The sequence below is a fragment of the Nocardia sp. Root136 genome (assembly GCF_001427185.1).
In the GTDB taxonomy this organism is placed as follows: domain Bacteria; phylum Actinomycetota; class Actinomycetes; order Mycobacteriales; family Mycobacteriaceae; genus Nocardia; species Nocardia salmonicida.
Map to the genome: position 1 here is coordinate 1 of NZ_LMFE01000002.1, position 57,671 is coordinate 57,671.

Sequence of the window (57,671 nt, forward strand, 5' to 3'; positions counted from 1 at the left end):
CATCGACACACTATTGAGTTCTCAAAGAACACACGCACACACTTCTACCAACAACATGTCGTCGGGGTTTCGGTGAGGCAAGGGTTCAAACTTAGCTCAGACAACCAGTCGGAAGCAAATCCGATCCGAGTTGCACTGAACACGCAATCAGTCAGGCGCTCATCGTACTACCTCGTGTCCCGGCCGCTGGGCGGCTGAGTCGGTGTCCGTGTCGCTCTGACTCGAATAAAGTTACGTGCCGACAAACACGAAGTCAAATCGGGTGGTCAAGGGTGGTTTCCACGCAGCAGGTCGGCAGTGAACCAGCTCGGCGCGGCCGCGGTGAAGCGGTGGCGCTCCCACTGCCCCGCGCCTGCGGGGATTGTGCCGACTATCGGGGTCTCGGTGACTCGCGGAAGGTCGTCCCGGTTGCACTGAGCGGCGAGGTCGGGATCGGTCGGCCAAGAGCCGATGACCAAGCCTGCACAGGGAACACCGGCCGCGGCGAGCGTGCGGGTGGTGAGTTCGCTGTGGTTGAGGGTGCCGAGGCCGGCTGCGGCGACGACCACGACCGGGGCGCCGATTTTCTGGGCGAGGTCGAGCAGGGTGAACTCCCCCATCCGCACCAGCAGTCCACCCGCACCTTCGACCAGCACCACGTCGGCGTCGGCGAGCGAATCGACGGCGGCGACGGTTTCGCTCAGCGTCAGTAGGGGCATGGCCGCGCGGCGTGCGGCGGTGTCGGGGGCGAGCGGGTCCGGGTAGCGGGCGAGCTCGAGGGTTCGGGTCACTCCGGTGAGGCGGGTGACCTCGGCGAGGTCGCCGGGCTCGCCGGGGGCGATGCCGGTCTGGGCGGGCTTGCAGACCGCGACGGTGCGGCCCTCGGCCTGTGCGGCGGCGGCCAGTGCCGCGGTGACGACGGTTTTGCCGACGTCTGTCGAGGTGCCGCTGATCAGCAGGACAGTCATGCCGTCACCGATTCCTTGCCGCGAGCCGACGCGAGAACATCGCCGAGGACCTCGGCGATCGTCTCGAGTTCGGCGGACGTGAGGTCGGCACGAGCGGTGAGGCGCAGTCGCGAGGTGCCCTCGGGAACCGAGGGCGGGCGGAAGCAGCCGACGTCGAGACCGCGGGCGCGGCAGGCCTGCGCGGCCTCGAACGCGACTTGGGCTTCGCCGAGGACCACCGAGACCACTGCGGAATCCGGGTCGGATACTCCGGCGATCCGGGCGATGTCGGCGGCGCGGTCGAGGACGCGGGTGGCCATCGACGGGTCGCGGCGCAGCAGCGCCAGCGCGGCGCGCGCCGCGCCGACCGCGGCGGGAGCGAGACCGGTGTCGAAGATGAAGGTGCGGGCGGCGTCGATGAGGTGGGCGCGGATCCTGGCATCGGCCAGCACCGCCCCGCCCTGGGCGGCGAATGCCTTCGACAAAGTCGCGGTGACCACGAGGTCCGGTTCGCCGGCCAAGCCCAGTTCGTGCACGAGTCCACGGCCGCCCGCGCCGCGCACCCCGAGGCCGTGTGCCTCGTCGACGATCAGGATGGCGCCGTTCGCCCGGGTGACGCGATGGAGATCGGCCAGTGGCGCGAGGTCGCCGTCGGCGCTGAAGACCGAATCGGTGAGGACCAGCGCGCGCTCCTCGGCGCGGTCGGCGAGCAGTCGTTCGACCGCGTCGACATCGCGGTGCGGGGCGATCGCGACTCTGGCGCGGGAGAGCCTGCACGCGTCGACCAGCGAGGCGTGCGAGCCCGCGTCGGAGACCACGAGGGTGCCGCGTCCGGCCAATGCGGTGACCACACCCAGGTTGGCGGCGTAGCCGGTGGCGAAGACCAATCCGGTTTCGGCGCCGACGAATTCGGCCAGCTCGGCTTCGAGGAGCGCGTGCTCGGTGGTGGTTCCGGTGACCAGTCGCGAACCCGTGGCTCCCGCTCCCCACCGGCGCACCGCCGCGATCGCGCCCTCGACGACTTCGGGGTGCCGGTGCAGGCCCAGGTAGTCATTGGAGGCGAGGTCGATCGCGGGCGACTCGGCGGCGCGCTCGCGCAAGTGCCTGCGTAGCCCGGCGTCGACCCGCTCGGCCGCGCGCTCGTCCAACCAGCTCAACGGATCCATACTCACAGTTGAGCAGCATACTTGAACACCGTTCAGGACGGTTGCCCGCGCACTCATCTAAGCGCTGCCGTCACCGCGGTCGGCGTGACGCTCGACCAGTCGGTCCTACGAGCCGCACTGTGTCGGCCCCGGTGCTGATCCGCCGCGAGGTTCATGCGACCGAGGCCTTGACCGCCGCGCGCACAGCCTCGGTGATGGTGGCGATATCGGCGGTGGTGCTGATGAACGGGGGCATCGTGTACACGAGGTTGCGGAACGGGCGCAGCCAGGCGCCCGCGTCGACGGCGGCATCGGTCGCGGCGCGCATCTCGACGGGTTCGTCGAGTTCGACGACGCCGATCGCACCGAGCACGCGGACCTCGGCGACACCGGGCAGCTCGGCGAGCGGCGCGAGGCCGGCCCGAAGTTCGGACTCGATCCTGGCCACCTCGCCTCGCCAGTCTCGCGAGCGCAGCAATTCGATCGAGGCGACCGCGACGGCACAGGCCAGGGGATTGCCCATGAAGGTCGGCCCGTGCATCAACCCGCCGTGCGCCGCACTGATCGTCTCCGCGATCCGCGCGGTACACAGCGCAGCGGCGAGGGTGAGATAACCCCCGGTCAGCGCTTTACCGACGCACATCACGTCCGGCGCGACGCCCGCGTGGTCGGCGGCGAACAGCTCGCCGGTGCGGCCGAATCCGGTGGCGATCTCGTCGAATACGAGCAGGACATCGTTGTCGTCGCAGATCCGACGCAGTTCGGTGAGGTAGCGAGGGTCGTGCCAGCGCATGCCGCCCGCGCCCTGTACGACCGGTTCGACGATCACCGCGGCGAGCTTGTCACGATGGGTCGCCACCGCGTGCTCGAGTTCGGCGACGTAGTCGGGTTCGAAGTCGCGCGGCGGCGCGGGGACGAAGACCTGCTCGGCGAGGACGTCGGTCCAGAGCGCGTGCATTCCGCCATCGGGGTCGCAGACGCTCATCGGCGTGAAGGTGTCGCCGTGGTATCCCCCACGCCAGGTGAGCAGCCGGTTCTTCGCCGGGCGACCGACGCCGCGCCAGTACTGCAGACACATCTTCGTCGCGACCTCGACCGAGACCGAGCCCGAATCACAGAGGAAGACCTTGTCCAGGCCCGCGGGCGTGAGTTCGACCAGCAATTGGGCCAGGCGGGTGGCCGGTTCGTGGGTGAGGCCGCCGAACATCACGTGACTCATCCGCTGCGTTTGCGCGAGTAGCGCCGCGTCCAGAACCGGGTGGCAGTAGCCGTGGACGGCCGCCCACCACGAGCTCATCCCGTCGACGAGTTCGCGGCCGTCGGCGAGGGTGAGTCGGGTGCCCGCCGCGCTCGCCACGACCAGCGGCTCGGTCGTGGCCGGAAATCCCCCGTAGGGATGCCAGACATGCTCGGCATCGAGGGCGGTGATCTGCTCGGGGCTCAGGTCCACAGGTTTCCTCGTCGTCGCCCGGGGCTGCCGAGACGACAGCCTTGAACGCTGTTCAAGTTATCACTTGCCGCCACTCGCGGACCGAGTGTCCGACTGATTCGCGAGCACGGCGGGCAGGCGGGCGAGCGCGTCGCGGACCACGGTGAGTGATTCCGCGCCGAGTTCGGCGGCGATCACCTGTTCGATCCGCTGGATGTGCTGCCCGGCCAGCGCCACGGCCTCCCGCCCGGCCGCGGTGGTGACGACCAGCCGCGCGCGCCCGTCCGCCGGATCGGGTGTGCGCTCTACGTAACCGCACTTCTCCAAGTGCGTGACCAGCTCCCCCATCGACTGCTGGGTCATTCCGGCAGCCTCTGCCAACGCGGTCACCCGAGATCCGCTCGGTGCCAGATACCGGAATACCGCGTAGTGCGCGGGGCGCAGGTCGGTTCCGAGCCCCGCGCGCAGCGAAGGGTTCAACGCGCGCTCGTAGGCATCGGCCGCCTGGACCAGCAGTTTCAACAATGAGGACGGCTCGACCATTGACATAATAGGAAGGTTACCTTTATATCTGGATGATGGCTGACATCGGTTCCGTCCTCACCTTCCGCAACGGGCATCGGGTCACGCTCGTCGACCGCGGCGCCGACGCGCGGGGCGCCTATCTGCGCCTCGAGCACGTGCTGCCGCATATCGGCAGGGAGGCGGGCCCGCACTGGCATCCCGAGATCAGCGAAACCTGGACCATTCGTACCGGTCGGGTGCGGTTCCGAGTCGACGGAGAGGACATCGTCGCGGGTCCGGGCGATACGGTGACCGCACCCCCACGGGCCGTGCACGAGTTCTGGAACGAAGCCAACGACACCGTGATGGACCATGTGATCCGTCCGCCGCTACAGCACTGGGAGATGTTCGAGTTCTGGAGCGGCCTCGACAACGCGAACAAGACGACAGCGAGCAAACTCCCCCGCAATCCACTCGCCCTCGGACTGCTCTGGGAGTACCAGGACGGTTATCTCGCCGGTCCGCCCGCGTTGCTGCAGCGGTTGATCTTCGGCGGGTTGGCCGGGCTCGCGCGGCGCACGGGCTACGCGCGGCGGTTGCTCATATCCGTCTCCGCCTGAGCCGAGGTCAGCGAGCGGCCGGTCACATCGTGCGCGGTGGGGCCAGAGGTTCCATTACTGTCGTAGCATGTCGAGCCCGAACGACCGATCCGATGAGGTGTGGCCGGGTACCGCGTATCCGCTCGGCGCCACCTATGACGGCGGGGGCACGAACTTCTCGGTGTTCTCCGAAGTCGCCACGAAGGTCGAGCTCTGCCTGATCGCCAAAGACGGCTCCGAGACGCGTATCGATCTCGACGAAGTCGACGGTTACGTCTGGCACGCCTATCTCCCCTCCGTCATGCCGGGTCAGCGCTACGGCTTCCGCATCCACGGCCCGTACGAGCCGGAGCTCGGATTGCGCTGCGATCCCAGCAAACTGCTGCTCGACCCGTATGGGAAGGCGTTCGACGGCGAGTTCGTCAACGACCCCTCGCTCTACACCTACGGACTGGATTCGCTGGGCCACACGATGACCGGGGTGGTGATCAACCCGTTCTTCGACTGGGGTCCCGACCGGCCGCCGAACCGGCCCTATCACGAGACGGTGATCTACGAAGCGCACGTCAAGGGCCTGACGATGACGCACCCGGATATCCCGGAGGATCTGCGCGGCACCTATGCGGGCCTGGCGCATCCGGCGATCATCGGGCATCTGAAGTCGTTGGGCGTCACCGCGATCGAGCTCATGCCGGTGCACCAGTTCTTCCACGATCACGTGCTCACCGATCAGGGACTGCGGAACTACTGGGGCTACAACAGCATCGGGTATCTCGCACCGCACAACCAGTATTCGGCCCGGCCGCGCGGCGACGGTGCGGTCGCCGAGTTCAAGGCCATGGTGCGTGCGATGCATGTCGAGGGCATCGAGGTGATTCTCGACGTCGTTTACAACCACACCGGCGAGGGCAACCACAACGGCCCGACACTGAGCCTGCGCGGGATCGACAATGCCGCCTACTACCGGCTCGACGACACCACTCCCGAGCACTACAAGGACTTCACCGGCACCGGCAACAGCCTCAATGTCCGCCATCCGCACACGCTGCAGCTGATCATGGACTCGCTGCGGTACTGGATTCTGGACATGCACGTCGACGGTTTCCGCTTCGACCTCGCCGCGACACTGGCGCGCGAATTGCACGATGTGGATCGGCTTTCCGCGTTCTTCGACCTGGTGCACCAGGATCCGGTGGTGAGTCAGGTCAAGCTCATCGCCGAACCGTGGGATGTCGGCGAGGGCGGCTACCAGGTGGGCAACTTCCCCAGTCTGTGGACCGAGTGGAACGGCAAATACCGCGACACGGTGCGTGATTACTGGCGTGGGGAGCCCGCGACGTTGGGCGAGTTCGCCTCCCGGCTCACCGGGTCGTCGGATCTGTACGAGTCGACGGGCCGTCGGCCGGGCGCCAGCATCAACTTCGTCACCGCGCACGACGGCTTCACGCTGCGAGATCTGGTGTCCTACAACGAGAAACGCAACGATGCCAACGGCGAGAGCAATCGCGACGGCGAAAGCCACAATCGATCGTGGAACTGTGGCGTCGAAGGCGAGACCGACGATCCGCGGATCCTGGCGCTGCGTGCTCGTCAGCAACGCAATCTGCTGGCCACGCTGATCCTGAGTCAGGGCACGCCGATGCTCGCCCACGGTGACGAGATCGGACGCACTCAGCTCGGCAACAACAATGTGTACTGCCAGGATTCGCCGCTGGCGTGGATGGACTGGTCGCTGGCGCAGGCCAATGCCGACCTGCTCGAGTTCACCCGCACGGTGATCGCCCTGCGCACCGAGCATCCGATCTTCCGGCGGCGCCGTTTCCTGGCCGCCGGTCCGAGCGACGACCAGGGACACCGGCGGGAGATCGCCTGGTTCACGCCCGCGGGCAGCGAGATGACCGACGACGACTGGCACAGCGGGTTCGGGAAGTCGCTGGCCGTGCTGCTCGACGGCGACGGCATCGCCGAACCGGGTCCGCGTGGTGAGCGCATCACCGACGACTCGTTCCTGCTGTGCTTCAATGCGCACGACGAAGCGATCGATTTCGTACTGCCCGGCCCGGACTTCGGTGCGCAATGGTCGCTCGCCCTGGATTGTTCGACCCCTACCGGCGCGGCCGACGCAGTGCACGCCGCGGCGGCGACGCTGCCGGTTGCCAGCCGCTGCCTGCTCGTATTGCGCCGAACCGCCTAGCCGCCGAGCGAGATCATGACCGAGACCTATGTGACCGACCCGCTGACCATGCTGCATCGCGCGCCCGTGCGAGCGGGCACGGTGCGCAGCACCTACCGGTTGCAGCTGCGCCCCGACGCGCTCACCTTCGCCGATGCCCGCGCCATCGCCGAATACCTCCAGCAGCTGGGTATCTCGCACCTGTATCTGTCGCCGATCCTGACCGCGGCGCACGGGTCGACGCACGGTTACGACGTCACCGATCCGACCACGGTCTCGGCCGCCCTCGGCGGGCCGACGGGGCTCAAGGTGCTCTCCGACGAAGTGCGCAGTCGCGGCATGGGATTGATCGTCGACATGGTGCCCAACCATGTGGGCGTCGGCGATCCGCGACAGAATCCGTGGTGGTGGGATGTGCTGCGCAACGGGCAGAAGTCGCAGTACGCCAAGTATTTCGACATCGACTGGAGCTCGGGCAACGGCGCGGGCGGGCGGCTGGCGCTGCCGGTGCTGCAGAACGAGAACGACCCGGCCGCGCTGACCGTCGACCGGTCGGGGGCGGAGCCGATGCTGGCGCTGCACGATCTGCGGTTCCCGATCGCGGCGGGCACCGACGGCGACAACGCGCTGCGCATCCACGACCGCCAGCACTACCGGCTGGTGAGCTGGAAGGCGGGAGTGTGTACCTACCGGCGGTTCTTCGCGGTGAGCAGTCTGGCGGCGATCCGGCAGGAAGACCCGGAGGTGTTCGAGGCGACGCATCGGGAGCTGGCAGCGTGGTGCGAACACGATCTGATCGATGGCGTCCGGGTCGACCATCCGGACGGATTGTCGTATCCGAGTGCCTATCTGACCCGGTTGCGCAGGCTGATCGGACCGCAGCGGTTGCTGCTCGTCGAGAAGATCCTGGCCAATCGCGAACCGCTCGACGCCACGCTGCCGATCGACGGAACCACCGGCTATGACGCGCTGGCCGATCTCGGTGGGGTGCTCATCGATCCGGCGGGTGAGACGACGCTGACCGAACTGTCCCAGCACGTCGCGGGACACGGTAGCGACCGGTCGTGGTTCGGCGAGACCGAGCATCGGATCAAGCGGGCCGTCGCCGAGACCATTCTGGCGCCGGAGATCCGGCGGTTGGTGGCCGCGATCAAGCGCGACGGCAACGCGGGCAGTTTCGACACCCTCGCGGTGAGCAACGCGACCATCGAGGTACTGGCCTTCATGCCGGTGTACCGGGTGGACTACGCGCCGCTGGCCGGGATGACGGCCGCGGTCGTGGCGGAGGTGGAGAAACGCAATGCCGAACTGACGGTGCCACTGTCGGTGCTGGTGACCGCGCTGTCGGTGGGTGGCGAAGCGGCGACCAGGTTCTCGCAGGTGTGTGGGGCGATCACCGCCAAGTCGGTCGAGGACACCATGTTCTATCAGGGTGCGCGGCTGGTGTCGTTGCAGGAGGTGGGCGGCAATCCGGCGCGATTCGGCCACACCGTCAACGACTTCCACCTGTCCAACAGTGAACGCGCGCAGCGCTGGCCCGCGACCATGACGACGATCTCGACCCACGACACCAAACGCGGCGAGGATGTGCGCGCCCGGATCGGGGTGCTGTCGCAGGTCGCCGATGTCTGGTCGCAGCGGGTTCGCGGCTGGCTCGAGACGACCCCCGCGCCCGACGGCGCGACGGCACTGTTCCTGTTGCAGAACATGTTCGGGGTGTGGCCTGCCGATGGACGGCCCGCCTCCTCGGTGCCAGGGCTGCGCGATCGGCTGCACATGTTCGCGGAGAAGTCGATTCGCGAGGCCGGGACCAAGACGTCGTGGGAGGAGCCCGACGCGGAGTTCGAATCGGCCGTGCACGGTTGGCTCGACGCGGTGATCGACGGGCCGGTGGGTACCGGCATCGGCGACCTCGCGCACGAGCTCGCACCGCACGCGTGGTCGGACGCGGTGGCGCAGAAGCTCTTGCAGCTGGGCGCGCCGGGGATTCCCGATATCTATCAGGGCACCGAATTGTGGGAGGACTCCCTCGTCGACCCCGACAATCGGCGGCCGGTCAACTTCGCCACCCGCGTGGGAATGCTCCAATCACTCACCGACACACCGACTCTGGATACCACCGGGGCGGCGAAGATGTGGGTGGTGGCCTATGCGCTGTGGTTGCGCAGGGAGCGGCCGGAGTGCTTCGTCGGCGGCATGTACCGGCCGCTGTATGCCATCGGTGAGCACGCGCATCGGTTCATCGCCTATGGGCGGGGGCCGGCGGGCGAGGCGCCGGAGGTGATCGTGGCGGCGACCCGCCATTCGGTGGGGCTCGCCGCGACGGGCTGGCTCGACACCACGTTGCCTCTGCCGCAGGGCAATTGGACCGATCGACTCACCGGGAACACCTTCGCGGGCAGCGCGCGGGTGGACAAACTGTTCGCCCGACTGCCTGTCGCGTTGCTGGTGCGCTGAACGCCGCGCATCACGTACCACTCGGGCACAGGCGAAGGACCGACGCGGTGCGCGTCGGTCCTTCGGGTCCGGCTCAGTTGCTGCGACGTAGGCCGAGGTACTGCAGGGCAGCGAATCCGCCGACGGTCACCGACTGCATCACCGCCCACACCGCGCCCACCGTGGTGAGACCGAGTGCGCCGGTCGACAGCGCGACGAGACTGGCCAAGACCCAGGCGGTGTTGCCGATGGCCACCACCGACGCCGCGGTCCGGTTGACCGGCGACGAGCGGCCGACGAACGCGACGGCCAGGCCGTAGGCGGTGAGGAACGCGCCGATCGCGAGGCCGACGTCGGCATCGAGTCCGAGTAGCCGTTCCAGCGGTTGCGCCAGCGCCAGGTAGGCGATGCCGTTGGCGGTGGTGACGACCGCGTCGAGGCGCAGCGACACCCGCAGCAGGTTCTCGCCGGAGGCGAACAGGGTGGACAGGCGGGACGGGGCGGTGGTGGTCATGGCGAATCTCCTTGGCTGCGAAGGGGTTACGTGGTGGCGGGGACCTGGTCGAGGAAGCCGTAGACGCTGTCGATGCGGCCGTCGGTGAGGACGGCGACGTCGAAGCCGATCACTACAGCGGGGGCGTCGGCGGGGCCGAGACCCCAGGTGAAGCGGACCTGGTCGTGATGGGCGTCGACGGGGCCGGCCAGGGTGAAGGTCCAGTCGGGGAACTGCGACTGCACTCCCGCGATGGCGGCTTCGAGTTCGGCGTGACCGGTGACCGCGACCAACGGATCGACGTAGCGGGCGTCCGGGGTGAACAGCCGGGCGACCGCGGAGCGGCGGGCTGCGGGCTCGCGGGTGTTCCAGGCTTCCAGGTACTGTGCGACGACGGTGTTCATCTCGACCTCCGAAATAGGCTTTGAGCTGGTATTTCGCGGGTTGTTCCTGCGATGACACCAACGTTATGGCGCGAGGGGGGTCGGTCGAATCAGTCGCCTATAGGTACTTTGCCCGTCGCGACTACTGGCGATACCGGTACGGCGATACGGTGGTGCCCATGCTGCACGGACGCGACACCGAACAGGCCATGATCGATGACCTGCTCAGCGGGGCGCGCGCGGGCCGGAGCGGGGCCATGGTGCTGCGCGGCGAGGCCGGGATCGGTAAAACCGCGCTGCTGGATTACGCAGCGGCGCAAGGCATTCCGACCGTGCGCAGTGCGGGCATCGAGTCCGAGGCCGAATTGCCCTTCGCGGCACTACATCTGCTGGTCCGCCCCGGCATGGAGCTGGTGCGGCAACTGCCGTCGCGGCAGCGCGAGGCACTCGAGGCAGCTTTCGGACTGGGCCAGGGTGCCCCCGCCGATCGGATGCTGATCGGGCTGGCGGTGCTGACCCTGCTCGCCGAGGAGGCGGCGCAGGGGCCGCTGCTGTGCGTGATCGACGACGCGCACTGGCTGGACCGGGCCACCGCGGAGGCACTGCTGTTCGCGGCCCGCAGACTCGATGCCGAGGGGGTGGTGATGCTGTTCGCGACTCGCTCGGGACCGCAGGATTTTCCCGCTCCCGGGCTGACGGAACTCGCGCTGGCGGGGTTGCGTCCCGATGCCGCGGCGGCACTGCTCGACGCCGGTACCACCGCGTTGAGTCCGGCCATGCGGTATCGGCTGCTCGCCGAGTCGGGCGGTAATCCGCTCGCGCTGCTGGAACTTCCGGCTGTAGTCGGTGCGAGCATTGTCGACGAGAGCAATCCGCTGCCGCTGACCCAGCGGTTGCAACTGGCCTTCCACGGGCGGGTCACTCGCCTGCCCGCCGCGACCAGAACCGTGCTCCTGATCGCCGCGGCGGCAGGCGCGGCGGACCTCGCCCCGGTTCTGCGTGCCGCGTCCGCGCTCGGCGCGTCACTTCCGGATCTGCAACCCGCGCAGGACGCGGGCATGGTGGCCACCGACGGTCAGGTGCTCACCTGGCGCCATCCACTGTTGCGCTCGGCGGTGTACCAGGGCTCAGCGCTCACCGACCGCCTCGCCGCCCATCGCGCGCTCGCCGACGCACTGGTCGACGACGACGCCGCCGACCTGCGCGCGTGGCACCTCGCTTGCGCGGCAACAGGTCCCGACGAACACACCGCGACCGCACTGGAGCGAACAGCCGATCGTGCCCGACGCCGTCACGGCTTCCACGGCGCGGTGGCCGCTTACGATCGCGCGGCGGCGTTGAGTACCGACGCCGGCGCGCGGGTGCGCAGGCTCGTTCTCGCCGCCGAGACCGCGACCGAAGCCGGCCTCACCGACCGAGCGGAGCGACTGGCCGAGCGAGCCGAGTCGCTTTCCCACAGAACCGAATTCGACGCCGACGGGGTCGGACCTCCCGACCGAGCGAAGACCGACCCGACGACCCGGTCGCGTGCGGCAGCTGCCTCCGGTTCCGACGGGTCCGCGTTCGCACTGCGGCTGGACTTGGTGCGCGCGCAGGCCGAATTCGCCGGTGGCAAAACGGCTTCCGCGCATCGACGGCTGATGTCGGCGGCCGTTAAGGCGCGCGAGACCGATCCCCGTGGCGCTGCCCGGATTCTGACCAAGGCCGTCCACACCGCGTGGTACCTCGGGCCCGATGAGCTCGATGAGGTCGCCGCCGTCCTGACGACGCTGCGGCTGGTGGAGGACGATCCCGCGACGCCGATCGTGCGATACCTGACCGGGTCGGTGACCGGACACCGGGTCGCCGACCTGCGCGACGCGGCGGCTGCCGCCCGGGCGGGCGGCGCGGACAGTCCGGCCGACCTCGTGCAGTTGTGTGGCAGCGGCTTGGTTGTCGGCCAGGACGCACAGGTCGAAGAGCTGGCCGGCGAGTTGGTCAGGGAATGCCGGGAGCAGGGGCGGATCGGTTTGCTGGCGCCACTGCTGTTCTTTCGCTCCGAAGGGTTGTCGTTCGGCGGGCGGCCACGCGAGAGTCGGATCGCGGCCGAGGAAGGGCTGCGGATCGCACAGGACATCGGGCAGGCGCAATGGGTGAGTCAGATCCACGCGTTCCTGGCGTATCTCGCTGCCCTGCAGGGTGATTCGACAGCCTGTCGCGATCATGCCGATCGTGCGGTGGCCGAGGAATTCGGTGGGCCGGGTGCGGTGGGCGCGTCGTGGGCGCACGCGGCCGTGGCACTGCTCGCGCTCGGCGAAGGCAGGCTGGAGCAGGCACAGACAGAGCTCGCGCATATGACGATCGAACCGGCTCGCCACCACGTGATCGGGCTGCGCACGCTCCCGGATCAGATCGAAGTGGCGGTTCGCCTCGGCGCAACGGACCGGGCGACCGAAGCACTGGATCGACTCACCCACTGGGCACAGCGCGCCGGACAGGCGTGGATCGCGGCGCTGGCGGCCCGCGGGCGTGCGCTGCTGGCCGACGGATCCGACGCCGAGCAGCACTTCGTGGCCGCGCTCGCCGTGAACCGGCCGTTCGACGAAGCCCGCACCCGGCTGCTCTACGGCGAGTGGCTGCGCCGCGACAAACGCAAGGTCGACGCGCGGACTCAGCTGGAGCTGGCCATGAACCTGTTCGATCGGCTCGACGCGACGCCGTGGAGCGAGCGAGCCCGCACCGAATTGGGCGCGCTCGGCGTCGGCACAGGCGCCCGTGCGAGCGGCGGTCCGCTGAGCTCGCTCACCCCGCAGGAATCACAGATCGTGCGACTGGCGGCGCAGGGCTTGTCGAACCGGGAGATCGCGGCACGGTTGTTCCTGAGCCACCGCACGGTCGGCCATCACCTGTACAAGGCGTATCCGAAGCTGGGCGTGCTGTCGCGCGGTGAGCTGAGCGCGCTCGACCTGACGGAGTGAATCCGGCGACCGACCTAGGCGGATCGAATCAATTGCGCGAGGCGGTGCGGGTCGCGCCCACGGTCCAGCGGGCGGCGGCGACCGCTGCCGCGGCGAGCACCGCGACCTGCGGCGACCCGACGACCAGCAGCAACAGCGCACCGACCACGAGCGCGGCGACCAGCGCCTCGAGCTTGTAGACCGGCCAAGCGCTACCCGCGATGTCGACGGTCGCGGATGCTGCCGATGAGGTGAGCACTGCCATGAAGACCAGGATAGGCGCACATCGAAGTTCGGGCCACCGAACTTATCCGCATGACTCTGTCAGGAACATCACAAAGCGACGATTCGTTGTGCAAGTTATGCCATTGACAGGAGAGTACGCACCGAGCACTTCGGACTGGGCACGCGAACAGGCCGAGACCTACGAGAATTCCGGCGGTGCCGAGGGCACTTCGCTGCAAGGCAAACCCGTCATCCTGCTCACCACCAAGGGCGCCAAGTCCGGCAAGCTGCGCAAGACACCGCTGATGCGGGTCGAGCACGACGACGAGTACGCCATCGTCGCTTCGCTGGGCGGGGCACCGAAGAATCCCGTCTGGTACCACAACATCAAGGCCGATCCGCACGTCGAACTGCGTGACGGCACCACCACCAAGGACTACACCGCGCGAGAGGTCGTCGGCGACGAGCGAGCGCAGTGGTGGGAGCGCGCGGTCGCCGCGTGGCCCGACTACGAGGAGTACACGAAGAAGACCGATCGCGTGATCCCGGTCTTCGTCCTCACCCCGCGCTGAACCGCAGGTCGGAGCACACCCGCCGTGGTAACCACGGCGGGTGGTTCCGCTGACCGAGCGCGCGAGGAGCCTCGGTAGCATGGTCGGGGTGTCCCACATCGCTGACGTCGCCGAAGTGCCCGTAACCCGTCCGCCGCTCACCGCGGACGAGATCGACGCCGCCGCGAAGCGAATTTCCGGGATCATCGAGCCGACACCGCTGCAGTACAGCGCGCGACTGTCGGCCGGCACCGGCGCGCAGGTGTATCTCAAGCGCGAAGACCTGACCGCGGTCCGCTCCTACAAGCTGCGCGGCGCCTACAACCTGATGGTGCAACTCACCGCCGCCGAGCGTGCGGCCGGTGTGGTGGCCGCCAGCGCGGGCAATCACGCGCAGGGCGTGGCCTTCGCCTGCCGAACGATGGGCGTGCGCGGGCGCATCTACGTGCCGACCACGACCCCCAAGCAGAAGCGTGACCGCATCCGCGTACACGGCGGCGAGTTCGTCGAGCTGATCGCCGTCGGCGAGACCTACGACGCCGCGGCCGCGGCCGCCGCCGACGATGTGGCCCGCACCGGCGCCACCATGGTTCCGCCGTTCGACGACCCGCGCACCGCCGCGGGCCAGGGCACCATCGCCGCGGAATTCCTCGAGCAGCTCGGCTCCGCGCCCGATCTGGTGGTCGTGCCGGTGGGCGGCGGCGGCTGCCTCGCCGGCATCGGCACCTACCTGCGCGAACGAGCACCGCACACCAGCCTGCTCGGCGTGGAACCCGCGGGCGCGGCCTCGCTCACCGCCGCACTGGTCGCCGGTGCTCCGGTGACGCTGCCCGAGATCGACCCGTTCGTCGACGGTGCCGCCGTGCGCCGCATCGGTGAACTGCCCTACCGGGCGGCCGCGTCGTTCGGCGGGCGGATGGTCTCGCACGCCTCGCTGCCCCTGCTCACGACACCCGAAGACCACACCGGCACAGCACCTTTCCGGGTGATGCTGGTCGACGAGGGCGCCATCTGCACCGCGATGCTCGACCTCTACCAGAGCGAAGGCATCATCGCCGAACCCGCGGGCGCGCTGGCCACCGCGGCACTGGCCGAGATCGACATCGAGCCCGGCAGCACGGTCGTGGTGCTGGTCTCGGGCGGTAACAACGATGTCTCGCGCTACGGCGAGATCATCGAACGCTCACTGGTGCACCGCGGTCTCAAGCACTACTTCCTGGTGGACTTCCCGCAGGAGCCCGGCGCGCTGCGCCGCTTCCTCGACGATGTCCTCGGCCCCGACGACGACATCACCATGTTCGAGTACGTCAAGCGCAACAACCGGGATACCGGGGCGGCGCTGGTCGGCATCGAACTCGGCGCCACCGACAACTTGGCCTCGCTGATGCACCGCATCGAGGAGTCCCCGATCCAGGCCGAACGCCTGGAACCGGGTTCCCCCGCCTACCGCTACCTCACGTAGGAAGTCCGCGCGGCGGTTATGCCGCCGCGCGGTCCTCGCGATGTCCGGCCTCGCGGCCCGCCGCGCGCACGCCCGACAGCACCAGCGGCAGCAGCCAGCCCATGGCGACCTGGTCGTAGGGCAGCAGGATCTGGTCGAGCCGGTTGTGGACGTAGGCCACCGAAAGCCCCGACTGCGGGTCGACCCAGCCGAAAGAACCACCGAGGCCGATGTGGCCGAACCCGTTCCGCGCACCGACCGCGGGCATCGAGTGGTAGCCCAGGTGCCACATCATCGGCAGGTAGAACAAGGCGTGGTCGAGCCGGTAGGTCTGGATCTTGCGGATCGCGGCGTGTGTGCTCGGCTGCAGGAAAGGCGAGCCGTCGACGGTGACGCCGTCGGCCAGCGCGGCATACATCTTCGCGAGGCCGGGAGCGGTGGCGACCCCGTTGCCCGCGGGCATCTCGGTGCTCAGGATCGGCGGGTGGTCGCCGTCGAGAATGCCATCGAGGCCGGGCACGAACAGGCAGCGGGCAGCCGCGCCGAGCGGGCCGGGCAGCCGGAAGCCGACCTTGCCGAGGAACGCGGCGGCGAGGGGGTGCGCGGCGAAGCTCAGGTGCGCGCCTGCCAGCCGGGCGTACTCGGTCGAGGAGCCCGCGCCCGGGTGGCCGAGGTGGATCCCGTCGATGCCGAGAGGGTCGGTGACCTCGGTGCGGATCAGCTCGCTCATGCTCTTGCCGGTGACGCCCCTGGCGAGGCCCGCGAGCAGCCAACCGTAGGTCAGGGCGTGGTAGGTGGGCACGCCGAGCATCCGGTCGGGGGCGGCCATCGCCAGCCGGTCCTCCATCAGCTCGTGATCGAGGGATTCTTGGGCGCTGTTGGCGACCGCCGACAGCGACGACAGCCCGGCACGGTGGGTGAGGACGTCGGCGACGGTGATCGAACCTTTGCCGTGCGCGGCGAAACGCGGCCAGTACTCGGCGATCGGCGCCTGATAGTCGATGAGTCCACGGTCGGCGAGCCGGTGGATGACGGTGGCGGTGACGCCCTTGGTCGCGGAGAACACGATGGAACCGGTGTTCGCGGTCCACGCGGTGTCACCAGCACTGCCGATCCAGAAATGGGCGAGTGGTTCACCGTGCCGATATACCGCGAGGGCGCCGCCCGCGCCGCGGCGGTGGCCGATCAAGCCGGCGAATGCGCGCACCAGCGGGCCGAACCCGGCGGGGGCGAAGCCCCCCACACCGGCCGGGAGGGCAGCGCTATCCTGCCCGTAAGCGTCGTTGCTCATCATCCAACTATACGGCGTTATGCCTATTCGGCAATGGCGCGTTTCGGACTGTGGCCGACCCGTGCCCTGTCGTCATCACTCGGTGACCACCGTCCCCGCGCCGTCGCCCTCTTCGAGCACCGCGAAACTGTGACCCGAAATGAGTGTTCCCGCACCACTTTCGGTGGCAGGCGACCAGGCGAGCAGCACACGACCGTGCACCGGGATGACCACTTCGTCCTCGGCGAGGTTGCACACCACCGAGATTCGACCACGACGCAGGATGAACCAACGCTGTGCTTCGTCATAGTCGGCCCACACTCGTTGCAGCCATGGGTCGGTGAACTCCGGCCTCGATGCGCGTAGCGCGAGCAGGCCGCGATAGCAGGCGAGCAACCGGGCGTGCGGTTCGCGACCGATCTCGGTCCAGTCGAGCTTGGAGCGGGTGAAGGTGGCCGGGTCCTGCGGGTCCGGCACCTCCTCGCTGGACCATCCGTGCTGGGCGAATTCGGCGCGGCGCCCGGTGGCGGTGGCCGCGGCGACGACGGGGTCGGTGTGGGAGGTGAAGAACTGGAACGGGGTGCGCGCGCCCCACTCCTCCCCCATGAACAGCATCGGGGTGCTCGCCGAGAGCAACACCAGTGCCGCCTTCACCGCGAGTTGGCCGGGGGTGAGGTAGTCGCTGGGGCGGTCACCGATCGCGCGATTGCCGATTTGATCGTGGTTGCAGGTGTAGCCGAGCAGGGCGCTGCCGGGGACGAGGTCGCGGGGAATGGGCGCCCCGTGGGTGCGCCCGCGGAAGCTGGAATAGGTAGCGGCGTGGAAGAACCCGTGGGTGAGGGTGTGCATGAGGCAGGCCAGTGAGCCGAAATCGGCGTAGTAGCCCTGCCTCTCGCCGGAAACAGCGGTGTGGACGGCGTGGTGCAGGTCGTCGTTCCACTGGCCGGTCAGTCCGTAGCCGCCCGCCGCGCGCGGGGTGATCAGTCGGGGATCGTTGAGGTCGCTCTCGGCGATCAGGCTGAGCGGTCGGCCCAGATGTGCTGCCAGCGCGGTCGTTTCGACGGTGAGCTCGGCGAGCAGATGGGTGGCGGTGCGGTCGACCAGCGCGTGGACGGCGTCGATGCGCAACGCGTCGATGTGGAACTCGCGCAGCCAGCGCAGGGCGTTGTCGATGATGTAGGCGCGGACCGCGTCCGAGCCTGGACCATCGAGATTGAGGCTCTGGCCCCAGGTGTTGCGGCCGGTGGCGAGGTAGGGGCCGAAGCGCGGCAGGTAGTTGCCGCAGGGGCCGAGATGGTTGTAGACCACGTCGAGGCAGACGGCCAGGCCGCGGGCGTGGCAGGCGTCGACGAAGCGTTGCAGGCCGTCGGGGCCGCCGTAGCTCTCCTGCACCGCGTACCAGAGGACGCCGTCGTAGCCCCAGTTGTGGGTGCCGTCGAAAGCGTTGACCGGCATGAGTTCGACGGTGGTCACGCCGAGGGTGACGAGGTGGTCGAGATGGGCGATCGCCGCGTCGAAGGTGCCGTCGGGGGTGAAGGTGCCGATGTGGAGTTCGTAGAACACCGAGCCGGCCAGGGGTCGACCGGTCCAGTTCCGGTCGGTCCAGGCCGTCGGGTCGAGGTCGTGGACCGCGGAGGTTCCGTGCACCCCGTCGGGTTGACGGGCCGAGCGCGGGTCGGGCAGTACCGTCGGATCGTCATCGACCAGGAACCCGTATCGAGCACCCTGACCTGCGTCGACGCGCACCGACCAGTTGCCGCCGCCGTTTCGGCGCATCGGGTGCACCACCCCGTCCAGTTGCAGCCGCACCGCTCCCGCCTCCGGCGCCCACACCCGAAACTGCCTCATCGGCCCAGCATCGCATGCCCCGCGCCGGTGTGCTCGATCAACGAATCACCGCGGGTACGCGGCGACCCCGACCGGTCCGGCGCCGACGCACAGTGACTGCCGCTCGTCGAGGGACCGGATGCGCAGGGTGTCGCCACCGCCGAGCAGCCGGACATACACGGTGTTCAGGCCCGCGCGCACGTCGGCGATCGTTTCGGTCTCGCCCTCGAAGGACAGGGCGATCCGGCCGTCACGGTCGGCGTGGTAGTTCAGCTGGGCGGTCCAGTCGCGGATCTGCATGGGTCCGTCGAGTGGGAGGTTGGCGCCTGCGGTGCCGCGGACCCGGTGGCCGCAACGGGGTTCGGGGCCCGCGACGATCGCGCGGTTCCACCAGACCTGGGCGTCGACGATGTCGCCTTCGTCGGTGATCATGCGCAGGCGTGGGGTCGACAGGGCGAAGGTGGTGGGTGTCGCGATCGGGGCGAAGACGCGGTCGGTCATGTTCTCGGGGAAGGCCAACGGGTTCAAGACATTCCACGGCACCTCCTGCGGCAGCAACGGCGCGTCGGCGGCTCCGGGAAGAGCGGCTCGCACTCCGGTGACATAGGTGCGAGCCGGGCTCGGTTCCCACGATCTGGTGAAGGTGATCGTCGAGTACACGCTGCTCGCGAGGAACAGGGTGATCGCCGCGACACCAGCTACTTGCCGCGCTCGGCCGTCACCCTTCTCGATCGAAGCCGACCCGCCGACGATGCCACGACGGACACTCGACAGAACCCGTTGTCGTGCAGGCTTGTTCGATCCAGGCAGCGCACCCGACCGTGACCGACCGGGCGCCGCGGCGATCAGCGCGAGCGCGACGGTGGCGATGACGGCGAAGTCGGCGAAGTAGCGCAGGGACTGGAGCAGGAGGCCCGGGGTACTCGGGCCGTCGCGCAGGAGGACGACGGGCGCGATGGTCAGGACCGCGTGCGCGGCGGTGCATGCCCACACCGCGACCACCCGGCGACGGGTGCGAATCGTCCACGCCGCGAACAGGATCAGCAACAACCAGCTCAGCGCGACCAGCAGGCCGGGTGGATCGGCCCACGGCGTGGCGGGTTGCCAGCGTTCCCAGCGCCACGGACCGCCGAGCAGGGCGGGCACCAGCCCGTCCGACAGCGCCCGACTCCACAGGGATCCGGGGTGTTCGGGAGCCGAGAGTCCGCGCGGGCGTTGGATCACGAGCAGAAAGCCCGCCGACCACACCAGCAATACCGCACCGGCCGCCGTCCACAGTGCGGCGCCACGGCGGGCGGTGTCGCGCACCGACCCTCCCGAGACGTGGGCCGCGAGCACGGCCACCGCGAAAGCCACCGGTAGCACGACCACCGATTTCTCGAAGAACAGCAACGCCACCGCGAACACCACGGCCCCCGACACCGCGTACCCACGCCGCCCGGTCCGCACCAGCCGCACAGCGTCCGCACTGACCCAGGCCAGCGCGATCTGCAACGGCAGCGCGTTCACCGCCGCCGCCCACCAGGCGAACGCGGGCACCGTCAACGGCACGAACAGGTAGAACGCCAACGGTCCCAGCATCCTGGCGCGAACTCCGAGCAGCACGACGACCAAGCGCAACACCGCCAGCGACGCGAGCAACTGCAACGCCACCAACACGATGACCGCCGGCGTCCACTGCAGCGGCGCCACCTCGGTGACCAGCCAGGTCAGCACGAAGGACAGCGGCATCACGTGCCCGTCGTGACTGGTGAACAGCAATTCCGTCGAGAACACCGGCTGACTGCTCACCCGCCCGATCAGCAGGAAATCGTCCCAGTAGAAGAACCCGGACCCGGCCATCCACCCGCGCAGTATCAGCTGCGCCACGATCAGACAGGCCGCGGCGATCAGCACCGCCCGCCCCGACAACGCGAGCCGCCCCGGCCGAGACGACATCTCGGCGGGCGATGGCGAGTCGAGCAGCGGCACGGACGTCACGTCTCTCGACGCTAGCTCGTCGTTCGCGGGGCGGCCATCACGACCCACCACAGGGACGCCCCCGATGGCCTGTGCCCGCACCCAGCCCACTTTTGGACTGATCTGTTCAAAACATGCTACGGTCGTCGCCATGGCCCGACCCAAGGAATTCGACGAGCACCGCGCGGTGGATGCCGCGATGCGAGCGTTCTGGTCCGCGGGCTACGAGGCGACATCTACCCAGGATCTTTGCACCGCAACAGGTTTGGGTCGCAGCAGCATCTACAACACCTTCACCAGCAAACGCGACCTGTTCGATCGCGCACTGCGGCACTACATCACCATGAAGAACACACCTCTGTTCGACCTCCTCGACAGCGACGCACCGGCCAGGGAGCGAATCAGCGCCGTCCTGCACCGGGCCGCCGACGCGCCCGACACCGAACCGACGGGCTGCCTCGTCGTCAACTCGATCGTCGAGCTCGCGCCGCACGACGCCGACATCAAAGCCACTCTGGCCGCCGATCAGGAGCGCCGCCTCGACGCGCTCACCGCGACCATCGTCAGCGGTCGACGCGCAGGCGAATTCGCCGGCGATGGCGACCCCCGCGCCATCGCCGAGTTCCTGACCGCCACGATCAGCGGTATCCGGGTCGCGGCGCGAGGCGGCGCGGACCACGCCACCCTCTCCTCGATCGCCGACACCGCGATGCGCTGCCTCTGAGCTCACCTACCCCGAGTCGTCTTTCGCCATGCCCTCATTTTGGACTGATTGATTCAAAACTGTTCGACCTCAGAAAGGCTTGTCATGCCGACCGCTGTCTACATCCTCGGCCTGTCCATCTTCGCGCAGGGGACCTCCGAGCTGATGCTCGCCGGTCTCCTCCCCGAGATGGCCGCCGACCTGGGTGTCTCCATTCCCAGTGCCGGACTGCTCATCTCGGCCTTCGCGCTGGGCATGCTGGTCGGCGCGCCGCTGCTGGCCGTGGTGACGCTGCGTTGGCCGCGCCGCGACGCGCTGCTCGCCTTCCTCGCGATCTTCGTCGCCGCCCATGTCGTCGGCGCGCTGAGCGAGAACTACTGGGTGATCTTCGGGACCAGAGTGGTGAGCGCCTTCGTCTACGCCGGGTTCTGGGCATTGGCGGCCGCGACCGCGGTCAGCCTGGTGGCGCCGCGGTTACGCGGACGGGCGATGAGCATCGTCGCGGGCGGACTCACCATCGCCACGATCGTCGGGGTGCCCGCAGGCACCGTGATCGGCCAGCACTGGGGCTGGCGCGCGGCCTTCTGGGCGGTCGCCGGACTGTCCGCGCTGACCATGATCGGCGTGTTCGCGAAGATTCCCGGTGGCCGGCCGAGCACGGTCGCGGCGCTGCGCGGCGAATTGCGGGTGATGGCGAACCCGCGACTGTGGGTGTCCTACGGCGCCACCGCGCTGTCGACGGGTTCGGCGTTCGTCACCTTCGCCTATCTCGGTGCGTTGCTGGCCGACACCACTGGCATCTCGGCGGCGTGGATCCCGGCGGTGCTGGGTCTGTACGGCGTCGGCGGGTTGATCGGCATCACGATCGGTGGGCGTTTCGCCGACGCGCACCCGTTCCGCACCCTGTATGTGGGGGCCACCGGAATGACAGTGGCCGCGGCCGCGATCGCCGTCACCGCGCACTCCCCCGCGGCTATGGTCGTGCTCGTCTTGCTGCTCGGCGCTTTCGGATTCGCCACGAACCCGGCCTTGAACACCCGCGTCTTCACCCTCGCCGACGGTGCGCCGACGCTGGCCGCGGCGACCAACTATTCGGCGTTCAACATCGGGATCACGGTCGGCCCGTGGCTCGGCGGACTGGCCATCGGCGCCGGGCTCGGCTTCACCTCGGTGGGCTGGATCGGCGCCGGGCTCGGCCTGGCCATGGTCGCCACCGTGGCGCTGTCCCACCGGCTCGAGCGTGAACCCGGTACAGCCACTGCCTCTTCCGAGGCTCGCGTACCCGAGTTCATCCTTCAGTAGACCCTCGACGGCGAAACGATCGGCAGGGCAGCGGGTCGTTTCGCCGTTGTTCGCTCAGCCCAGGCAGCCCGGTCCGAGCAGTGCTTTCAGATCGCCCATCAAGGCCGAGGACGGGGAGACCCGCCAGGCATCGTCGAGTTTGAGCATGGTGGTCTTCTCGCGGGCGCCGACGTGGCGGATGAACACATCCGAGGTGCCCTGGTGGCGGGAGAGGACCTTCTTGAGTTCGCCGAGCTTGTCGGGCGTGCACATGCGAGTGGTCATCACGACCGCCACCGGCTTGGCCACGCCGATGGCCGAGAGATCGGGCACGACAAGGTCATTGGCGATCAGCGAGATGCGGTCGTCACGCACGGAGACGCGGGCCTTCACGAGCACCACGGCGTCTTCGACCACATCCATGCCGTACACCGAGTACGACTGCGGGAAGAACAGCACTTCCACACCACCGGTGAGGTCCTCGAGCTGGGCCGAAGCCCAGGCCAGGCCGTTCTTGTTGATGCGGCGGTTCACCGAGGCGAGAATGCCGCCGATGGTCACCTGCGCGCCGTCCTTGACGTCGCCTTCCAGGATCGCCGGGATGGGGGTGTCGACCTGGGCGGCCAGCACGTGCTCGACGCCGTTGAGCGGATGCCCGGACACGTAGAGGCCGAGCATCTCTCGTTCGAGGGCGAGCTTGTGCTTGGTCTCCCATTCGTCTTCCGGCACTTTGACGTTGAACACCGACGCCATCGAATCGTCGCCGTCGCCGAGGCCGCCGAACAGGTCGAACTGGCCGATCGCCTCGGCCTTCTTGGTCGACATCACCGCGTCGATCGCATCGGAATGGATCAGCAGCAGACCCTTGCGCGGATGCCCGAGGGAGTCGAAACCGCCTGCCTTGATGAGGGATTCGGTGACCTTCTTGGAGCAGGCGATCGCGTCGATCTTGTTCAGGTAGTCGGAGAAGTCGGTGAACTTCGACTTCTCCTTGCGCGCGTTGATGATCGAGCCGACCACGTTGGTGCCGACGTTGCGGACCGCGCCGAGGCCGAACCGGATATCGGTGCCGACGGAGGCGAAGTTCAGCTCCGATTCGTTGACATCGGGCGGCAGCACCGTGATGCCCATCTTGCGGCAATCCGACAGGTAGATGGCGGCTTTGTCCTTGTCGTCACCGACGGAGGTGAGCAGACCGGCCATGTACTCGGCCGGGTAGTTGGCCTTGAGGTAGGCGGTCCAGAAGGAGACGAGGCCGTAGCCGGCGGCGTGCGATTTGTTGAACGCGTACCCGGCGAACGGGAGAATCGTGTCCCACAGCGCCTTGATGGCGGGCTCGGAGAAGTCGTTGGCCAGCATGCCGTCGCGGAAGCCCGCATAGGCCTCTTCCAGGACCGACAGCTTCTTCTTACCCATGGCGCGGCGCAGGATATCGGCTTGGCCGAGCGAGTACCCGGCCACCTTCTGCGCGATCTGCATGATCTGTTCCTGATAGACGATCAGGCCGAAGGTGTCGGCGAGGATCTCTTTCAGCGGCTCTTCGAGCTCCGGGTGGATCGGTTTGACTTCTTGCCGGTTGTTCTTGCGGTCGGCGTAGTCGTTGTGGGCGTTCATGCCCATCGGGCCGGGGCGGTACAGCGCGAGGACGGCGACGATATCGCCGAAGCCGGTGGGCTGCATGCGACGCAGCAGGTCGCGCATGGCGCTGCCGTCGAGCTGGAACACGCCGAGAGTGTCGCCGCGGGCGAGCAGCTCGTAGGTGGCCGGGTCGTCGAGCGGCAGGTTGTCCATGTCCAGATCGATGCCGCGGTTGGCCTTGATGTTCTCCAGGGCATCACCGATCACGGTGAGGTTGCGCAGACCCAGGAAGTCCATCTTCAACAGCCCGATAGCCTCACACGACGGATAATCCCAGCCGGTGATGATCGCGCCGTCCTGGGCGCGCTTCCACACCGGGATCGCATCGGTGAGCGGCTCCGAGGACATGATGACCGCGCAAGCATGCACACCCGCATTGCGGATCAGGCCTTCCAAGCCTTTCGCGGTCTCGTAGATCTTGGCGATATCAGGATTGGAGCCGATGAGCTCACGCACCTCGGCGGCTTCCTTGTACCGCTCATGGTCGGGATCGGTGATACCCGAGACCGAGATGTCCTTGGCCATGATCGGCGGCGGCAACGCCTTGGAGATCTGGTCGGCGATAGCGAAACCGGGCTGGCCGAACAACACTCGCGCGGAGTCCTTGATCGCGGCCTTGGTCTTGATGGTGCCGAAAGTGATCACCTGCGCGACACGGTCGCTGCCCCACTTCTCGGTCGCGTAGCGGACCATCTCACCGCGACGGCGATCATCGAAGTCGATATCGATATCGGGCATCGACACACGCTCGGGGTTGAGGAACCGCTCGAAGAGCAGACCGTGCGGGATCGGGTCGATATTGGTGATACCCATCGCGTAAGCGACCAGCGAACCCGCCGCCGAACCACGCCCGGGACCGACCCGGATACCGACCTCGAGCGCGTGCTTGATCAGGTCACCGACAACGAGGAAGTAAGCCGGGAAACCCATCTCGCAGATGACTGTGAGTTCGAAGTCGGCGCGGTCGAGATATTCGCGCGAGGCACCGTCCGGGAAGCGGCGATCGAGACCGTCGAGGACTTCCTTGCGCAACCAGCTGGCCTGGTCGTGGCCCTCGGGCACCGGGAAGATCGGCATCCGGTCACGGTGTTCCCACACATCGTCGTAAGGCTGCACGCGCTCGCCGATGAGCTCGGTGTTGTCACAGGCACCGGGAACCTCGGCATCCCAGATCGCGCGCATCTCCGCGGCGGACTTGAGGTAGTAGCCGTCACCGTCGAACTTGAAGCGGGTCGGGTCCGACAGCGTCTTACCGGTCTGAATACACAGCAGCGCTTCGTGGTTGACCGACTGATCCTTGGTGACGTAATGGCAATCGTTGGTCGCGATCGGCGGGATCCCGAGCTGCTTACTGATATCGATCAAGCCCTCACGGACCCGGCGCTCGATAGACAGACCGTGGTCCATCACCTCGAGGAAGAAATTGTCGGCGCCGAAGATCTCCTGCCACTTCGCGGCAGCTTCGAGCGCTTCACGCTCGTGCCCGAGGCGAAGACGCGTCTGCACCTCACCCGACGGGCAACCCGTGGTCGCGATGATGCCCTCGGCGTGCTGGGCGATGATCTCCTCGTCCATACGCGCCCACTTGCCCAACTGCCCCTCGATCGACGCCAAGCTCGACAGCTTGAACAGGTTGCGCAGACCGGTCGCGTTCTCGGCGACCATGGTCATGTGCGTGTAGGCACCCGAGCCGGAGACGTCGTCGCCCTTCTGACCCGGATCGCCCCACTTCACCCGCTTGGTGTCGAAACGCGAGCCCGGCGCGATATAGGCCTCGATGCCGATGATCGGCTTGATGCCCGCCTTCTTGGCACTGTTGTAGAACTCCGAGGCGCCGTACATGTTGCCGTGGTCGGTCATACCGACCGCGGTCATGCCCAACCGATCCGCCTCCGCGAACAACGGCGAGATCTTCGCCGCTCCATCGAGCATCGAGTACTCGGTGTGGTTGTGCAGGTGAACGAACGATCCGGACGGAGCCAAGACGGTCCTTCCTCCCATTGAGTCGGCGGGGGTTGGCCTTGGCATTCTATGCACGGGGGTCCGACAGAATTCGCACTCGGCGCGCGCGCCTCGAGCGGCACCTCGGCATGGACCGGCGTGTCGTGGTGAACGTCACCGGCATACTCGGTGGGTGTACTCCGATCGGCCCACTCGTTGACCACCGTCATCGTGGCCGTTGTGATCGCCGCTCTGCTGGTCGTGGCCTTGCTGGTCTGGCGGCGGACCCAGCGTGTCGTCACCACACCCGCCCAGCGCGCCGTCCATCAGGCGCTGCACACCGCATCGCTGGCCGCGGTGCCGTTGCGGCGCGGATTGACCGAGGAGTCCGCGAGCGAGGCGGCGCCGCATCTGCGTGCTCTCGCCGGTGCCGAGGCGTTGGGCGTGGCCGACGCCGACGCGACGCTGCTCGCCTGGGATGGGCCGCACACCGGGATGCTCGCGCTGTTCGCCGACGCGGCGCGGCGTGCCGTCGCTGATGAGCGGCCGGTGCTGGTGACCGGTGACGAGCACACGTTGATCGCGCAACCGTTGCTGATCGATACGGGGGCGGCGGTCGGTGTGCTCGGCATGGTGACGACCGGGAAGCCGGGGCCGGGCATGCTCGGGGCGGCCGCGGAGGTGGCGCGGTACGCGTGCGGGCAGTTGGAACTCGCCGAGTTGGATGCCTCGAGGGCTCGGGTCGACCGGGCCGAATTGCGGGCGCTGCGAGCCCAGATCAGCCCGCACTTCATCTACAACGCGCTCAACACGATCGCCTCGTTCGTCCGCACCGACCCCGATCGGGCCCGCGAACTGATCCTCGAATTCGCCGACTTCACCCGCTATTCCTTCCGCGCCGCAGGCGAATTCACCGTTCTGGCCGACGAATTGCGCAATATCGAGCGATACCTGGCATTGGAACAGGCCCGCTTCGGCGACGCCCTCGATGTGCGCCTGCGCATCGCGCCGGAAGTCCTCGGCGTCGTGCTGCCCTTCCTCGCCTTGCAGCCGCTGGTCGAGAACGCGGTCCGGCACGGCCTCGCCGGCGGCGGCCGGGGCGGCCAACTGAACATCGTCGCCACCGACGCGGGCACCGACTGCCTGATCAGCGTCGAAGACGACGGCATCGGCATGGACCCCGACCTCTTGCGCTCGGGTGCCCTCGACGCCGTCGACACCGATTCCGGCCCCGCGCGCACCGGTGAGGCCGCCCACGTCGGTCTGGCCAACGTCGACGACCGCCTGCGCGCCGCCTTCGGCAACGACTACGGCCTGGTTGTGGAAACCGCGCCCGGCGCCGGGACGAAGGTCAGCATGCGCGTCCCGAAATTCCGCGCCGGAATTCGCGCCTGATCCACCTCGCGGGGCATTGTTCGACACCGCGCCAACAGTGCCGGTTACGATGGATGGGTTGTGACTTGGAACACCGATGAACCCTCGACCGCTCTGCGGGTGCTCGCCGTCGATGACGAGAAACCGGCGCTGGATGAGCTCGTGTATCTACTGAGCACCCAGGCGGGCGTCGGTGAGATCCATCGGGCGGGTGAGGCGACCGGGGCGTTGCGATTGTTGCGGGCGCATCCGATCGACGCGGTGTTTCTCGATATCGATATGCCGGGGCTCACCGGAATGGAGTTGGCGGGAATTCTGTCGGAGTTCGCGGAGCCGCCCGCCGTGGTTTTCGTGACCGCCCACGATGACCACGCGGTGGCCGCCTTCGATTTGGGTGCGGTGGATTATCTGCTCAAACCGCTGCGGGGCGCTCGATTGGGCGAGGCGGTGCGCCGGATTCTGGCGGGGCGGGTTTCGGCGCCCGCGACGGTGGTCGCGAAGTCCGCTCATCCCAGTGAGGTGATTCCGGTGGAACTCGGTGGGGTTACCACGCTGGTGAATCGGGCCGATGTGGCGTGGGTCGAGGCGGACGGGGATTACGCGCGGCTGCATACCGGAAGCGGGTCGCATCTGGTGCGGATTCCGTTGTCGGCATTGGAATCACGGTGGGAGGACGCCGGCTTTCTTCGGGTGCATCGGTCGTATCTGGTGGCATTGCGATCGGTGACCGGTTTGCGGAGCGCGGGCAATGCGACGGTGGTGTGTCTGCGGGCCGAGGGGGCCGCCGGAGCGGTGGAGTTGCCGGTGAGTCGGCGGCAGGTGCGCGAACTCAAGCAGCGGCTCGTGCACGGACCTCGACAGAACTGGTCGCAGCGGTGACGGGTCCGCAGCGACCACCGCGCGAACGGGTGGTGCTGGCGCAGCGGCGCGGGGCGCGTCAGGTGCGCACCCGCACGGAAGTGGTCGAGCAGACCGATCTGGGCGCGGCGTTGATCGGTGGGTTGATCCGGGCCCAGCTCGGCCTGGCCTTGCGCCTGGGACTGGTGGTGGCGGTCGGCTTCGGCGCGCTGCCGGTGCTGTTCCGCGTCGACGCGATCGCCGAGGCCGCGGTGGTCGGCATTCGGCTGCCCTGGCTGATTCTCGGCGTGCTCGCGTTCCCGACGCTGTACGCGGTGGGGTGGTCGTATGTTCGCCTCGCCCAACGCAACGAAGACGACTTCCTGGAACTGGCCGGGGACTGACGCCGAGCTCATGAGCCCCGACACTCCCGCGCTCACGGTCGCCGCGCTGCTGCTGGCGGCGCTTGCCACCGTCGGCATCGGGTTCTATGGAGTGCGTCTTTCCCGCACGACGTCGGACTTCCTGGTCGCGTCGCGCACGGTGGGTTCGCGGTGGAACGCGGCGGCGATTTCCGGTGAATACCTTTCCGCTGCTTCGTTTCTCGGTGTCGCCGGATTGATCGCCAAATACGGCGCCGATGCCCTCTGGTATCCGGTGGGATTCACCGCGGGTTATCTGGGCCTGTTGATGTTCGTGGCCGCGCCGCTGCGCCGCTCCGGTGCGTACACCGTGCCGGACTTCGCCGAATTCCGGTTGGGATCGATTCGGTTGCGGCGCATGGCCGCCGGTCTCGTCGTCTTGGTGTGCGCGGTGTATCTGATCCCGCAATTCCAAGGGGCCGGACTCACGCTGCACATTCTGCTCGGAGTGCCCGCTTGGGTGGGCGCGGTCGCGGTGGGCGCCATCGTGCTGGCGAATGTGATCGGCGGCGGAATGCGGTCGGTGACCTTGGTGCAGGCATTCCAGTACTGGCTGAAATTGACCGCGGTGGCGGTGCCCGCGCTGGTGCTCGGAATGCATTTCCTCGCCGACGAACGACCGGTCGACACCTCAGCGCCGCCGACCGTCGACGAGCGCACCACCGTCGACATCTCCACCGATATCGTCGTACACCTGGATGTTTCGCAGCAGGTCACGATCACCGGAATGCTCGACGGCCAGACCGTCGCAGGTCCGGTCGTGCTGGCACCGGGCGATCACACCCTCGCCGAAGGGACCGAGTTGATCCTCGCGCCGGGTTCGGCCGTTCCGGTGGTGGCCGGCGCACCGGCCGACGGCGCGAGCTGGGTGGCGGCCGGTGGCGGCTTCGGCGGGGAACACCCCCAGTACCAGGTCTTTTCGCTGATCGTGGCGACCTTCCTCGGCACCATGGGCCTGCCACACGTACTCGTCCGCTTCTACACCAACCGCGACGGCCCGTCCGCTCGCCGGACCGCGCTGACGGTGATCGGGCTGGTCGGCGTCTTCTACCTGTTCCCGATCCTGCTCGGTGTCTTCGCCCGCCTCTACGTGCCACAACTGCTGATCACCGGCGCCTCCGACGCGGCGGTGGTGCTGCTGCCCGGTGCCGTGCTCGGCGGACTCGGTGGACAACTACTGGCCGCGCTGGCGGCGGCCGGAGCGATCGCGGCGTTCCTGTCCACCTCGTCGGGGCTGCTGGTCAGCCTGGCGGGCGTGCTCAGCACCGACGTGCTGCGCGGGCGCATCCGCGACTTCCGACTCGCCGCGCTGGTCGCGGGCCTGGTCCCGCTGACGCTCGCGGTGACCGTCGCGTCCCTCGACCTGTCGCGCACTGTCGCACTGGCCTTCTCGGTGGCCGCCTCGACCCTGTGTCCCCTGCTGGTCCTCGGTATCTGGTGGCGCGGACTCACCGCGACCGGCGCGGCCGCCGGCATGCTCACCGGCGGCGTCACCGCGGGTGGAGCGACCGTGCTGGCGGTGCTCGGTGGCGTCTCCCCCGATCTGGCGAACGGCTGGCCCGCCGCGATCGTCGACTATCCCGGCGCGGTCAGCGTGCCCTTGGCCTTCGCGGTGACGATCCTGGTGAGCCTGGCCACCAGGGGTCAGGATCCTCGGGCGGTCGCGGGGGTCTTCCTGCGCATGCACGCCCCCGAACGGCTCGGCATGAGTGCCGACCGCGACCCCGAAACAGCCACCCACCGGTGATCGCACGACGACCGTTCGTCGCACCACATCGACCGCTCACCGCACGGGCGGCCACCTTCACCGAGTGACCCACACCACACCATCATGCGCGCACGTCCGGGCACTTACCGTCATCTCCACGCACGACCCCCCTTCACGCTAGGACGACCGGCATGACCCAAACCGACACCGAAGAAGCGCCAGATCCGCGCACACCGAGTGCCGACGAATGGCTCGCGGTACAAGCGAGTCCACAGTTCCAAGATCTGCGCAATCGACTGCGCCGCTTCGTTTTCCCGATGACCGCCCTGTTTCTGACGTGGTACCTGAGCTATGTGCTGCTCGGCGCCTACGCGCACGACTTCATGGCGCAGAAGGTCTTCGGCAACGTCAATGTGGGTCTGCTGCTCGGCCTCGGGCAGTTCGTCTCCACGTTTCTCATCACCGGCCTCTACGTCCGTTTCGCCAACCGTGAACTGGACCCGCGCGCCGCGGCCATCCGCGAAGAACTCGAAGGGGGCCAGGCATGAGCGTCACCCTTGCCGCGTCTTCGACGGTGGGCAATCCCATCGCCAATATCGCCATTTTCCTGCTGTTCGTCGCGGTCACGATGGTCGTGGTGATCCGGGCCAGCCGCAACAATGCCAGTGCCGCCGACTATTTCACCGGTGGACGCGGCTTCTCCGGCCCGCAGAACGGCATCGCCATCGCCGGTGACTACCTCTCGGCCGCGAGCTTCCTCGGCATCGCGGGCGCGATCGCCGTCTATGGCTACGACGGATTCCTGTATTCGATCGGGTTCCTCGTCGCCTGGCTCGTCGCGCTGCTGCTGGTGGCCGAAATGCTGCGCAACACCGGCAAATTCACTATGGCCGACGTGCTCAGCTTCCGGTTGAAGGAAGGCCCGGTGCGCACCGCGGCCGCGCTGACCACCCTCACCGTCTCGCTGTTCTACCTGCTCGCGCAGATGGCGGGCGCCGGTGGCCTGGTCGCGCTGCTGCTCGATATCTCCAGTCGCACAGGGCAATCCATAGTCATTGCCGCCGTCGGCGTGCTGATGATCGTGTATGTGTTGGTCGGTGGCATGAAGGGCACCACTTGGGTGCAGATCATCAAGGCGGTGCTGCTGATCGCGGGCGCCGCGCTGATGACGGTGATGGTGTTGGCCAAGTTCGGTTTCAACTTCTCCGACATCCTCGGTGCCGCACAGGAATCGGTGAGCGAATCCACCAACAAGGCGGTCGCCGCCCGCGACGTGCTCGCTCCCGGCGCGCAGTACGGCGGCAGCGAGATGTCCAAGCTGAACTTCCTGTCGCTCGGCCTCGCCCTGGTGCTGGGCACCGCGGGTCTGCCGCACGTGCTGATGCGCTTCTACACGGTCCCGACCGCGAAAGAGGCTCGGCGATCGGTGGTGTGGGCGATCGGCCTGATCGGCGCCTTCTACCTGTTCACCCTGGTGCTCGGTTACGGCGCGGCGGCCATCGTCGGCCCGGACAGGATCCTCGCCGCGGCGGGTGGCCAGAACTCGGCGGCTCCGCTGCTGGCGTTCGAGCTGGGCGGGGTGATCCTGCTCGGGGTGATCTCGGCGGTCGCGTTCGCGACGATCCTCGCGGTCGTGGCCGGACTCACCATCACCGCGTCGGCCTCGTTCGCCCACGACGTCTACGCCAGTGTCATCAAGAAGGGCAAGGTCGACGAGGTCAAGCAGGTGCGGGTCTCGCGGATCACCGCGGTGGTGATCGGTGTGCTCGCGATCGGTCTCGGCATCCTCGCCAACGGCCAGAACATCGCGTTCCTGGTGGCGCTGGCGTTCGCGGTGGCGGCGGCGGCGAACCTGCCGACCATCCTGTACTCGCTGTTCTGGAAGCGCTTCAACACCTCCGGCGCGCTGTGGTCGATGTACGGCGGCCTGATCTCGACCATCGTGCTCATCGTGTTCTCGCCCGCGGTGTCGGGCAACAAGACCGCGATGATCAAGGATGCGGATTTCGACTGGTTCCCGCTGTCCAACCCGGGCATCGTGTCCATTCCGCTGGCGTTCGCGCTCGGCGTGCTCGGTACGTTCCTCGGTGGACGTGGCGAGCAGGTCGATCAGGCCAAGGCCGCGGAGATGGAAGTCCGGTCGCTGACCGGCGTCGGTGCGGAGAAGGCGATCTCGCACTGACGCCAACCCTGCCCGTGCCGGTGGTTCGCCCCACCGGCACGGGTTGTACCTCACGCTTTTCGAAGGAGAATTTCTTGTGACCAGTTTCCCGCCTGCCCCCGAGTTCGCCGCGTCGGCCAATGCCGATGCCTCGCTGTACGAGCGGGCGCGCGCCGATCGCGACGGTTTCTGGGCCGAGCAGGCCAACCGGTTGCACTGGCACAAGCCCTTCACCGAGGTGCTCGACTGGTCCGACGCGCCGGTCGCGCGTTGGTTCGGCGACGGCGAACTCAACGTCTCCTACAACTGCGTCGACCGCCATGTCATCGACGGGCACGGCGACCAGGTCGCCATCCACTGGGAGGGCGAACCGGGCGACTCGCGCGCGATCACCTACGCGGAGCTCCTCGATGACGTGTGCAGGGCGGCCAATACTTTCACCGCGCTCGGCCTGGTCGCCGGTGATCGGGTCGCGATCTACATGCCGATGGTGCCCGAAGCCATTGTGACGATGCTGGCGTGCGCGCGGCTCGGGCTCACCCACTCGGTGGTGTTCGCCGGGTTCTCCCCCACCGCCTTGCGTCAGCGGGTCGACGACGCCGAGGCCAAGCTGATCGTGACCACCGACGGTCAGTGGCGGCGAGGCAAGCCCGCCGCACTGAAGTACGCCGTCGACGAGGCGCTGGGTTCGGATCCGTCGAGCGTCGAGCATGTGCTGGTGGTGCGCCGGGTCGGACTCGACGTGCCGTGGACCGAGGTCCGTGACCTGTGGTGGGACGAGACCGTCGCTGTCGCTTCGCCTTCGCACGAGGCACAGCCCTTCCCCGCCGAGCACCCGCTGTTCATCCTCTACACCTCCGGCACCACCGGAAAGCCCAAGGGAATCCTGCACACCACCGGCGGGTACCTCACCCAAGCCGCCTACACCCACCACAACGTCTTCGACCACAAAGCCGGACACGACGTCTACTGGTGCACCGCCGACATCGGCTGGGTCACCGGACACAGCTACATCGTCTACGGACCACTCGCCAACCGCGCCACCCAGGTCGTCTACGAAGGCACCCCCAACTCCCCCGACGAACACCGACACTTCCAGATCATCGAAAAATACGGCGTCACCATCTATTACACCGCGCCCACCTTGATCCGCACCTTCATGAAATGGGGCCGTGACATCCCCGACGCGCACGATTTGAGCACCCTGCGCGTGCTCGGCTCGGTCGGTGAACCGATCAATCCGGAAGCATGGCGCTGGTACCGAGAAGTGTTCGGCGCGAACAAGACTCCGATCGTCGATACCTGGTGGCAGACCGAGACCGGCGCGATCATGATCTCGCCCCGAAGCATGGCGCTGGTACCGAGAAGTGTTCGGCGCGAACAAGACTCCGATCGTCGATACCTGGTGGCAGACCGAGACCGGCGCGATCATGATCTCGCCGCTGCCGGGCGTCACCGCGACCAAGCCCGGCGCGGCGATGGGTCCATTGCCCGGGATCTCCGCCGCGGTCGTCGACGACGACGGCACCCCTCTGGGCCACGACGGATCCGGTCTGCTCGTCCTGGATCAGCCGTGGCCGTCGATGCTGCGCGGCATCTGGAACGACATGGACCGCTACCGCGAAACCTATTGGCAGCGTTTCGCTTCCGAGGGCTGGTACTTCGCCGGGGACGGCGCCAAGCTCGACGCCGGCGGCGATCTGTGGATCCTGGGGCGCGTCGACGACGTCATGAATGTGTCCGGTCACCGCATCTCCACCGCCGAGGTGGAATCCGCGCTCGTCGGCCACCCGGCCGTCGCCGAGGCCGCCGTGGTCGGCGCGTCCGACGAGACCACCGGTCAGGGGATCGTGGCCTTCGTCATTCTCACCGGCAGGGCCGGTGCGGCCGAGTCGCTCGTGGCCGAGCTGAAGGCGGCGGTCTCGCTGGAGATCAGTCCGATCGCCAGGCCGCGTGAGATCCATATCGTGCCGGAGCTGCCCAAGACGCGCAGCGGCAAGATCATGCGCCGATTGCTGCGCGATGTCGCCGAAGGTCGCGAACTCGGCGACACCTCGACACTGGTCGACCCGACGGTGTTCGAGTCGATCGCCACCGCGTGAGCGGTCGGCGACGCGGTCCCTCGTCAACATGGAGCGTGCCCGACCTTGCCGAAAGGACACAGCGTGAGCGCGCCGGATGGACGTAGTCCGCGCGACACCGGGCATGCTGGAACGGTGGAGATACCAATATTCCCGCTGGGCGCGGTGCTGCTACCCGGTGAGTCGCTGTCGTTGCAGATCTTCGAGCCGCGGTACGTGGCGCTGGTCGAGGACTGCACGGATGGGCGGCGGGAGCCGGAATTCGGTGTCGTGCTGATCGCGCGCGGGCACGAGGTGGGAGGTGGTGAGGTGCGCACGGAGGTGGGCACCGTCGCCAGGATCACCGAGGTGATCGAACTGCCCGGTTCGCGATACCGGCTGCGCTGCAAGGGAACCGACCGCATCCGCGTCGAGAAGTGGCTCGACGACGCCCCGTATCCCCGGGCGGAAACCGAGCTCTGGCCGGACGGCGCCGGTGCCGACGACGGCGAGCTGCTGGCGGGCTTGCGTGAACGCGCGGACCGTCTGCACACGCTGACGGCCCAGTTCGCGCGGCGCAACGGCATCCGCAGGCCGCCGCCGTCGGCATCGCTGGACGATCTGTCCGACGATCCGACCACCCGCTCCTACGAGCTCGCCGCTCGCCTGCCGATCGGGCCGACCGACCGCCAGTCGGCCCTGGCCGCCCCGGATGCATTCAGTCGGCTCGCGGCCCTGTCCACCTCCGTCGATGACGCGATCGCGATGATGGAGTTCCGCCTGCTGTGAGGTCAGTCCGCCGACGCGACGGTGATCACGATTTTCGCGCGCGCGTGTTCGGTTTCCATGTACTCGATCGCGGCGGGCGTTTCGGCCAGCGGATAGGTCCGGTCGATCGCCGGGCGGAGCAGGCCCGACTCGATCAGTTCCCGCAGTTCGGTCAGCGACTCCGAAGTCTGCTCGGCCGTGGGAACCCGGATAGCGGGTTTCACGAACGGTCGCGCCAGCTGACCGCGCGCGAGCAGGCCGACCGGGCCGAACCAGCTGCCGCCGTCGAAGTTGCCGCCACCGGACAGCACCAGCGTGCCGGTGGGTTCGACCAGGCGCAGCAGTGCCCGCAGGGTCCGTGTTCCGGCCAGGTCGAGGACGGTGTCGTAGCGGCCGGTCACGGTGTCGCGGGTGTAGTCGACGACGTGCTCCGCGCCGAGCGCGCGCGCCGCCTCGACATTGCGGGTGCTGCACACCCCGGTGACCTGCGCGCCCCGTGCTCGGGCGATCTGGACCGCGAAGGTGCCGACCCCACCGGACGCGCCGATGATCAGCACCCGCTCCCCCTCGCCGACGTGGCGCAGGCAGGTCAGGGCGGTATTGGCGGCCAACGGCACCGCCGCGGCTTCCTCGAAGCTCAGATTCGCCGGTTTCCGGTCGAGCAACGCCCGCGACACCGCGATGTACTCCGCGAACGCACCGCTGACCGCCTCCCCGAACACCTCCTCGCCCACGGCCAGGTCCGCGACACCGTCCCCCACCGCCTCGACGGTCCCCGCGAAGTCCCCACCCGGCACCGGGTTCGCCGGTCCCTGGCGACCGAACACCGACCGATCCATCCACCGCGCGATCTTCGGATCCCCCCGCATCACATGCCAATCCCGCGCGTTCACCGACGAGGCGCGCACCCGAACCAGCACCTCACCCGCACCCACCGACGGCCGCCCGACCTCCACCGCCGTCAACATCGCCGCTGACCCGTATACCTGCTGCGCAATCGCCCTCACACCGAGAACGCTAGGCTCCCCCGACCGCCCAGCACATCAGGGAATCCCCCGATCTACCCGGAGATTTCACGCCGGGTCGGCACTACCCACGAGGCACCGGCCGCTGGGGCGAACCGGGCACCTATGCGTCGAACAACGCCTGTAATCGGGTTCGGTCGAACCGGGAGGGGATGTCCGACGTTGACAGGGGAAGAGCCGGTCGGCGGACCGGTGGGGGTATCGACTGAATCGGAGAACGAGCGATGACCATCAACGATTTCTCGCTGAACCGACGCGCTGTTGTCGTCGGCACGGGCGTGTTGGCCGCCGCGGCGACGCTGACCGCGTGCGGCGCCGCCGAGATGGGCGACGCGGCACCCGTGGCGCCGCCCGGGCCCGGGGCACCCGCCGGTGCGCTGGTCAAGGTGGCGGATGTCCCGGTGGGCGGCGGGGTGATCGTCGGCGACACGGTGGTCACCCAGCCGACCCCGGGCAACTTCGTCGGGCTGTCGTCGACCTGCACGCATGCTGGGTGCAAGGTCGCGACCGTGGCCAATGGCACCATCAACTGCCCGTGCCACGGCAGCCGATTCGGGCTCGACGGCGCCGTGCGTGGCGGGCCGGCCACGAAACCGCTGGCCGCCGAACCCGTTCGCGTCGAGGGAGACTCGATCGTTCCCGCGTGAGCGGACGATCAGCCGGCGGCCTCCATCATCTCGGACATGCGCCGTTCCATTTCTTCCGGCGAGACGTCTTCGATGTGGGTGGCCACCGTCCAGCGGTGACCCCACGGATCTTCGAAGGCGCCGCTGCGGTCACCGTAGAACTGGTCGGTCATGGGGGTGGTCGCGGTGGCGCCCGCGGTGAGCGCTGCGGCGAAGGCGGCGTCGGCGTCGGCGACGTAGACCATCAGGTTCACCGGGGAGCCCCCGACGGACTTCGGGTCGACGAAGCCGATCTCGGGGACCGGGTCGCCGACCATGAGCACCGAGTCGCCGACGAGCAGTTCACTGTGGACGACGGTGCCGCCCGGCCCGTCCATCTTCATGCGCACGGTCGCGCCGAAGATCGCGGTATAGAAGTCGATCGCGGCGGCCGCTCCCGCGCACGCCAGCCCAGGACAGATCCGCGGATAGCCGTCAGGAAAGGGGGAAACATCAGACATCGGATACCTCCGTGTCGAGAGTGATGCTCGGACGGAACCAGCGTATTCCCCTCGCCTGATCGGGGAAAGGCCATCACCCGCTCGGCCTGCCATTGAGATCAGGACTAGTAGAACTGGTTCTACTCATGTAGAACTGGGTTCAGGTTGTAGAACCTGTTTCAGTTTTGCTGTCGAAGTCGGAGGGCCGGGACGTGCGCTACGGGGTTGTGTTGTTCACCAGTGACCGGGGCATCACGCCCGCCGATGCGGCCAAGGCCGCCGAGGACGCCGGATTCGACGCGTTCTACGTCCCCGAGCACACCCACATCCCGGTCGTGCGCGCCGCGGCCCATCCGCAGACCGGGGACTCCTCGCTCCCCGACGACCGGTACCTGCGCACCCTCGACCCGTGGGTCGCGTTGGCCACCGCCGCCGCGGTCACCGAGCGGATCACGTTGTCGACGGCGGTGGCGCTGCCCGCCGAGCACCATCCGATCACCCTCGCCAAGACCATCGCCTCCCTGGATCACCTGTCCGGTGGCCGGGTGGAGCTGGGTGTCGGATTCGGGTGGAACACCGACGAACTCGCCCATCACGGCGTTCCCGCGAACAAGCGACGCACGGTGTTGCGTGAGAACCTCGACGCGATGCGGGCACTGTGGTCGCAGGAGGAAGCCGAGTTCTCCGGCGACTTCGTGAAGTTCGGAGCGAGCTGGTCCTGGCCCAAGCCGGTGCGCGCCGGGGTCCCGGTGCTGCTCGGCGCGGGCGGTACCGAGAAATCGTTCGGTTGGCTCGCGGCCAACGCGGACGGTTGGATCACCACCCCGACCGAAGGCGACCTCGGTGCCAAAGTCGAACTGCTGCACCGTGTCTGGAAGGACGCGGGTCGCGACGGTACCCCACGGGTGATCGCGCTGGCGGGTCGTCACGACGGCGAGCAACTCGCTCGCTGGGCCGACCTCGGCGTCACCGAGGTCGTCTTCGGCCTTCCCGACAAGAGCGCCGACGACGTCCGTGGCTATCTCGGCCACCTCGGCGGGAAACTCGCCGTCTCGGCGTGAGTCCGAACCGGTTTCAGCCGCGGAGCTTGCGCACCTGCGCCGCGGTGAGATCGGCGAGCACGCCGGGGTCGACGACTTCCGGCGCGGTGACGACCACCTGAACCAGCGTGTTGCCCACCTGGACCAGCGATGTCGCCGAGGTGAGGGTGAGCCCCTCGCTCGTCGCGGTCAGGGTGAACGCCGAGCCTGCGTCGCCCACGGGCGGCTGCGCGAGCGCGCTGGTTCGATACTCGATCCGCACGCCCGCGTCGTCACCGGAGTAGCTGGTACAGCGCCGGGCCTGGGCCTGGAGCGCGTCGAAGGCCGGAGCCAGCGCCGGGTCCGGGTAGCTCGCGGCGTCGATGTCGATGGTGGCGAAGCTGGGCCCCGCGAACTGCACCGACGCGGCGGCGGCCGACCCCGGCCACTGCTGCGCGATCGGCGAGAGCAGACGCCCACAGTCCGGCGGATCCGTCAGCGCCGCAGGCGGTACCGCGGGCTCGGCGGCGTCACCGCGCGGCGGCACCACCGCGAAATCACCGGGCAGATCCGTAGCGGCGAGCAGACCGGCCGACAACTGCGCCGCATCGCGAACGACAGCCCCGGTTCCGGGGGCGGCCGTGACGGGGGCGGAGAACGGACCCGATCCCGGCGAATCCGCCGCGTCGTCGGACCCACAGCCCGCGACCGCGGCCAACCCGACACAGGCCGAAACAGCCGCGCCGACGCGCAGCGCACCTGCTCGCATCATTCCGTCCAGGAAACGCGGGTCGACTGCGTCTGCACCAGGGTGCTCACGCTGCGCGCGTCCCGATAGGTCTGCTGGCCACCGATCTCGATGGAACCCGAAACCGGCAGCGGCATACCGAGATCGATGGTGATCGAGCCGACGCCTTCCATCACGTAGCCGTCGATGTCGAGCTCACCCGCGTCGTTGGGCAGCTCCCACACAGTGTCGGTGGGCGTCTGATTCACCTGCAGATCGATGGTGAGCCGGTCACCCTCCCGGCTGGTGAGCGTGGCCGTGGTGATCTGGTCCAGGGTGACCCCGCCGGTGATCGTCTGGTGCACCGTCCACACCGCACCGACCCCGACGGGCTGGTCCGGGAACGCGATCGACTGATACACAGCCTGGTAGAAGGCCTGTTCGAGCGCGGCCCGCGCGGTATTCGGGGTATCCGGCGACGGGGCCATGCGCAGCTCGGTGATCGCGCCGAAGTCGCTCATCCCCAAACCGGCGTGTGAACCGTCGGCGGACGTGAACGCCTTGTTGAGCGCGGGGTCGGGGGTGGTGACCGCGCCGACGGTGAGGTCGACGCCGTCGCTGCCCGCGCGCGCGGTCATCGGGATGGTCAGCGCGGCGGGCGAGAAGTCGCGGGAGGGCTGATCGTTGACCTGCTGCTGGATCCGGTAGTCGGTGCGCAGCGTCACTTCCTGAGTGGTGCCCACCGCATAGCGCGGTCGCAGCAGATCGCGCGGCTCCTCGCCGGGCGAGACCATCGTGGTGACCGCGGCCGAGATCGGCACGGTGACTTCCTTGCCGATGCCGAGCGGCTCGGTGCCGTCCACCTCCGCGGCAGGGGCCGAGCGGTCGGCGCACCCGGCGCCGAAGGTCGCGAACCCGAGCACGAGCGCCACCAGTAACACCCCGGGGCGCGCGATGCGGGGTACGCGAGATCTAGACAACACCGTCACAGCCATCAGGGTACGACCGCTTCCTGAGTAACACCTGGGACTCCTCGGCACCGCGGCGCAGGCCAGATCACCACTAGGGAATGATGGACGCGTGAGTGAAGACCGGCCCACCGACAACGCTGCCGTCCCCGAGACCGGCGACGACTCAGCCACCCCCTCGGCCGCTGCCACACCCGAGGCCGCCGAGACGGCGAAACCCGCTGGTCGCCGCCGTTTGACAACGCTGCTGATCATCGCCGTCGTCCTGTTCGGGCTCGACCTGCTGACCAAATGCCTCGCGGTCGCCTTCATCGACCCGGGCGAATCGGTGCCGATCATCGGCGATTTCGCGCGGTTCACCCTGGTGCGCAACCCGGGCGCGGCGTTCTCGATGGCGACCGGCATGACCTGGCTGCTCACCCTGATCGCCGCCGCGGTGGTGATCGGCGTGATCCGGATCGGGCGCACCCTGCGTTCGCTGTGGTGGGCCATCGGCCTCGGCATGGTGCTGGGTGGGGCGCTGGGCAACCTGGTCGACCGGATCTTCCGATACCCAGGCCCGCTGCAGGGCCATGTGGTCGACTTCGTCGCCGTCGGCTGGTGGCCGGTCTTCAACGTCGCCGACTCGGCCATCGTGTGCGGGGCGATCCTGCTGGTCGCGCTCACCGTGTTCGGTTTCGAACCGGACGGCACCCGCAGCGGTCGCAAACACACCGAGGAGACCGTATGAGAGAAACCAGAACCATGCCCGTCCCCGATGGACTCGACGGGATGCGGGTGGACGCGGGACTCGCCCGCCTGCTCGGCCTCTCGCGGACCGCGGTCGTGGCGCTGACCGAGGACGGCTCGGTGCAGATCGACGGGGTCGCCGCGGGTAAGTCCGACCGACTCACCGCGGGCGCGTGGCTGGAAGTGATCTTCCCCGAACCCAAGCGCGCACTGACGGTCGAGGCCGCGCCGGTCGACGGGATGAACATTCTCTACGCCGACGACGACATCGTCGCCGTGGACAAGCCGATCGGCGTCGCCGCGCACTCCGGCGTCGGCTGGACCGGACCGACCGTGGTCGGCGGCCTGGCGGCGATGGGCTATCGCATCTCCACCTCGGGCGCGCACGAACGGCAGGGCATCGTGCACCGGCTCGACGTGGGCACCTCCGGTGTGATGGTGGTGGCACAATCCGAACACGCTTACACGATGCTCAAGCGCGCCTTCAAGGAACGCACGGTCGACAAGCAATATCATGCACTCGTGCAGGGACACCCCGATCCGAGCAGCGGCACCATCGACGCGCCGATCGGGCGCGCGCGGGGCAATGCCTGGAAGTTCGCGGTGACCGGCGACGGCAGGCCGAGCGTCACCCACTACGACACCATCGAGGCGTTCCAGGCGGCCAGTCTGCTCGACGTCCACCTCGAAACCGGCCGCACGCACCAGATCCGGGTGCACTTCTCGGCGGTGCGCCACCCCTGCGCGGGTGACCTCACCTACGGCGCCGACCCCACACTGGCCAAACGCCTCGGCCTGGAACGGCAGTGGCTGCACGCGCGTCAGCTCGGCTTCCATCATCCCGCCGACGGTCGCTGGCTCGAGATCACCAGCGAGTACCCCGCCGACCTAGCGGGCGCCTTGGACGTACTACGCAATGCCTGACGACCCGCGGTCGTCCGAACCGGCGCCGGACACGGCGCCGGACGACCGCGGGGAACCGCCCGCCGAGCCGGCGGGAGCACCGGTGGACGACAACGCACCCACCTCCTCGGTAACGCTCGGGAACATGCCCGCCGAGCCGGGATCACAGGCCGACGACGGCGATTCGGACGACCGACGACTCTCCCTACGCAATGCCGTCATCTACGGGATCGCGACGATCGGTGCGGTGATCCTGCTGGTCGTCGCGTTCCGCGAGCCGCCGCCCGCGTCGGCGGTGACGACCGACCGGCTCGGACCCGCACCCGGCGAGCAGGTTCAGCACTACCTCGACGACGCGCGGGCCTCGCTCGGCGGTGACGACGCCGACCAGCACTGGGCGCTGGTGTCGTTCTCCGAATACCTGACGCCCCAACAGATTCCGGCTACGGCCGAAGGGTTGCGGGTCTCCGGGGTGATCCAGCACGTGCCGGTCGATCGGGTGCAGACACCGGTGATCACGGTCGCCACTCCGGCCGGCGACGAGCCCGCGGTGAAATCCGGCGAGGCGGCAGCGGGTCTGGTCGCGGCACAACAGTTCCGCGATCAGCGCAGCGCCGAGATCGCCCATCTCACCGAGTCGCGCCTGCGCGCGGGCTGCGCGTGCACGGCGGGCATCGTCGTGCGCGGCACGCTGCCCCAATTACGTGACCTCGCAACACGATCCGGAGTTCGGGCGGTGCAGGCGCTACCGGCCGACGCCGTCGCGGGCCGGTTCGCGGTGAGCCCGTTGCTGCCGGGCAGCACCGATACCGTGACCCCGAACCCTGACGACGGCCCGGTTCCGACCGAGTAGCACTCCGGTCGGCCACCTACGGCCGATCGCCGGCACGGCGCGTATCGGCCAGCTCCCACAGCGTGCGTGCCCGGTTCACATCGCCGGCCTGGTCGTAGGCATCCGCCATCACTTCGAGCGCACCGGCGTCGAGCCGGTCGATAGCCACGATGAGATCGGAAAAAAGATCGTCCAGTTCGTCGGGGGTCATCGGGTGGTCCCGAGACGGTGCGACAGCGTTACCTCCATAACCGGCAAAGGTACTCCAACACCGAATGTCGGTCCGGCACAAGGGTTCTGGAATCGGTTACGGCAGGGTCAGCTACTCCTCACGCCCCCTGCGCGCCCACCGGAGGAAAGAGCTTGCCCGCGCCGCCGGAGCGCCGGGACTGCACCCACCATGCCAGCTCGACCAGCACGATGCCGATCGCACCGCACACCACCGCGGCCAGCGTCAGCCGCGGGTTGGACGGGTCGAGTTTGAAGAACTCGCGGGTGAACGGGATGGTGAACAGTGCGACGTAGGCGAGTACGGAGACCGCGATCAGCACGACCTTCCACCACACATACGGCCGCGCCACCAGCACGAGCACCCACATCGCGATCATGATCAGCGTGATCAGCGCGGTGGTGCCCGCCTGCACCTTCTGAGTCTCCGAGGCTTCCGGTCCGGCGTAGGCGATGAGGTAGGACACGAACGTCGCGATGCCGATCACCACGCCCGACGGCACGGCCAGGCGCATCACCCGGCCGACGAAGCCGGTGCGGGCGCGTTCGTTGTTGGGCGCCAGCGAGAGCACGAAGGCCGGGATGCCGATGGTGAACCAGGCCGCGATGGTGACGTGGCGCGGCAGGAACGGGTACCCGATGGGGTCGTAGCCGAAGATCTGCGAACCGACGCCCGCGATGCCGACGAGGAAGGCCAGCAGCACCGAGTACACGGTCTTGGTGAGGAACAGGTTCGAGACGCGCTCGATATTGCCGATCACTCGGCGGCCCTCCCCCACTACGTACGGCAGGGTCGCGAACTTGTTGTCCAGCAACACGATCTGCGCCACCGCGCGGGTGGCCGGGCTACCCGCGCCCATCGCGACGCCGATATCGGCATCCTTGAGCGCCAGCACGTCGTTGACGCCGTCACCGGTCATGGCGACGGTGTGCCCACGCGACTGCAAGGCGCCGACCATGGCGCGTTTCTGGTCGGGACGGACCCGGCCGAAGGTGGTTTCGTGATCGAGGATGTCGGCGAGCGCGGCCGGATCGTCGGGCAGGGTGCGCGCGTCGACGGCGTGGTCACCGCCGGGCAGGTCGAGTGAGGAGGCGACCGCGCCGACGGACACGGCGTTGTCGCCGGAGATCACCTTGATCGAGACCTGCTGGCTCGCAAAGTATTCCAGGGTCTCCTTGGCGTCTGGGCGCACCTTCTGCTCGAGCACCACCAGGGCGGCCGGCTCGACCCGGCCGGGCGCGTCGTCGGCGTCGACCGGGCGGTCGCTGCGTGCCAGCAGCAGCACACGCAGACCCGACGAGCCGAGCTCCTCGGCATGGGCCGCATCGGCGGAGCCGGAGTCGAGCAGCACGTCGGCGGCACCGAGCAGCCAATCCCCCTGGGCGCCATAGGAAATGCCGCTCCACTTCTTGGCCGAGGAGAACGGCGCGATGGCGGTCTGCGCCCAGCCGGGCGAGTCGGGCAGTGCCTCGGCGATGGCCTGCACGCTGGCATTGGGGCGCGGGTCGTCGCCGGCGAGCGCGGCCAGTGCGGTCTTCACCTGTGCCTCGTCGAACGCGCCGAGTGGTTCGACCTGAGCCAGTCGCATGCCGTTCTCGGTGAGGGTGCCGGTCTTGTCCGCGCACACCACGTCGACGCGGGCCAGGCCCTCGATCGCGGGCAGTTCCTGGACCAGGCACTTGCGTTTGCCCAGACGCACCACACCGACCGCGAAGGCGATCGAGGTCATCAGGACCAGCCCCTCGGGAACCATCGGCACCAGCGCGGCGACCATCCCGGTCACGGCGGGTCGCCACGATTCCCCGCTGGAGACCAGCTGGTTGTAGATGCTGAGCAGACCGGCCGGAATGAGCAGGTAGGTGATGAATTTCAGGATTTTGTCGATACCCGAACGCAATTCGGAGTGCACCAGCGTGAACTTGCTGGCTTCCTCCGCCAATTGCGCGGCGTAGGCGTCCTTGCCGACCTTGGTCGCGCGGTAGGCGCCCGAACCCGACACCACGAAGCTGCCCGACATCACCGGCGCGCCGACGCCCTTGTGGATCGGGTCGGCCTCACCGGTCAGCAGCGACTCGTCGATCTCGAGCGCGGCGGCCTCTTCGACCTCGCCGTCGACCACGATCTGATCGCCGGGGCCGAGCTCGATCAGATCGTCCAGGACCACCTCGCCGGGCGCGACCTGCTGGGCGAGGCCGTCGCGGCGCACGGTCGGCTTGGCCTGGCTGACGATCGCCAGCTCGTCCAGGGTCCGCTTGGCCCTGACCTCCTGGATGATGCCGACCGCGCTGTTGGCCACGATGAGCAGCCCGAACATGCCGTCGATGATCGAGCCCGTCGACAGAACGAGCAGGAACAGCACACCGAGAATGGCATTGATACGGGTGAAGACATTCGCGCGAACGATCTCGGCGACCGAACGACTCGCCCTGGCCGGGACGTCGTTGGTGCGCCCGTCGCGGCGGCGCTCATCGACCTGTGCTGCGGTGAGCCCGGCGGCCGCGGGTTCCTGCACGGATATGGACATGCTCGCCAGATTAGCCGGTCGTAACATGGGATGAATGCAGCGCAGCTCCTCCCCGCCCGGCGTGGTTTTCGGTGCGGGGGCCTACCTCATCTGGGGTTCGTTCGCCGCCTTCTTCGGGCTGCTGTCGTTCGCCTCACCTGCCGAAGTGGTGGCGCAGCGGATCGTCTGGACGCTGGTCGTGGTGCTGCTCGTGCTCACGCTGACAGGGCGACTGGGGAACTTGCGCGGGATCGATGCCAGGACCTGGCGTCTGGCGGCCGCGGCGTCGGCGGCCTTGTCGCTGAACTGGGGCGTGTACGTCTTCGGCGTCACCACCGGGCACATCGTGGAATGCGCGCTCGGTTACTTCATCAATCCGCTGGTCACCGTCGCCATCGGCGTGTTGCTGTTCCGGGAACGGCTCACCCGCGCGCAGTGGGTGGCGTTGGGGCTGGGCGCGCTGGCGGTGGTGGTGCTGACCGTCGACTACGGCAGACCGCCGGTGATCGCGCTGATCCTGGCCTGCTCGTTCGCCGCCTACGGGCTGGTGAAGAAGGTGATCCGGCTCGACGCGCTGCCCGGGATCGCGGCCGAGGGCATTGTCGCCGTGCCTTTCGCGCTGGCCTTCCTGATCGTCTTGATGGCCACTGACCGCAGTGAGATGACCTCCAGCCCTGCCCATTTCGGCCTCATGCTGGCCACCGGACCGGTCACGCTGCTACCGCTGCTGCTGTTCGCCGTCGCGGCCAAGCGGGTCCCGCTCTCGACCATGGGCATCCTGCAATACCTCACCCCCGCCCTGCAGATGGCCTGGGGCGTGGCGGTCATGCACGAACCCATGCCCGCCTCCCGCTGGGCCGGATTCGCCTTGATCTGGACGGCGCTGGCGGTGTTCACCACCGACGCCCTGCTGCGGGCGCGCCGCACCAGGCAGCTCTCGGTGGCCGAGACGGCGGACGCGACCACGCACTAGCCCGATTCGGTGTCACACCGGAAGCTCGATTCGGTGTCACCCCGGCGTGAATCGCCGGTGGATCACAAGCCGACCGGTAGGCTTGTCAAGCGGACAATCGGATAGCGGACACACCCGAGAGGGGTGGATTCTGTGCACGATGCGGGGTACTCGGATCGGGTCGCCGGCGTGCTGGTCGGTACCGCCGCCGGTGATGCACTGGGGGCGGGCTACGAGTTCACTCATCCGGGGCCGGACACGGTGATCGACATGATCGGCGGCGGGGTATTCGACTGGGCGCCGGGCGAGTGGACCGACGATACGTCGATGGCCGTCGCCGTGGCGGTAGCCGCGTCCAGTGGGCCGGGAATCGATCTCGACGCGGTCGCGGCCGGGTTCGTCTCCTGGTACGACTCGAAGCCGCCGGACATCGGGAACCAGACGCGAAACGTGCTGTCCGCCAGGCCTTCCTCCGCGCTGGATATGCAGGCCGTGGCGATGTCGCTCACCGGCCGAACCGGCGGAAACGGCTCGCTGATGCGGACCGCCCCGGTCGCGCTGGCCTATCTCGACGACGCCGCGGCATGCATCGCGGCAGCGGGCCGGGTCGGGTTGCTCACGCACCACGACGAGAACGCCGTCGAGGCATGCAAACTGTGGACCTACGCGATCCGGCACGCGGTGCTGAACGCCGATTTCGACGGAGTTCGCGAATATGTCAGCGGCTCACCACAATCCGCGTACTGGACCGACCGTATCGACGAAGCGGAGAAGGGCACGCCCGCCGACTTCCCGAACAACGGCTGGGTCGTGCACGCACTCCAGACCGCATGGTGGGCGATCACGAGCACCGATCAGTCGACGCCCGAACACCTTCCGCTCGCCTTGGAGACGTGTGTCCGCGCCGGAAACGACACCGACACCACCGCGGCCATCGCGGGCGGCCTCCTCGGCGCCCGCTGGGGCGCCTCGGCCGTCCCCGCCCGCTGGCGCGGCCTCCTCCACGGGTACCCCGGCCTCACCGGCGCCGACCTTCCCGATCTGGCCCTGCGGATCGCCACCAACTCCCGCTGACGCGGGGCAGCCGATCACCACAGCCACCGGCTACCAGGCGGTGATGACCGGACCGGGGGTCCAGGTGCCCCAACGGTTTTCGGAGTCGACGCTGACCTTCGCGGGGCCGGCGGTGGTGTCGAGGGGCAGGTACTGCTCGAGCGAGCCCCAGTCCCTGTCCCAGTCGTTGTTCAGGTACGTCGGCAGGGTGCGGGCGGTGAAGAGGAGCTGGGTCCAGCCGAGCGGGCCACCACCGTCGTGGCCCTGCCACAGGTTGGTGATGGTGGCACCGTTGCGGTCGGGCAGGATGCGGTACTCGGGGAGCTCGGCGATGCCGTTGTAGGTCGGCATCTGGTTCTGGCACGGGAAGTGCAGTCCCACAGCCCAATCCAGCAGGACCGGGGCGGAGCGGCCGACGACCGCGCTGAGCGTGGTGGTCTGCGGCATGCGCGGCGGGGTGAGCGCCAGCCACTGGTCGGCGCCGAGATCCTTGTCGGCGGCGACCAGGCGGACGACGCTGGTGTCCGAGGGCAGCTGATCCATCGGGACCCGCAGATTGCGCCACATCGGCGCCGGGCCGATATCGGTCGGCGCGATCTGGCCGGTCACGGTGACGGTGCCGTCGGCCGCGGCGGTGCCGTATTCGACGGCCAGTTCCTGGCCGGGGAGGACGATGCCGTCGGCGTCGACCGAGCGGATCCGGCCTGCCACCGACATCGCCAGCAGCGGGCCGCGCGGGCCGTCCGGCAGGCGGAACCAGCCCGTGGTCAGCGCGGCGGGTTCCTGGGCGCCGGAGCGGTAGCTACCGAGGACGGGGGTGGTCGCGGGGTCGAGGCCGAACGGCAGTTGCAACGAGCCCTGCCGCGATTCCGAACCCGCCGAGGTCGAGGCGTCCCGCAGCTTGTCGGGATCGTCGGACACCGAATTCGCTTGGCCGGTGGTCGATTCCACCTCGTCTGAGGTGAGCACCGGCGCGACGCCGTCGGCCCGGAAGCCGGTCGAGTCGGTGCCGTTCATCGTGGTGGTCAGGTCACCGGACAGCGGCGCGAGCATCGAGGCGTTCGGGTCGGTTTCGACGAGAACCTCGTCGGCCATCCCACACCCGCCGGCGAAGGCCGCGGAGAGGTTGGCGCCGGCGAGGGAGTACGCGGGGTACTGGGAGACGGTGGCCTTGGCGAAGGAGGCCACTTCGAACAGCACCATCATCGCGGCGGCGACAGCGAGGACGGGCGTCCCGGCGAACCGGCCTACCTCGGCCTTCGGGTTCGGATTCGGGTGGACGTGGAACCACGCCGCCACCGCGAGCGCCAGCAGGGTCAGGCCGACGAACACGGTCGAGACGCCGTAGCCTGCGACGGTCGGCGGCTTGTCCCACCAGGGGATGCCCCACGAGGAGACGTACCAGTACCCGTTGGCACCGACCCAGGTCATGGCGAGGGTGAAGAAGATGCCCGCGGCGAACAGCGCGCGATTGCGCAACGGCCGCAGCACGTCCGAACTCACCGCGACCGCCGTGACCGCGGCGACGCAGGTGGCCAGGCCCGCGAACACGCCGAACTGGTGGGTCCACTTCGTCGGCGAGAACATCATCAGCACCATGGCGGCGAGGGTGATGCCGAGCATGCGCCGGACCGGGCCGACCGCGGTGCCGGGGATGTGGCCGCCGCGCCGCAGCATGACCGCGGTGCAGACGATCAGGCCGATCAGCATCACGAAGACACCGAATCGCCTGGTCAGCCAGCCGTCGGCGTTGAGCTGGAGCAGATACTGGTAGCGCAGGAATTCGAAGAACCAGGATTCCCCCGGCCCGATCACGCTGTGCACGGCGAACATCTCCCGCACGCCGGCGAAGGTCCGGTCCGCGAAGACGACGGTGAGCACCACCGCGCCCGCGGCCAGGATCGGCAGCAACTGCGCCGCATAGCCCACCGACTTCGACCGCCGCACGATGATCGCGGTGACCACGCGCGCACCGGCCACCAGCGCGCCGAGGCAGATCAGGCCAGAGGGTGCGCCCGTGAGGGTGAACGCGGCCACGATCACCGCGACGGCGAACGGCACGAGCCGCCGGGTCGCGATCGCTCGTTCGACCGAGACCCAGGTGACCAGAACGCCCAGCGCGACAACGAATTCCGCGCGCAGACCATTGTTGTAGGGCAGCCAGAAGGCGAGGAAGACGAAGGCCGCGGTCCAGGTGGCGACGCGTTCGCGGCGCACGGCCACGCCGAGGCGCGGCAGCACTTCGCGGCTGATCAACCACCAGGTGAGCACGCCCGCGCCGAGAGCGGGCAGCCGAACCAGCGGGCTGACCGCGGAGATGTGGGTGAGCCAACCGATGATGTCGACGTAGGGGGTGTAGAACGGGCCCTCGTCGACGCTGAACCAGCGGTAGTAGTTGGACATGTTGCCCGAACTGCGCGCACCCCTCGCCATGCCGAGGATGTAGCCGTCGTCGGAGGTGTTGGCGCCGATGAAATGCCAGACGACCAGTACCGAGAACACCAGCCAGTCGACCGGGCGCAGCCGCCACCAGCGTTGCGGCAGGAATCGGCGCGCGGAGCGGCCGTCGAGGGCGTCGAGGCGGTGCAGGGCGAACAGGGACACCGCCGTTGCCAGCAGGCACAGCACGATCGCGGCCAGCTTGAGCCAGGTCGGGGACGACGTGTAGCGGGCGTCGACGTCGACGCGCACCGCGAGGTCCGCGGGGGCGGCGCCGGTCAGCTCACTGAACACGCCCACGACCTGCGGACGCAGATCGGCGGCCACGGCGGCGCCGTCACCGAGACCGGTTGTGGTGACCGTGGATTCCTGCGGAGTGATCGCGATCGTCAGCGCGCAGGATCGGTCCAGCACGTCGGCGAGCGGGGCCGTCCACACCAGGGTCGACCGCGAGACCACGTCCACGCGGCCGGGGCGTTCGGCGGTATCGGCGACCACCTTCACGACGAAGCCGTACTTCTCCATGTCGGCCGACTGACGCGGCACGGTGGAGACAGCGACACCGCCGGTTCCGGCCAGGGAACTCAACGCGGCGCACGGCACCGTCGCCGACAGCGCGGCGGGCGCGTAGGCGACGAGCGGGGATTCGACCGCGGCGGGCGAGCCCTGCTGGGGCCACGACACCGTCGCGGCGTCGACCCGCACGGGCAGGAACGGGATCACCGCGGCGCTGAGAATGCCGATCAGTCCCGCGACGATCGCGACGATGCGCGCCCACCCCGGGCGAGCACGTCGCGCGGGCCCCGAAACATCCTTGGGCGGATGCCCCTGCCGCACGATCGTCTCTACCACGGGGCCCGATAGTAGCCGCGCCACCGACAGCAGGCGAAACACCGTCTCGACTCACACGCAAAAGCCCCGTTCGGAAACATCCGAACGGGGCCGAACGCGGAAGATCAGGGGCAGGCGACCGAGGTCTGACCCAGGTTGGTCATCATGCCGCAGGCCCACGACTTCTGGACCTTCCACTTGCCGTCCTCGGCCACGAACGGCACGTCGACAACATTGGTCTGACCGTTGACGGTGAAGTTGGCCTTGGCGTTGACGCTGTCACCGAAGGAGGTCACCTCGGTGACCTGCACCTGAACACTGGCGTCCGAGGCGGCCTGGGCCAAGCGGTTCGGCAGCTCGGGATCGGCCTCGCCACCCTGGACGAAGTCCAGCTTCTGATCGTTGGGGACCGCCGGATCCAGCGCGGTGGTGAGCTGCTCGTTGAGCTGCTCCACGGTCGGCACGGGGGGCAGGTTCGCTGCCGCCGAGGCCGAAGCCTTCGCGCTGCTGGTGACCTTGGCGGCGGGCTTGTCACCCTTGTCGTCGCTGCACGCGCTCAGGCCGAGGGCGGCGACCACGGCCAGTCCGGCGATCGCTACACGTCCGGTCGTACGAAGCTTCAACTGCTCGTCCTTTGCGTTCGAGGTGGGAGTGGTTCCATCGCGGTAGCCGAGGCTACTCGCTCACGTGAGACTGGCGAGCGGATCGGCCCGTGTCAGCCCCGTGTCGTCGGCTGGAAAGGTACGCGCCGCGCCGGGGCCTGTCGAACTGGTCTCGAAACGCACGGTCACCACGCCGTACCCCGCACCCTGCACCCAGCCGTGCCCGAATTCCGGATGATTCACATCCATCCCCGGAAACCACAGTCCCACAGGCAGATTCGGCTGATCCTCCGGCGACGGCGGTGGCGGGTCCTCGACTGTGCCGACATCGGCGGGTACCGCCTGATCCAGTTCGGGGAACAGCGATTCCTGGCGCACCAGCGACAGTCCGCCGTAACCGACGCCGACGAGGCGGATCGGGCCGAGCTCGGCGGGATCGATCGCCGAGCGTTGCGCGGCCGCGGCCAGGGTGGTCAGATCCGCGGTGGCGTAGGGCAGGGTGAACGACCTGGTCACGATGCCCATATCCGACTTCTTGAGTTTGAGGACCACGGTGCGGGCGGCGCGGCCGTCGCGTTCGAGCCTGCGATGCGCCGACGCGGCCATCGCCGTGACGGCGGCGCGCAGGTCGGCCATGGTGACGATGTCGCGCTCGTAGGTGTTCTCGGCGCTGATCTGCTTGGCCTCGGCGCGTTCGGTGACCGGACGGTCGTCGATTCCGCGCGCGAGCCGGTGCAGGGCGGCGCCCATGCTGCCACCGAGGGTGGAGACGGCCTCCGACTCCGGCAGCGCGGCGAACGCGCCGACCGTCTCGATGCCGAGGCTGCGCAGCCTCGCCTCGGCCACCGGACCGATCCCCCACAGTTTGCGCACCGGCAGCGCGGCGAGCAGCTCACCCTGTTCCGAGGGTGAAATGACCCGCATACCATCGGGTTTGGCCAGGCCGGAGCCGATTTTGGCGAGTTGTTTCCCGGTCGCCGCGCCGATCGAGGCGGTGAGCCCGGTCTGCGCCCGCACCAGAGCGCGCAGCATCGCGCAGTAGTCCTCGACCTGCGCGACACTCGCGCCCGCCAACTCGGCCGGTTCGGCGAAGGCCTCGTCGAACGACAGCGTCTCGAGCACCGGAACACAGCTGCGCAACGCGTCGAACACCTGCGCGCTCAGCACCGAGTACAGCGCGCCACGCGGCGGCACGACCACCGCCGACACGCCGATCAGGCGCCGGGCCTGATGCATGGGCATGGCCGAGCGCGCGCCGTAGACCCGGGCTTCGTAGCTGGCCCCCGCGACGACACCGCGTTGAGTCGCCCCGCCGACGAGGACCGGGCGCCCGCGCAGGGTGGGTCTGGTCAATTGTTCGACCGAGGCGAAGAAGGCGTCCATATCGATGTGCAGCACCCAGCGACGGGCGGTGACCGCCGCATCGGGCCTGGCCGGAGCCCCGGCGGCAGGGGTGTGGATGCTCACGAGGCGCAATCTACGCCGGGCGACCGACAAATTCCTCGAGCACATTGCCAGCCGTCGCACACAGATGACACAGCCGAATATGTGATGATCGGGAGATGAAGATCCGCAAGGCTGTCATTCCGGCGGCGGGAATCGGCTCCCGGCTGCTTCCGCTGACCAAAGCGACGCCGAAGGAGATGCTGCCGGTCGGGGACAAACCGGTTATCGAGCACACGGTGCGTGAGCTGGTGGCCTCCGGGATCACCGACATCACCATCGTCGTGAGCAGCGGCAAGTCGCTGATCCAGGATCACTTCCGGCCGAATCCGGCGCTGGTGGCGCAGCTGCGCGCCGACGGCAAGTCCGCCTACGCCGATGCCGTGGAGGAGGTGGGCGAGCTCTCCCGCGAGGGTCACATCACCTACCTCGACCAGCACGGCCCGTACGGCAACGGCACGCCGGTGCTCAACGCGGCGCGCCACCTCGGCGACGAACCGATGCTGGTGTTGTGGCCCGACGACGTGTTCGTCGCCGAGGTACCGCGCGCCCAGCAGCTGATCACCGCCTACGAATCGACGGGGTGCCCGGTGTTGGCCCTGCTGCCGATGTCGCCGGGTGAATCGCAACGCTACGGCGTGCCGGTGGTGCGCGAGGACCTCGACGACGGACTGCTGCGCATCTCCGGCCTGATGGAGAAGCCCAAGCCCGAAGACGCGCCGTCGGCCTTCGCGGCGATCGGTGGGTATGTCGTGACGCCGGGCATCATCGACGAGCTGCGCATCCAGACCGAGAACTGGTACACCCACCAGACCGGCGAGGTGTACCTGACCGACGCGATCAACAACTACGCCGCCGAGCACGCGGTGTACGGCCAGGTGATCCAGGGCCGCTGGTACGACACCGGCAACCCGGCCGACTACCTGGTGGCCCAGTTCGCCTCGGCCCTGGCCCATCCCGAATACGGCCCGTTGTTGCGTCAGCTGGTGGACGAGAACTAGAACCGGCGAATCGCGAAGATATCGAATTCGCGCAGCGGGTGCAGGCCGACCGGGACGCCCCAGTCGTGGGCGTCGAGGAGCTGGCCCATGCCCGCGTAGATGCCGACATGGGAGCCGTCGCCGTTGAGTATGACGACGTCGCCGGGCGCCAGCCCGCCGAAGGTCACCGGGAGGCCGACCTTCGCCTGCTCCCAGGTAGTACGCGGCAGGGTGACGCCGACCTGCCGGAACGCCCACTGGACCAGCGCCGAGCAGTCCCAGGAGTGCGGGCCCATGGCGCCCCACTCGTAGGGTTTGCCGAGCTGGGTCATGGCGGCGGTGAGTGCGCCGATACCGGTGGCGCTCGGCAGCGGAATCATGCCGGAGCCACTGGAACTCCCCGACGATGATCCCGACGAGCCCGAGCCCGACCCTCCCGAGCCCGACGCGCTACCCGGCTGCGAAAAGGCGGGACCGGCGAGGGCTGCCGTCGTGGTGACGGTGGCGACGAAGCCTAGGGCCAACCGTCTCAGGATTTTTCGCTTCATGTGCGCGCCCTTCCTCACGGCCGGGAGCTGAGCTGCCGGCTGGTCGGCTATCGGGCGGCATCGCCTGATCCTCGGGTGAGCCACCCACTGGTCCGGTGTCGCGCCGGGATGTCACCATCTCCGGCGCGGCACCGTTTCCACAGGACAATCGTCACGAGCAGTCACTGTCGCCTCAGCGGTTCCATGCGCATCAGCAGCAACATCACGATTGTGCCGGACGAACTCGCCGATGTCATCAACTTCAGCAACTTTCCAGCATATTTTCGAGAACGCTCAGGCGATGTGGGCCAATGCCGCACGGATACCGGCGCGCACCGTATCGCTGTCACCGACACCGCCGCTGATGGTGACGCCGTCGCGGGTGAGCAGCAGGGCGCGGGCCGCGTCGTCGGGGGCGGAGTGGCCGCCCGCACGGAGGTGTTCGGCCATCAGTTCGCGAAACCAGGTGCGGTAATCGTCGACGACGCGACGCACCGGGTGTCGCGGGTCGGGAAATTCGACGGCGGCATTGAGAAAGGGGCAGCCACGGAAGCCGGGGCCGCAGCTGATGTCACTGAGGGTGTCGAAGATGGTGGTAATGGTGGCGAAGCCTTCGCCCTGCACCGATTCCAGCGCGGCGCGCTGGCGGGCGTATTCGCGCTGCAAATAGGCGACCACCAGGTCTTCTTTGGTCTTGAAGTGGCGATAGAACGTGGCCTTGGCGATGCCGGCCTCGGCGATGATCCGGTCGATGCCCACCGTGTGGACACCCTCGGTATAGAACAACCGGGTTGCCGTGTCGAGCAGACGTTCACGAGCCGCACTCATCGCCTGACCTGTGTCCTTTCCGGGAATCAGCGCTTCCTCTTGACGATACCAGACAGGTCTGTCTACTCTGAGGTCACAAGCGAACAGACAAGTCTGTCTAGGAGGACAAACATGGCACCCCTCTACACCGCAATCGCAACCTCGGTCGGCCGCGACGGTCGTTCCTACACCGATGACGGCGTCCTCGATCTGACGCTCGCCCGGCCCAAGGAGATGGGCGGCGACGGCGCGGGCACCAACCCGGAGCAGCTCTTCGCGGCGGGTTACTCGGCCTGTTTCGCCAGTGCGCTGCAGTTGGTCGCCAAGCGGATGAAGCTCGACGCCGACGACGCCTCGGTGACCGCCGAGGTCGGCCTGAACCCCCTGGAAGGCGGCCGGTTCGGACTCTCGGTCGTGCTGCGCGTGGAACTGCCGGAGCACCTGCACAACGAGCAGGGGAACCAGCTCATCGAGGCCACCCACCAGGTGTGCCCGTACTCCAACGCCACTCGGGGCAATATCCCGGTGGAACTGGTTGTCGAGTAACCGCGTTCACGCGAAAAAGGGCGGGACCAGCAGGTCCCGCCCTTTTTCGCTGTCTCGAAGTACTAGACCTTCGCGACCGACACCTTCACGCCGCCCGTGATCTCGGCGGCATCGGCACCGGCGTCACCGAAGGTCAGTGCGGTCGCGAGGATTTCCCCGGCGATCAGGTCGCGGTGGGTCGCGGCCCACTCCGCCCGTTCGGCGGGCACATCCAGGACCACGCTGATCCGGTCGGACACCTCCAGACCCTGCGACTTGCGGGTTTCCTGCAGGTCGCGGATCAGGTCGCGGGCCCAGCCCTCGGCCTCGAGCTCCTCGGTGACCACCGAGTTCAGCACCACCAGGCCGGCATTGCCGGGCAGGGCGGCGGTGGACTCGGGTTCGGCGGCCACCAGACGCTGGGTGTACTCCTCCGGCAGCAGGGTGATTCCGGCGGCGGTGACGACACCGTCGGCGGATTCGCTCCACTCCCCCGCCTTGACGGCCTTGATCACCGTCTGGACCTGCTTGCCGATGCGCGGGCCCGCGGCGCGCGCGTTGACGACCAGCTCGAACCGGCCGTGCGCGGAGACGTCGGTGGTCAGGTCGACCTTCTTGACGTTGACCTCGTCGGCGATCAGCTCGGTGAACGGCGCGAGCCGCTCGGCATCGGCCGCGGCGATGGTGACCTCGGCCAGGGGCAGCCGCACCCGCAGGTTCTGCGCCTTGCGCAGACTCAGCACAGTGGAGCAGACCACCCGCACCTCGTCCATCGCGGCGACGAGTTCGGGATCGTGCGGCAGCTCGGTCTCGGTCGGCCAGTCGGTGAGGTGCACCGAGCGCTCGCCGGTGAGCCCACGCCAGATGACCTCGGTGATGAGCGGCAGCAGCGGCGCCGCGAGGCGGGTGACCACTTCCAGCACCGTGTGCAAGGTGTCGACCGCGTCGCGGTCCTCGGACCAGAACCGCGAACGCGACCGGCGCACATACCAATTGGTGAGCGCGTCGGCGAACCCACGCAACTCGTCGGCGGCACCGGCGATGTCGTAGGTCTCCAGCGCCTCGGTGACCACATCGCGGGTGACCGCGAGCTTGGCGAGGATGTAGCGGTCGAGCACGTTCGGCGAATCCGTGCGCCATACGCCGGGCTTGGAGGCGTAGAGCTGCAGGAACGTCCACGCGTTCCACAGCGGTCGCATCGCGTGGCTCACGCCTTCGCGGATGCCGCGCTCGGTGACGATGAGGTTGCCGCCACGCAGGATCGGCGAGCTCATCAGGAACCAGCGCATGGCATCGGAGCCGTCGCGGTCGAAGACCTCGTTGACGTCGGGGTAGTTGCCCTTCGACTTCGACATCTTCAGACCGTCGTCGCCGAGCACGATGCCGTGCGCGGCCACGGTTTTGAACGACGGCGAGTCGAACAGCGCGGTCGAGAGCACGTGCAGCGTGTAGAACCAGCCACGGGTCTGCCCGTTGTATTCGACGATGAAATCGCCGGGGAAGTGGCTGTCGAACCACTCCTTGTTCTCGAACGGGTAGTGCACCTGGGCGTAGGGCATCGAGCCCGATTCGAACCAGCAGTCGAGCACCTCGGGGACCCGGCGCATGGTCGAGTTCCCGGTCGGGTCATCGGGATTGGGCCGGGTGAGCTCGTCGATGTGCGGACGGTGCAGGTCGGTGGGGCGCACGCCGAAGTCGGCTTCGAGCTGGTCCAGCGAACCGTAGACGTCCACGCGCGGGTAGGCCGGATCGTCGGAGACCCAGACCGGGATCGGGCTGCCCCAGTAGCGGTTTCGGCTGATGTTCCAGTCGCGCGCGCCTTCGAGCCACTTGCCGAACTGGCCGTCGCGGATGTGCTCGGGCACCCAGCTGATCTGCTGGTTGAGCTCGACCATCCGGTCGCGGAACTTGGTGACCGCGACGAACCACGACGGCACGGCCATGTAGATCAGCGGCTGACCGGAGCGCCAGCTGTGCGGGTAGGAGTGCTCGATCGTCTCGTGCCGCAGCAGCTTTCCGGCCGCCTTGAGGTCCTTGATGATCACCGGGTTGGCGTCGAACACCATCAGGCCCTCGTACGGCGGCACCATCGAGGTGAACTTGCCCGCCGGATCGAGTGGCTGGACGATCTCGATGCCGTTGGCCGAGGCGACGTCCATGTCCTCTTCACCGAAAGCCGGTGCGAGGTGGACGATTCCGGTGCCGGAGTCGGTGGTGACGTAGTCGGCGGTGAGCACGCGGTGCGAGTTCGGGTGGCCGACGAAGAAGTCGAACGGCGGGGC

The 57,671-nt window shown here is 68.3% G+C and carries 47 protein-coding genes and 1 pseudogene (1 of these 48 running past the window's edge); 25 read left to right on the forward strand and 23 right to left on the reverse strand.

Going from position 1 to position 57,671, the window contains the following annotated elements; translation table 11 throughout:
• Nucleotides 1-266: 266 nt before the first annotated feature.
• The 4 genes from bioD to ASD42_RS13905 all read right to left on the reverse strand — a co-directional run bounded on the left by bioD (nt 267) and on the right by ASD42_RS13905 (nt 4,049).
• Nucleotides 267-947, reverse strand: coding sequence for a dethiobiotin synthase (bioD, locus tag ASD42_RS13890; protein WP_056816308.1), 681 nt, complete (start codon nt 945-947; stop codon nt 267-269).
• Nucleotides 944-2,092 carry an 8-amino-7-oxononanoate synthase gene (locus ASD42_RS13895; RefSeq protein ID WP_056816311.1) on the reverse strand — a complete coding sequence of 383 codons (1,149 nt, stop codon included), beginning with the start codon at nt 2,090-2,092 and terminating at the stop codon, nt 944-946. Before ASD42_RS13895 ends, bioD begins: the two co-directional genes overlap by 4 nt.
• 151 nt (nt 2,093-2,243) lie before the next feature.
• Nucleotides 2,244-3,521, reverse strand: a complete 1,278-nt coding sequence (locus ASD42_RS13900; RefSeq protein WP_056816314.1) for an adenosylmethionine--8-amino-7-oxononanoate transaminase — start codon at nt 3,519-3,521, stop codon at nt 2,244-2,246.
• A gap of 60 nt (nt 3,522-3,581) precedes the next feature.
• Complete coding sequence (locus tag ASD42_RS13905) at nt 3,582-4,049, reverse strand: MarR family winged helix-turn-helix transcriptional regulator (protein WP_056816318.1); 468 nt, start codon at nt 4,047-4,049, stop codon at nt 3,582-3,584.
• Nucleotides 4,050-4,078: 29 nt separating this feature from the next.
• Between ASD42_RS13905 and ASD42_RS13910 the strand changes: the two genes are divergently transcribed.
• From ASD42_RS13910 to treY, 3 genes are all read left to right on the forward strand, one after another.
• Nucleotides 4,079-4,624 (forward strand): cupin domain-containing protein, encoded by a 546-nt coding sequence (locus tag ASD42_RS13910; RefSeq protein WP_056816781.1) that lies wholly within the window; start codon nt 4,079-4,081, stop codon nt 4,622-4,624.
• Between the two features lie 67 nt (nt 4,625-4,691).
• Entirely contained in the window at nt 4,692-6,797 is a 2,106-nt protein-coding gene (gene glgX / locus ASD42_RS13915) for a glycogen debranching protein GlgX (protein ID WP_056816321.1), read from the forward strand.
• Nucleotides 6,798-6,845: 48 nt separating this feature from the next.
• Nucleotides 6,846-9,233, forward strand: a complete 2,388-nt coding sequence (gene treY, locus ASD42_RS13920) for a malto-oligosyltrehalose synthase (RefSeq protein ID WP_056816784.1) — start codon at nt 6,846-6,848, stop codon at nt 9,231-9,233.
• A 73-nt stretch (nt 9,234-9,306) separates the two neighbouring features.
• On the opposite strand, the gene ASD42_RS13925 is transcribed toward treY, so the two are convergent.
• Together ASD42_RS13925 and ASD42_RS13930 are read right to left on the reverse strand one after the other, a co-directional pair.
• The gene (locus ASD42_RS13925; protein WP_056816324.1) at nt 9,307-9,726 is read right to left on the reverse strand and encodes a hypothetical protein; all 420 of its coding nucleotides are present in this window, start codon (nt 9,724-9,726) and stop codon (nt 9,307-9,309) included.
• Between the two features lie 26 nt (nt 9,727-9,752).
• Nucleotides 9,753-10,109, reverse strand: a complete 357-nt coding sequence (locus ASD42_RS13930) for a nuclear transport factor 2 family protein (RefSeq protein ID WP_056816327.1) — start codon at nt 10,107-10,109, stop codon at nt 9,753-9,755.
• Between the two features lie 158 nt (nt 10,110-10,267).
• On the opposite strand from ASD42_RS13930, the gene ASD42_RS13935 reads away from it, so the two are divergent.
• Nucleotides 10,268-13,045: a LuxR family transcriptional regulator gene (locus ASD42_RS13935; RefSeq protein WP_056816330.1), complete on the forward strand. Its 2,778-nt coding sequence runs from the start codon at nt 10,268-10,270 to the stop codon at nt 13,043-13,045.
• A gap of 28 nt (nt 13,046-13,073) precedes the next feature.
• Here ASD42_RS13935 and ASD42_RS13940 read toward each other — a convergent pair whose 3' ends face one another.
• Nucleotides 13,074-13,289 carry a hypothetical protein gene (locus ASD42_RS13940; RefSeq protein ID WP_056816333.1) on the reverse strand — a complete coding sequence of 72 codons (216 nt, stop codon included), beginning with the start codon at nt 13,287-13,289 and terminating at the stop codon, nt 13,074-13,076.
• A 97-nt stretch (nt 13,290-13,386) separates the two neighbouring features.
• Between ASD42_RS13940 and ASD42_RS13945 the strand changes: the two genes are divergently transcribed.
• Together ASD42_RS13945 and ilvA are read left to right on the forward strand one after the other, a co-directional pair.
• Nucleotides 13,387-13,821: a nitroreductase family deazaflavin-dependent oxidoreductase gene (locus tag ASD42_RS13945; RefSeq protein WP_056816340.1), complete on the forward strand. Its 435-nt coding sequence runs from the start codon at nt 13,387-13,389 to the stop codon at nt 13,819-13,821.
• Between the two features lie 88 nt (nt 13,822-13,909).
• Nucleotides 13,910-15,262, forward strand: coding sequence for a threonine ammonia-lyase IlvA (gene ilvA / locus ASD42_RS13950; RefSeq protein ID WP_056816786.1), 1,353 nt, complete (start codon nt 13,910-13,912; stop codon nt 15,260-15,262).
• 16 nt (nt 15,263-15,278) lie between these two features.
• Here the strand turns inward: ilvA and ASD42_RS13955 are convergent, their stop codons facing one another.
• From ASD42_RS13955 to ASD42_RS13965, 3 genes are all read right to left on the reverse strand, one after another.
• The gene (locus ASD42_RS13955; RefSeq protein ID WP_056816789.1) at nt 15,279-16,532 is read right to left on the reverse strand and encodes a serine hydrolase domain-containing protein; all 1,254 of its coding nucleotides are present in this window, start codon (nt 16,530-16,532) and stop codon (nt 15,279-15,281) included.
• 75 nt (nt 16,533-16,607) lie between these two features.
• Complete coding sequence (treZ, locus tag ASD42_RS13960; RefSeq protein ID WP_056816344.1) at nt 16,608-18,359, reverse strand: malto-oligosyltrehalose trehalohydrolase; 1,752 nt, start codon at nt 18,357-18,359, stop codon at nt 16,608-16,610.
• A 45-nt stretch (nt 18,360-18,404) separates the two neighbouring features.
• Nucleotides 18,405-20,318, reverse strand: a complete 1,914-nt coding sequence (locus ASD42_RS13965; RefSeq protein WP_235569511.1) for a hypothetical protein — start codon at nt 20,316-20,318, stop codon at nt 18,405-18,407.
• Between the two features lie 130 nt (nt 20,319-20,448).
• On the opposite strand from ASD42_RS13965, the gene ASD42_RS13970 reads away from it, so the two are divergent.
• Together ASD42_RS13970 and ASD42_RS13975 are read left to right on the forward strand one after the other, a co-directional pair.
• Nucleotides 20,449-21,021: a TetR/AcrR family transcriptional regulator gene (locus ASD42_RS13970; RefSeq protein WP_056816347.1), complete on the forward strand. Its 573-nt coding sequence runs from the start codon at nt 20,449-20,451 to the stop codon at nt 21,019-21,021.
• 84 nt (nt 21,022-21,105) lie between these two features.
• Nucleotides 21,106-22,302: a Cmx/CmrA family chloramphenicol efflux MFS transporter gene (locus ASD42_RS13975; RefSeq protein ID WP_056816350.1), complete on the forward strand. Its 1,197-nt coding sequence runs from the start codon at nt 21,106-21,108 to the stop codon at nt 22,300-22,302.
• 54 nt (nt 22,303-22,356) lie between these two features.
• Here ASD42_RS13975 and dnaE read toward each other — a convergent pair whose 3' ends face one another.
• Nucleotides 22,357-25,902: a DNA polymerase III subunit alpha gene (gene dnaE, locus ASD42_RS13980; RefSeq protein WP_371852139.1), complete on the reverse strand. Its 3,546-nt coding sequence runs from the start codon at nt 25,900-25,902 to the stop codon at nt 22,357-22,359.
• Between the two features lie 174 nt (nt 25,903-26,076).
• Here dnaE and ASD42_RS13985 point away from each other — a divergent pair, with 174 nt between their 5' ends.
• The 8 genes and pseudogenes from ASD42_RS13985 to ASD42_RS14020 all read left to right on the forward strand — a co-directional run bounded on the left by ASD42_RS13985 (nt 26,077) and on the right by ASD42_RS14020 (nt 35,211).
• A complete protein-coding gene (locus ASD42_RS13985) occupies nt 26,077-27,255 on the forward strand; it encodes a sensor histidine kinase (RefSeq protein WP_056816356.1) in 1,179 nt (392 codons plus the stop codon).
• A gap of 60 nt (nt 27,256-27,315) precedes the next feature.
• Nucleotides 27,316-28,113, forward strand: coding sequence for a LytR/AlgR family response regulator transcription factor (locus ASD42_RS13990; protein ID WP_056816359.1), 798 nt, complete (start codon nt 27,316-27,318; stop codon nt 28,111-28,113).
• Nucleotides 28,110-28,475 (forward strand): hypothetical protein, encoded by a 366-nt coding sequence (locus ASD42_RS13995; RefSeq protein ID WP_056816362.1) that lies wholly within the window; start codon nt 28,110-28,112, stop codon nt 28,473-28,475. Before ASD42_RS13990 ends, ASD42_RS13995 begins: the two co-directional genes overlap by 4 nt.
• 10 nt (nt 28,476-28,485) lie before the next feature.
• Complete coding sequence (locus ASD42_RS14000) at nt 28,486-30,240, forward strand: sodium/solute symporter (protein ID WP_056816366.1); 1,755 nt, start codon at nt 28,486-28,488, stop codon at nt 30,238-30,240.
• A 152-nt stretch (nt 30,241-30,392) separates the two neighbouring features.
• Nucleotides 30,393-30,749 (forward strand): DUF485 domain-containing protein, encoded by a 357-nt coding sequence (locus tag ASD42_RS14005; RefSeq protein WP_056816369.1) that lies wholly within the window; start codon nt 30,393-30,395, stop codon nt 30,747-30,749.
• Complete coding sequence (locus tag ASD42_RS14010) at nt 30,746-32,383, forward strand: solute symporter family protein (RefSeq protein WP_056816372.1); 1,638 nt, start codon at nt 30,746-30,748, stop codon at nt 32,381-32,383. The genes ASD42_RS14005 and ASD42_RS14010 overlap by 4 nt, the downstream gene beginning before the upstream one ends.
• Nucleotides 32,384-32,459: 76 nt before the next feature.
• Nucleotides 32,460-34,464: pseudogene (locus ASD42_RS14015) on the forward strand (acetate--CoA ligase).
• 63 nt (nt 34,465-34,527) lie between these two features.
• Nucleotides 34,528-35,211 (forward strand): LON peptidase substrate-binding domain-containing protein, encoded by a 684-nt coding sequence (locus ASD42_RS14020; RefSeq protein ID WP_084504415.1) that lies wholly within the window; start codon nt 34,528-34,530, stop codon nt 35,209-35,211.
• Nucleotides 35,212-35,213: 2 nt separating this feature from the next.
• Here ASD42_RS14020 and ASD42_RS14025 read toward each other — a convergent pair whose 3' ends face one another.
• Entirely contained in the window at nt 35,214-36,197 is a 984-nt protein-coding gene (locus ASD42_RS14025) for an NAD(P)-dependent alcohol dehydrogenase (protein ID WP_056816380.1), read from the reverse strand.
• A gap of 242 nt (nt 36,198-36,439) precedes the next feature.
• On the opposite strand from ASD42_RS14025, the gene ASD42_RS14030 reads away from it, so the two are divergent.
• Nucleotides 36,440-36,862 (forward strand): QcrA and Rieske domain-containing protein, encoded by a 423-nt coding sequence (locus ASD42_RS14030; RefSeq protein ID WP_056816383.1) that lies wholly within the window; start codon nt 36,440-36,442, stop codon nt 36,860-36,862.
• An 8-nt stretch (nt 36,863-36,870) separates the two neighbouring features.
• Here ASD42_RS14030 and ASD42_RS14035 read toward each other — a convergent pair whose 3' ends face one another.
• On the reverse strand, nt 36,871-37,341 hold the full coding sequence (locus tag ASD42_RS14035; RefSeq protein ID WP_056816387.1) for a VOC family protein: 471 nt from the start codon (nt 37,339-37,341) through the stop codon (nt 36,871-36,873).
• A 191-nt stretch (nt 37,342-37,532) separates the two neighbouring features.
• On the opposite strand from ASD42_RS14035, the gene ASD42_RS14040 reads away from it, so the two are divergent.
• The gene (locus ASD42_RS14040) at nt 37,533-38,381 is read left to right on the forward strand and encodes a TIGR03619 family F420-dependent LLM class oxidoreductase (protein WP_056816390.1); all 849 of its coding nucleotides are present in this window, start codon (nt 37,533-37,535) and stop codon (nt 38,379-38,381) included.
• A 13-nt stretch (nt 38,382-38,394) separates the two neighbouring features.
• On the opposite strand, the gene ASD42_RS14045 is transcribed toward ASD42_RS14040, so the two are convergent.
• Together ASD42_RS14045 and ASD42_RS14050 are read right to left on the reverse strand one after the other, a co-directional pair.
• Entirely contained in the window at nt 38,395-39,111 is a 717-nt protein-coding gene (locus ASD42_RS14045) for a hypothetical protein (RefSeq protein WP_082844263.1), read from the reverse strand.
• Complete coding sequence (locus ASD42_RS14050; protein WP_056816393.1) at nt 39,108-40,061, reverse strand: hypothetical protein; 954 nt, start codon at nt 40,059-40,061, stop codon at nt 39,108-39,110. Before ASD42_RS14050 ends, ASD42_RS14045 begins: the two co-directional genes overlap by 4 nt.
• A gap of 85 nt (nt 40,062-40,146) precedes the next feature.
• Here ASD42_RS14050 and lspA point away from each other — a divergent pair, with 85 nt between their 5' ends.
• The 3 genes from lspA (at nt 40,147) to ASD42_RS14065 (ending at nt 42,519) form a co-directional block, all read left to right on the forward strand.
• Nucleotides 40,147-40,764, forward strand: coding sequence for a signal peptidase II (gene lspA / locus ASD42_RS14055; protein WP_056816396.1), 618 nt, complete (start codon nt 40,147-40,149; stop codon nt 40,762-40,764).
• A complete protein-coding gene (locus ASD42_RS14060; RefSeq protein ID WP_056816398.1) occupies nt 40,761-41,687 on the forward strand; it encodes an RluA family pseudouridine synthase in 927 nt (308 codons plus the stop codon). Before lspA ends, ASD42_RS14060 begins: the two co-directional genes overlap by 4 nt.
• Nucleotides 41,688-41,769: 82 nt before the next feature.
• Nucleotides 41,770-42,519 (forward strand): hypothetical protein, encoded by a 750-nt coding sequence (locus ASD42_RS14065; protein WP_235569513.1) that lies wholly within the window; start codon nt 41,770-41,772, stop codon nt 42,517-42,519.
• A gap of 16 nt (nt 42,520-42,535) precedes the next feature.
• Here the strand turns inward: ASD42_RS14065 and ASD42_RS34380 are convergent, their stop codons facing one another.
• Both ASD42_RS34380 and ASD42_RS14070 read right to left on the reverse strand, forming a co-directional pair.
• Nucleotides 42,536-42,709 carry a hypothetical protein gene (locus ASD42_RS34380; protein WP_156677468.1) on the reverse strand — a complete coding sequence of 58 codons (174 nt, stop codon included), beginning with the start codon at nt 42,707-42,709 and terminating at the stop codon, nt 42,536-42,538.
• Nucleotides 42,710-42,827: 118 nt separating this feature from the next.
• Nucleotides 42,828-45,251 (reverse strand): cation-translocating P-type ATPase, encoded by a 2,424-nt coding sequence (locus tag ASD42_RS14070; protein WP_056816401.1) that lies wholly within the window; start codon nt 45,249-45,251, stop codon nt 42,828-42,830.
• 34 nt (nt 45,252-45,285) lie between these two features.
• On the opposite strand from ASD42_RS14070, the gene rarD reads away from it, so the two are divergent.
• Complete coding sequence (gene rarD, locus ASD42_RS14075) at nt 45,286-46,203, forward strand: EamA family transporter RarD (RefSeq protein WP_056816404.1); 918 nt, start codon at nt 45,286-45,288, stop codon at nt 46,201-46,203.
• Nucleotides 46,204-46,326: 123 nt separating this feature from the next.
• Nucleotides 46,327-47,256 carry an ADP-ribosylglycohydrolase family protein gene (locus ASD42_RS14080; RefSeq protein WP_084787136.1) on the forward strand — a complete coding sequence of 310 codons (930 nt, stop codon included), beginning with the start codon at nt 46,327-46,329 and terminating at the stop codon, nt 47,254-47,256.
• A gap of 30 nt (nt 47,257-47,286) precedes the next feature.
• Here the strand turns inward: ASD42_RS14080 and ASD42_RS14085 are convergent, their stop codons facing one another.
• From ASD42_RS14085 to ASD42_RS14095, 3 genes are all read right to left on the reverse strand, one after another.
• Nucleotides 47,287-50,526: an arabinosyltransferase domain-containing protein gene (locus ASD42_RS14085; protein WP_056816802.1), complete on the reverse strand. Its 3,240-nt coding sequence runs from the start codon at nt 50,524-50,526 to the stop codon at nt 47,287-47,289.
• Nucleotides 50,527-50,630: 104 nt separating this feature from the next.
• Nucleotides 50,631-51,128, reverse strand: a complete 498-nt coding sequence (locus ASD42_RS14090; RefSeq protein ID WP_056816407.1) for a hypothetical protein — start codon at nt 51,126-51,128, stop codon at nt 50,631-50,633.
• A gap of 60 nt (nt 51,129-51,188) precedes the next feature.
• The gene (locus tag ASD42_RS14095) at nt 51,189-52,490 is read right to left on the reverse strand and encodes a DNA polymerase IV (RefSeq protein WP_235569547.1); all 1,302 of its coding nucleotides are present in this window, start codon (nt 52,488-52,490) and stop codon (nt 51,189-51,191) included.
• Nucleotides 52,491-52,669: 179 nt separating this feature from the next.
• Between ASD42_RS14095 and ASD42_RS14100 the strand changes: the two genes are divergently transcribed.
• Nucleotides 52,670-53,551: a UTP--glucose-1-phosphate uridylyltransferase gene (locus ASD42_RS14100; protein WP_056816413.1), complete on the forward strand. Its 882-nt coding sequence runs from the start codon at nt 52,670-52,672 to the stop codon at nt 53,549-53,551.
• Here ASD42_RS14100 and ASD42_RS14105 read toward each other — a convergent pair.
• A complete protein-coding gene (locus ASD42_RS14105; protein WP_056816417.1) occupies nt 53,548-54,078 on the reverse strand; it encodes an NlpC/P60 family protein in 531 nt (176 codons plus the stop codon). The two genes, ASD42_RS14100 and ASD42_RS14105, sit on opposite strands and share 4 nt — an antisense overlap.
• Nucleotides 54,079-54,351: 273 nt before the next feature.
• A complete protein-coding gene (locus tag ASD42_RS14110) occupies nt 54,352-54,885 on the reverse strand; it encodes a TetR/AcrR family transcriptional regulator (protein WP_056816420.1) in 534 nt (177 codons plus the stop codon).
• 111 nt (nt 54,886-54,996) lie between these two features.
• Between ASD42_RS14110 and ASD42_RS14115 the strand changes: the two genes are divergently transcribed.
• Nucleotides 54,997-55,410, forward strand: coding sequence for an organic hydroperoxide resistance protein (locus tag ASD42_RS14115; protein WP_056816423.1), 414 nt, complete (start codon nt 54,997-54,999; stop codon nt 55,408-55,410).
• A 62-nt stretch (nt 55,411-55,472) separates the two neighbouring features.
• Here ASD42_RS14115 and ileS read toward each other — a convergent pair whose 3' ends face one another.
• Nucleotides 55,473-57,671 carry the 3' portion of an isoleucine--tRNA ligase gene (gene ileS, locus ASD42_RS14120; RefSeq protein WP_056816425.1) on the reverse strand. 936 nt of this gene lie beyond the right edge of the window, so 2,199 of the gene's 3,135 nt are visible here — the last part of the coding sequence; the start codon falls outside the window, past its right edge — the gene reads right to left on this strand; the stop codon is at nt 55,473-55,475.

What these genes read in the sequence shown, in the direction of transcription:
- ASD42_RS14070 (WP_056816401.1), bottom strand. Translation starts at nt 45,251, where the DNA reads ATGTCCATATCCGTGCAGGAACCCGCGGCCGCCGGGCTCACCGCAGCA.
- ASD42_RS13935 (WP_056816330.1), top strand. Translation starts at nt 10,268, where the DNA reads ATGCTGCACGGACGCGACACCGAACAGGCCATGATCGATGACCTGCTC.
- ASD42_RS14110 (WP_056816420.1), bottom strand. Translation starts at nt 54,885, where the DNA reads ATGAGTGCGGCTCGTGAACGTCTGCTCGACACGGCAACCCGGTTGTTC.
- ASD42_RS14000 (WP_056816366.1), top strand. Translation starts at nt 28,486, where the DNA reads ATGAGCCCCGACACTCCCGCGCTCACGGTCGCCGCGCTGCTGCTGGCG.
- ASD42_RS14010 (WP_056816372.1), top strand. Translation starts at nt 30,746, where the DNA reads ATGAGCGTCACCCTTGCCGCGTCTTCGACGGTGGGCAATCCCATCGCC.
- ASD42_RS14045 (WP_082844263.1), bottom strand. Translation starts at nt 39,111, where the DNA reads ATGATGCGAGCAGGTGCGCTGCGCGTCGGCGCGGCTGTTTCGGCCTGT.
- ASD42_RS13945 (WP_056816340.1), top strand. Translation starts at nt 13,387, where the DNA reads ATGCCATTGACAGGAGAGTACGCACCGAGCACTTCGGACTGGGCACGC.
- treY (WP_056816784.1), top strand. Translation starts at nt 6,846, where the DNA reads ATGCTGCATCGCGCGCCCGTGCGAGCGGGCACGGTGCGCAGCACCTAC.
- ASD42_RS14005 (WP_056816369.1), top strand. Translation starts at nt 30,393, where the DNA reads ATGACCCAAACCGACACCGAAGAAGCGCCAGATCCGCGCACACCGAGT.
- ASD42_RS14030 (WP_056816383.1), top strand. Translation starts at nt 36,440, where the DNA reads ATGACCATCAACGATTTCTCGCTGAACCGACGCGCTGTTGTCGTCGGC.
- ASD42_RS13970 (WP_056816347.1), top strand. Translation starts at nt 20,449, where the DNA reads ATGGCCCGACCCAAGGAATTCGACGAGCACCGCGCGGTGGATGCCGCG.
- ASD42_RS13940 (WP_056816333.1), bottom strand. Translation starts at nt 13,289, where the DNA reads ATGGCAGTGCTCACCTCATCGGCAGCATCCGCGACCGTCGACATCGCG.
- ASD42_RS13905 (WP_056816318.1), bottom strand. Translation starts at nt 4,049, where the DNA reads ATGTCAATGGTCGAGCCGTCCTCATTGTTGAAACTGCTGGTCCAGGCG.
- ASD42_RS13975 (WP_056816350.1), top strand. Translation starts at nt 21,106, where the DNA reads ATGCCGACCGCTGTCTACATCCTCGGCCTGTCCATCTTCGCGCAGGGG.
- ASD42_RS13925 (WP_056816324.1), bottom strand. Translation starts at nt 9,726, where the DNA reads ATGACCACCACCGCCCCGTCCCGCCTGTCCACCCTGTTCGCCTCCGGC.
- ASD42_RS13910 (WP_056816781.1), top strand. Translation starts at nt 4,079, where the DNA reads ATGGCTGACATCGGTTCCGTCCTCACCTTCCGCAACGGGCATCGGGTC.
- ASD42_RS14050 (WP_056816393.1), bottom strand. Translation starts at nt 40,061, where the DNA reads ATGGCTGTGACGGTGTTGTCTAGATCTCGCGTACCCCGCATCGCGCGC.
- ASD42_RS14115 (WP_056816423.1), top strand. Translation starts at nt 54,997, where the DNA reads ATGGCACCCCTCTACACCGCAATCGCAACCTCGGTCGGCCGCGACGGT.
- ASD42_RS14035 (WP_056816387.1), bottom strand. Translation starts at nt 37,341, where the DNA reads ATGTCTGATGTTTCCCCCTTTCCTGACGGCTATCCGCGGATCTGTCCT.
- ASD42_RS13930 (WP_056816327.1), bottom strand. Translation starts at nt 10,109, where the DNA reads ATGAACACCGTCGTCGCACAGTACCTGGAAGCCTGGAACACCCGCGAG.
- rarD (WP_056816404.1), top strand. Translation starts at nt 45,286, where the DNA reads ATGCAGCGCAGCTCCTCCCCGCCCGGCGTGGTTTTCGGTGCGGGGGCC.
- ASD42_RS14060 (WP_056816398.1), top strand. Translation starts at nt 40,761, where the DNA reads ATGAGAGAAACCAGAACCATGCCCGTCCCCGATGGACTCGACGGGATG.
- ASD42_RS14095 (WP_235569547.1), bottom strand. Translation starts at nt 52,490, where the DNA reads ATGGACGCCTTCTTCGCCTCGGTCGAACAATTGACCAGACCCACCCTG.
- ASD42_RS34380 (WP_156677468.1), bottom strand. Translation starts at nt 42,709, where the DNA reads ATGACCCCCGACGAACTGGACGATCTTTTTTCCGATCTCATCGTGGCT.
- ASD42_RS13895 (WP_056816311.1), bottom strand. Translation starts at nt 2,092, where the DNA reads ATGGATCCGTTGAGCTGGTTGGACGAGCGCGCGGCCGAGCGGGTCGAC.
- ASD42_RS14105 (WP_056816417.1), bottom strand. Translation starts at nt 54,078, where the DNA reads ATGAAGCGAAAAATCCTGAGACGGTTGGCCCTAGGCTTCGTCGCCACC.
- ASD42_RS13955 (WP_056816789.1), bottom strand. Translation starts at nt 16,532, where the DNA reads ATGAGCAACGACGCTTACGGGCAGGATAGCGCTGCCCTCCCGGCCGGT.
- ASD42_RS14100 (WP_056816413.1), top strand. Translation starts at nt 52,670, where the DNA reads ATGAAGATCCGCAAGGCTGTCATTCCGGCGGCGGGAATCGGCTCCCGG.
- glgX (WP_056816321.1), top strand. Translation starts at nt 4,692, where the DNA reads ATGTCGAGCCCGAACGACCGATCCGATGAGGTGTGGCCGGGTACCGCG.
- treZ (WP_056816344.1), bottom strand. Translation starts at nt 18,359, where the DNA reads ATGAGGCAGTTTCGGGTGTGGGCGCCGGAGGCGGGAGCGGTGCGGCTG.
- bioD (WP_056816308.1), bottom strand. Translation starts at nt 947, where the DNA reads ATGACTGTCCTGCTGATCAGCGGCACCTCGACAGACGTCGGCAAAACC.